This window comes from Ensifer sp. Root31, from assembly GCF_001424825.1.
Classification (GTDB): domain Bacteria; phylum Pseudomonadota; class Alphaproteobacteria; order Rhizobiales; family Rhizobiaceae; genus Ensifer; species Ensifer canadensis.
Genome location: NZ_LMCO01000022.1, coordinates 1 through 57671 on the forward strand (window position 1 = coordinate 1; position 57671 = coordinate 57671).

Here is a 57671-nt window from a genome sequence, read left to right on the forward strand (position 1 = left end):
CCATACCCTCGCCTAAGACACGTCGCTAACGACGTCGCTAAGCACGTGTCTTAGGCCATCAAGGCGCTATCCGGCAGGCGGTGCCAATCGGGCGGTTACACCGCTCAAGCATTTTGGTAAGCTGCATGTTTTCGGCCCGAAGGCGTTCAACTAGGAGACGCTTGAGACGCTGGTTTTCGGTGTCGAGAGCGGCTACGTCACTAAAGGAAACCGAACCCGCGACCACCACCTCTGGCGCGTGTTCGTCGTCGCCAACAGCGTCCGCGGAATTCGTACGCGCATCATCATGCTCCACGGTTGCGCGCTTCATACCTTGGCTCTTTGGCTTTTTACGAGGCCTCAGAGTCGGCAATCTGACTTGCTCGAAAACGGCGGCTGCCGGAGCTGGGCGATCGACCTGCCCTTCGATCGGCACCTGAGCCACCTGAGCTTGGGCCGGCTCGATCAGTGGTTTTGTGATGCCTACGTCGTTTGCGAGTTCGCTCGTCATACTCGCAGGGATGGGATCAGGCTGGATGGCCTCAACTGAAACGGAACTGCGCGGCGGTTCACTTGATTTGAATAGATGGGAAGACTGTTCCTCAACTTCACGCGCTAAACTCTTGAGATCCGCGTCCCCCCAGATCGAGGCGGGGGACACTTTTCGTTGTCGTCGGCCCGGTTTGAACTCGACAACGAATTTTCTTGTGAGCGTTTTCATATTCTTGGAACCTTGGCAATTTTCGCGAAACGCCGACACTGATAATGCCGCTATATCTCTTCCATCGGACAAATACAGCTCATCTCTTCCCGATTCAACCGGCCGGGACTCTGGGGGGCCATCCTTCCACATCTCGCAGCGCCTGCGTCTGTGGCATCTAAGGCCACCGCTCCCAATACGCCTCAACAGCCAAGCCAGCCGCGGGGCAGCTGGTTCGCCTCACGAAGAGGTGGCACCGACGGCGAGCGCGGTCATCGCGTGGATCAACTCAGCCCAAGCCTCTTGCGCAGTTCGGCATTCTCCGCTCGCAATTTTTCCGCCAGAACCGCTCGAAGCCTCTGGTTCTCCGCCTCGAGTTGAACGAGATCTGCCAATTCATCGCCAGGTGCGACCGCTTTCTGGGCAGCTTGAAGGATGGGCTTCACGGTTCGCTTCCATTGATAATATGTTTGCTCCGATATGCCAGCGCTCTTGATCGCCTCCTTGAGCGTGCTTGTGCGCTCACCGACTCCTGTCCCGATCAGCTTGAGCTTTTCGATTTTCTCTTGTCATTGTACCTCTTGGCTCTGGTGGATGTCGCCTTTACAGCAGCCGCCGTTGGTACAGCTTGAGCCGGTTTGGCTGCCACCTTCTGACGCGATAGCGATTTTTGCTTTTTGACAGGTGGTGCCTTCAGCTCGGCGTCCGCCCCAACCGGCGGAGTAATCGAACCCGTATTATTCTCGTCAGCCATTGGTAGCTCCCTCATGAGCCGTTACTTGTTTTCCGCTGAGTGAGCTTTGGAGTCAACATTGCCTCCAGTTTGGGGGCCCAGCGACCATTCCCAACTCGCCACGCCGTGGGTTGGGCTCACGTTGCGGCGCATGTGCTCAATAACGGTGTCAGCGCCTTCACATGTTCATTGACCGGTTCAATCACGTTCTCCGGATTGACATCGCGCTTCCACCGCGGTGCTGCACGGGCATGGCAGATCGCGCGATCGCCGCCAACAGTCGAAACCATTGCCGGGTCGCACATTACCGTCGTGGTGCTTCCCTCGCCTCGCGTAGCTTTTTGCTGGCAAGCGGACTGTGTGATCTATTGACCTAGAGGTCCTCTCCAGATTAACATTCAAATTATCAATTGAATGATATATTTTTTATCAAATCAGAGCGACTGCCCCTCGGCGATGAAATCCCGCGGCCTAACAAAACATCGCTGAAGGATGCGCGCGCAACGGAACCCGGAGAGTGATGAATGACCACTACATACCCAACCGAGGCAACGGACACGTCTCGGTGGCCGAGTACTTCTCTAGCCTTCGCCGTCCTCGCTCTTATCCAAGGGACGCTGATCTTCACGATCGCTCTCGTCACTGTCCCCCTGCCGGTCATCGCAAAGGAGTTCGACCTTTCTGCCTCTGATCTGCTTTTGGTACTAGCCGCATACGGTCTGCCATTCAGCGGCCTACTTCTATTCGGTGGGCGTTTAGCGGATCGGTACGGCGGGCGCCGGATGCTAGCCATTGGCCTTGTTGTTTTCGGTGCCGCGTCAGCAATTGCGGCGGCGTCACCGGACTTCGTCATCTTGGTCGCTATGCGATTGGTACAAGGCATTGGCGGGGCATTGGTTGCGCCGGCGGCTATGGCGGTGCTGCGATCGCTCTATCCTGACATGACGGCCTTTGGTCGCGCGATGGCGACCTGGGGTGGGGTATCGGTCCTGGGTGCTGTATTGGGTTTTATTGTTTCGGGCATTGTAACGACATGGGTTTCCTGGCGTTGGATGTTCGCGGTGCCGGTCATCGTTGCCCTGATCGGCTTGGCGGCTACGCGAAGCCTTCTTCCTAGGGGCAAGGCTGGGTCATTTGAACAGCGTCCTACGCTCGACTGCTTTGGCGCCATATTCGCAACGCTGGGTACCTCGCTGGCCAGTTTCGGTCTGATTGCAACTGGCGATCACGCTTGGGCGTCTCCCACGGTGCTCTTGCCGTTGCTCTCCGGCCTCAGCCTGTTGTTCGCTTTCATTATCGTCGAGAGATTCGTTCGCGATCCTCTGATGCCATCGGGTTTCCTTCTGGAGCCGGTCCGTTTAACAGGTCTGGTTGGCATGTTTCTGTCTGCGGCGGGTTCCGGTGTCGTTAACTTCGTCCTTTCCCTTTATTTGCAGCAAGTGCAAGGATGGTCCTCTCTTCTAACCGCCGCGGCATTTCTACCCTTCGCCGTAGCGCTAATTGCGACGGGAAAGGCCGCAGCACCCCTTGTCGGCCGGTTCGGTCCTGCGCGGATGACTGGCATCGGCCTTCTGCTGGCGGCAGCGGGGCTCGCTCTACTCACCGGGATCCGCCCGGATGCGCAGTACGTTGCGGCCCTATTGCCTGGGCTCGTGCTGGTAGCCATTGGAATATCGATGGCATTCTCGGGCTCGGCCGTGCTCTCGACGCAAAACGTGCAGCAGCATCAAGCAGGTCTCGCCGGTGGGGTCATGAACACCGCCATGGAGCTCGGGCCAACCGTCGGGTTGGCGATCTTGATGACTGTGGCGGCAACCCAGGCCGATACGGTGACGGGATACACTTGGGCATTTGGAACAGCCGCAGCTACCTATGTCGCGGCGGCGATCCTCGCATTTGTGTTCAGCGGTCGTGCCCGGGCTAACGTGGCAGGTGCTCCACATGGCTAACTCGCGCACCAACGGCATAGGCCCTGCCAACGGAGCTGACGATGGGTCCAAGCAGGGCGTCCCCGCCGTCGTCTACCTCCTTGCCCTCACAGTATTCTCACTAACTACCTCCGAATTCATGGTTGCAGGGATGATGCCGTCGCTTGCCCAAGCACTCAACGTGTCTGTGGCCGAGATCGGTTATCTCATCTCACTATATGCAGTTGGCATGATCATTGGCGGCCCCTTGTTAACGACGCTATTCCTGAGCCTTCGCATCTCGAATAAAGTGGCGTTACTGTGGCAGCTTGCCCTGTACTGCGTGGGCGGGATAATTGCCGCTACGGCGTCGGGCTACGAGGTCATGGCAGTTGCACGTCTCGTCACGGGAATTGCCGGCTCTGCATGCATCGGTGTCTCACTGGCAATATGCGGCGAACTTGTCAGTTCCCAGACGAGAGGGCGCGCATCATCCATTGTCATCAGTGGAATGATGCTGGCAACGGTCCTTGGTGTTCCAGCGGCTACCGTGATCGATCAGGGTTTCGGCTGGCGCGCAAGCTTCTGGTTGGCAGTTGCCGCAGTCGCCGCGGGCACGATCGTTGTGTACATCTTGGTCCCCAACAGGAAGCGGGACGAGACGGCTCACCTCCTCGGCCAACTCAAGTCCTTTTGCAACAGGCAGCTGTGGGCCGCCTACGCAACTAGCGGCTTAATCATCGGGGCGGCCTATGCAGCGTTCAGCTATATCGCTCCTATCATGATTGACCTGAGCGGAGTACAAGCAGCGTCGATGCCACTTCTTTTGAGCGCCTACGGCGTCGCGAATTTGATCGGCACGACGATCGTGGGACGATTTGCCGACCGCCATACTTGGTCTGTCATGGTTTTCGGCGTGCTGTCCCTTGCTGCGGCTATCGCGGTCCTCGGTTTTTTCGCCGAAATCCAAATCGTGGGCATAGCAGCGGTGCTCATCATTGGCCTGACAGGTTCCCCACTAAGCCCTGCAATGATCGCACGTGTTATGCGCGTTGCCGAACCTGGAGCCCTCGTTAACAGCGTCCATGTCTCAGTCATCAATGGCGGTCTCGCCTTTATCGCATGGGCAGGCGGCCACGCCATCGACGTAGGGCAAGGACTTAAGTCGCCTCTCTGGATCGGATTGATCTTGGCGTTGTTGGCGCTCGCCTCGCTGGTTCCGCAAGTCGTTAGGACGTCGATGGCAAGCTCCGGCGACAACTAAGTGGGAACGGCAATTCAACCGCGCAGGAAACCGCGTGGTTGCATCTCACCAGCTGGATTTTCCTTACCCCAGCTTTTTCGCGCCCAATCCCCTTCCCGCGGATTTGCAAGCTTATCTGCTGCGGCAGAAACCTGTTGTATCGACCTTATCGCCCCCATTTTTACCGCTCCGGCTCCCGGGAGCGCTCATAGCAATCCAACCAGACGCGTGCGCGGTGCGCATCTTGATCACCGCGATCGGCACGGCGTTGCCCATTGGGGCGACAGCGTTCGCCCCAGCGCACGGTAGAGGGTTCCGACACCCCATAACCGCGTGCCGCCTCCCCAGCCGTGCCCACGCACAGCCTGGAGACGGAGCGCCGAAAATATTGCGGGTCGTGCCGTGGATGGCCAAACCACTTACCACGGCGCCACCGGGAGAATAGAAGTAAAGGGCAGCAGACGCTCAGGATTCTCGGCTGGCCGCCGCCTCATCCACCCGCAATCGCCAGACCCTTCCGCAGCCGACATGAGTTGTTGCAACGTAGCCTTGTATTCGGCCAACACGACGAGTATGCATGCAAACAGCTGGACATAGATCGCGAGCTATCAAACGAAACTTGGCGTTCTGATTTGGCTGGCGGCCAGTGAAATTACGGATTGGCATAAACGCCGACACGTCTCGGGCTGATGACATCATTTGACCGGTTCAGGGTGATCTTCGGAAGTTAACTTCATTTGTTAAATCGAACTTGGTGGATCGTCAGGTGAGATCGGTGATCAACCCATAAAAATCAACCGGTCAGAAATCGATCAATCGCGAGGGGAAGATAACCAACATGACTTGCCTCTCCGCTGCCGGAAAATGCATTTTTTCACAGTTGCGGACACCATTTTACATGCCCGGAAGAAACCGACGCAGTTCCGCAAATAAACATCAGAGTTGCTAAATATCGAGGGACGTCTCATGACATTGGTTGGATTGCTTATATTTTCTGGGGCGTTAATTGCCGATTCCGTCACCCCGGGACCTACAGTCGCGGCGGTAATCGCTCGTGTCCTCGCCAGAGGCTCTCGCGATGTTTTGCCTTTTCTTATAGCAATATGGCTTGGAGAGGGGATCTGGTTGAGCTTGGCAGTTGCGGGACTTGCGGCGCTCGCGGCATCAGTTGAATGGCTTTTCCTCATCGTAAAATGGTTTGGCGTTGCTTACCTTTGCTATCTCGCATGGAGAATTTTCTACTCTAATATCGAGATTCAAGCAGAAAACCTTCCAGAAAGAGATAGTAAATTAAGCCTTTTCATCACGGGTCTATCAGTCTCAATTGGGAACCCCAAGAATATGATTTTCTACTTAACTCTAGTCCCCTCTTTGGTTGATATGCAAAACATCACAGTCACGGGGTGGAGCCAACTTGTACTTACACTAATAGCAACACTAATTGTCGTTGACACGGGTTGGGTCTTGATCGCATCGAAGGCGAGGAGTTTCCTGCGAGAAAGCCGCGCGATTAGACGCATAAACCAGTTCAGCGGAGCATTGATGGCGGCAGCTGCGGTGGCCATTGCGGTTCGCTAGCCGTGACGCAAAAGCGCTGTGGACTGTTTGAGGCAAAGAGACGCCGGCTCGACACAGTCTGCCGGTGGCCCACCGAGGCAAACGTCGATGGTCATAAGCCTGGTGATTACGCGTCAGGTTCTGCGGATCACATCGGTCAAGCAGCGGCGGGCTAGTCTCAGGGCGAGAGGACCGGTTGGCCGCGACGTGATTTGGGCCGGGAACCAGTGTTACGGACATCGCACGATCGGCCGCAATTCGTGTCACCCAGCTCCTCCATTGGCATAAAATGCCCGCAGGATCTCCGCGCCGACCGGTACAAGTCATTGCTCGGGTGCGCGTCAAGGCACCGCCGGCCGAGATGGGCCGGAATTTGATGCGACTGAACGTGTCGTCATGCGGCTCGGCGCCTCAGGTCTGTCCATCGACGCAAAGAAAGCAGGGGCCAGCAAGTCGCGGGTCCTCTATGACCACAAGACGAAAAATTCACACCTCGAAGCACTAGTTGAGAGACGTTTGTCGTCGAAACAGAATGCATCGCAAATGCGGTGGCGGAGAGCATGGATACCCGCATCCAGAGCTCTACGGCCGGATCACCGTTGCCGAACGAGCGCCCGATGATTTGGAGAAAGCAGTTGCACTCGCCATCAGTGCTTCGCAGTCGGGCGGGGACAAACCCCAGCAGCAGATATGAAAGTTGACCAATAGAGACTTCGATGCAATGCCAGCAGGAAGCCACCCCAATGCAGCATTTCTGGCCCACATCGCTTTGAGCGGATTTAATCTCGCCAAGCTATTCGGGTTCCGTCAGGCACGCGGCCGCGACTGAGGCAACATCCTCCACATCGACCCAGCTCAGGCGGGCATCAGCGAAGTACGATGACAGGATACCATTGGCGGCAGCGCGGTCGCCGATACGGATGCACATGTTTGATATAAGATCGACTAATCTATCTAGTATTGATGATCGACGATCTAGTCAGCCCGTTACCGCCCATGAATCGAAGTTCGCCCGTTCCCAAGCCACCCGCTATGCGGACCTTTTCATACGCGCCGCGTGCATGTTACCGAGAGCCTTGCCGCCAATTGAGACGACCGATCCCCACTCTGGCCTCGAGACCATTTCGGTGGGGAGCCATCCCCTCTTCTCATGTCTCACATTGTCAAGGAAGCCACCGTGCTCATTGCTGCGGTCCTGTTTTCGATCCGCAGAAAGGATCCGAATAACCCCAAGCAAGCGATGTCACGATTAATGACATCGCTTGCAACGCTCAACAACTAGCGATTGTCGGGATCGTGAGAAACTCCGAAAGACATAATTTCCCCGGCGGAGTTGTTTCGCACCTCGAAAAGGCGTTTGTTGTTGCTCTTGCCAATTTTATAGGTTGATAGAGTATCAGCACCCGCAGTCGCCCGCGCAATGAGTTCGGGCCTGTTCTCCGACCATTCGTCGGGTAAAGATTGTCTCAAATCTTCAACGTCCAAGCCGGACAAGAAGCCAGATGAAACTCCAGCAGGTTTCCCCTCGCCCTTGATGAGCATTTGAAATGTGGCCCACGCCTTGGCAGATAAATCAGCTTCGTCATCTGGTATGGCCACGCGAGGCGCGACCGTAAGAGCTGGTTCGACCATTCCGGCGACTGCACGGACGATGGCTGCGGGATTGCTGTGATCCGAGTCGAGATTCGTTAGAACGACGACGGTCAGTTGATCGTCAACATACCGCGAAAAGGACGTTGTAAACCCCTGCCATGCGCCGTCGTGTTCGATTACGCGGTGGCCATTGACGTCGTGAATTTCCCAACCAAACCCATACCCCTCGGTGGAGGTTTTTCCTCCATACGGATAAGGCGTCCACATTTGTTGAAGTGAATGCGCTTTCAACAAGCTCTCACCGTACAGTGCACGGTCCCAACGTTCGATGTCGCGGATCGTGAAATAAATCGTGCCGTCTGCCGTTGAATTGAAGGTAGGCGACACCCATGCCTGGTTTTTAAGTGCCCCTGCGACGATCTCATATCCGGCCGAGCGGTTAGGGACGATATCAAGATCTGATATGATCCGAGACGACTTCATACCGAGTGGCGAGAATATGTGCTGTTGAAGAAAATCACCATATGGCTGCCCCGTAACACGATGGATCAGGACCCCGAGCAGAACGAAATTCGTGTTTTCGTAGGACCAGTTTTCACCTGCTTGAAAGTCAATCGGTAGTTTGGCGATTGCCGCGACCAATTCATCCTCGGAAAAATCGCGGCGGATATCGAATAGCCCATCCGGCTTTTGCAGGGCTGGCGTGTCATAGGCCGCCAATCCCGATGTATGAGATAGCAGGTTGGCTACCTTGATCTGCTTCCAGCTATCCGGTGCCTCTGGGAAATAATCGGCGATGCTGTCATCCAGGCCGACTTTGCCCTGCTCGACCAGCATCATTATGGCCGTTGCCGTGAATGACTTGCCGACAGAACCCGATTGCAGGACGCTATCAGCCGTCATAGGTACATTGTTTTCGACGTTCGCCAGGCCGTAACCCTTTGCGAGAACTATCGAGCCATTCTTATAGATACCAAGCGCAACACCGGGAATACCCTGGCGCTCCATTTCAGCATTTACATATCGATCAATAGACTTATTTTTATCTGCGTCAATATGTGCTGGATCGTACGTAGCAACAGAAGACATGATTAAGCTCGCAGCAAGTGTTAATAGCAATGTAACCTCCTGATAATTGGAAATTATCTGAACAATCACACGGTATACTAGTTTCCTCTATGAAAACCGGGAGATTGCGTATGGACTGGGGTCCGTGAAAGGGGTCTGGTGTGTCATCAATTCTGCCAACAATCGGCCGGTCACGGGACCCAGTGTCAGACCATGGTGATTGTGGCCAAATGCGAACCACAAACCTTGGTGTTTCGGGCCTTTGCCTATGACGGGGCGCATGTCGGGCAGACAGGGTCGCGACCCCATCCACGGCACGGATTCAACACGCCTATCGAGGGGAAAGGTTCGCCGAGCAAGCGGCTCCACGAAGTCTATTTGGGAAGAATTCGGACCGCTATCTCGTGGAGCAAATTCAATACCAGTCAACAATCGGATTCCTTGGCGCATGGGCGCGAGCACATAGCCCCCATCAGCATCGAACACCGGATGATTGAGAACGGCACCACTTTGCGCCGAATAGTGCACGTGATAGCCGCGCTTGACCACAAATGGCAGCCTATACCCTAGCCTGAGAACCAATTCATCGGACCAGGGCCCGAGTGCAATTACAACCTCACGGGCGTGCAAACTTCCAGCTTCACCGTTCAAGCGCCATGATTGGTCTTCCCGCTCTAACTTTGACGCATCTGCTCGGCGAAAGTCGCCTCCACGCTGAAAGAACATGGCTGCATAGCTTTTCACGAGAGCTCCGGGATCGCGAACTGTTGCCGGATCGAGCCAGTGGATGCCCCCAGCTAGATTGGAAGAAAGATGCGGCTCCCGCGTTTGAAGGGCGTCGGTACCAAGTAATTCATACTGTAGTCCGTAGGACGCCAATGCCTTGAGGGATGCTCGCGCTCGCTCGAAGGAGGCATCGGTGCGAAATACTTCAATCCAGCCCGTCCTGTGCAGTTCCGACGAGATGCCTGCCTCTTGAGCAAGTGTTTCATGCTCTGTTACGGAGCGGCGAATGAGCGGCCACATATCAGCGGCTGCCTTCGCCAAACCCGTTGGTGAAGACTCGCGCCAGAAACGCCAAAGCCAAGGGGCAATCCGAGGCAGATGAGACCATTCAAAACGAACGTCAGCCGAGCGGTTCATTGCGTAATGCAATAGCGTTCTAAGATCGCGCGGCGCTCCATACGGCACAACGCTCGACCTCTCAATCAGCCCAGCATTGCCATAGCTGGTTTCTTCTCCGGGCTCTTTGCGATCGATGAGTACAACAGACCTGCCGCGCTTTTGAAGATGAAGCGCGACGCAAACGCCTACGATGCCCGCCCCCAATACAAGAACATCTGCTTTCGCACCGGTATTCCGCACCATCACACAGCGCTCCATTGCAAGAAACGCTTATGGATCGCAACGGCCAGATCGATTTCTTGCAATCCGGTTCCCATAGACCTGACACATCTATTGATATCTATGTGCTTGGCTTGACTAAAGACGAAATCGCCCCTGCTATCAAAGCTTCCAACACACGCCGTCATGCCCTTGGACGCCCGGCTCCTTTCCTTCTGTCGGAAGGCGAATGAAGCCTCTCGCAGGACACACCGACCATCGTTGTAAGGTAACAAACTTAATACTCTAACTTGATCGAGCCAGGCCGGCGCCGCAGAGGACATTTCAGAATTCCAGATTGGTGCTCTCATGTTGCAATCGCATGGAGAACAGTTGCAGATATCGTTTCTAACTATGCCGGGTTCAGCAGCTCGCCGCAGCCGCGCTTTGCCAGGCGTCAGCAGCGGCAGAACGCTCATATCGCATCGAGTGGATAGATTGGTCGCGGTACATTCCTGTAGGGGATACTATTGTAGTCCATCGTGCAAAGCGCCCCGCTATCGCAGACAATAATCTCACCGGCAATCGGCTCGAAATCGGCTCGAAAATGCTGCATGGATTTGACGACAATCACACGATGGGCAGTCGGCTCAATTCCAAAAGCCCTGAATTGCTGCTGATCCAAAAGCTGTGAACGCTCACTCACCACAAGCACGATCACTCCGTCGATGTCGACAACCGCAGTCGGTCCGAAGCTGAATTCCAGACCACCTAACTGCGCGCCTGTTCCCACAAGTTTGCCATCGCTGAGATGAAGCAGTTTGCCTGTAACTTGCAGGGGCGAACCGCCAAAACGCGGATCCATCTTCCCCCCAAGAGAAAGAGAAACCAGATCGCCAATTTGCATCACGGAAAGATGTTTCACAGCCTCCGGATCAACCATTGGACCGAAGCAGGCGTTCTGAACCTTGCTCTTCAACAGTGCGGCCAAAAGCGCGGTCGCATCACCATATGCGCCTGCACCAGGATTGTCTGAATACTCCGCAATAATCAGCGGACGCGCTCCCCTATAATTCGCGGCCATACTCGCGGCTTCCTCGGGCGTATGGAACGTGTTGAGAACATTGGCTCGGTTGTCCCATATCTTATCGGCGACCTGTTCCGCGAAGGCCTTATGAGGCGTGGGATCTCCGTCATAGGTAACCAGAACAGTCGGGCCTATTTCCGCGATGTCGGCATTCGGAAACGCGCCATTGATGCTGACCGCCAGCGCACCGGGTGTTGTTTCATGTTTCCGCGCCTCCGCGATCCACTCAACCATAGGCCCAATGTCGGTGCGGCCGGCATTTGCCTCTTCAAGCATGGGTCGCCGGGCGAGTAGTGTCTTCGGCGCGATGGAACCAGCCATCGCACGTTGCAGCAGCTCACCGGCGTGATGTGCCGTTTCGCGTATATCGACGTGCGGGTAGGTTTTAAACGAAACAAGAATATTTGCGTGTTCGCACATTTTCGCGGTTACATTTGCATGCGGATCCAAAGTCACAGCGATTGGAACTCGGCGTGGCACTGCACAACGCAGGCGTTCAAGTAACTCACCTTCTCCGTCCTGCGAAAACTCAGTTACCATCGCACCGTGAAGACCGAGTAGAACGCCGTCGAGACGATCGCCCAATTCCCTCGCCTTATCGACAATCTTCCCTGTTATCCGGTCAAATGCATCCCGCGTCACGGGCCCGGCTGGCTCCGCATCTGCACTGATAGTATGGACGAGGTTCCAGTTATATTTGCGGCTTAGATCAAGAAACCCAGCCAACTCAGTGTTAGCTTCGCCACGCGCTGCAATCGCAGCCTGACCTTCGAGAAGTCCTTGCGTAGCGAATGCACTGTAGTTCGTCTGAATTACGTTGAAGGTGTTCGTCTCATGGGCGAACTCTGCCGTTAAAACACAATAGTTCACTGTGCTTCCCCTTTTAGAAAAAGAAATAATGATGATGCCTGGAGGCGGACAGGAAAACTCGGAGCACGCCTAAACCAGAACGTCTGGCTAACGGCCTGTAGGCACCGTTCTGTCCCCGCCGTTCATTCCGCAGCCTCAAAGGAACTCGCAAATCTTCATCCGTGTCTGCGGAACGTCCTTCGAAGAACGCACCCAAGCTCCGATTGCAAATCTCATCAACCAACCTCCAAAGCGAGACTGCCCTCCAGCATCTTGGAAGGCGCAGTGTCAGCTAAGCCACCATCGGCTCGCGAAAACATTTCTTTGCATGATGACAAGCGACCTGATGCCTCTGAGCAAACGGTTCCAATGCGGGGTCGGCCTCGTTGCACGTTTGTGTCGCGAAGGCGCAACGCGTTGCAAACGCGCAGCCGACAGGCAAAGCGTAACCGCTCGGTGCTTCGCCTGCCAATCTGGTGATGGTTCGTCGGCTTTTCGGATCCGGCTCGAACACGCTGCTCATCAGCATCCGAGTATAAGGGTGGGCCGGCGTGCCTCGCTTCGGCAGGATTTCCACAATTCGCCCAGCATACATGACGACGGTCTTGTCGCAGAAGTAGCGAACCAAGCTCAGGTCGTGTGAAATAAAAATGTAGGTCAGACCAAGATCTCGGCGCAGCTGATCGAGCAAATTGATAATCTGTGCTTGCACCGACACGTCGAGCGATGCAGTTGGCTCATCAAGGACAATCAATGATGGATTAAGCGCGAGTGCGCGCGCGATACCGACGCGCTGCTTCTGACCACCGGACATCTGGTGCGGATATCGATGCGCGAAAGACGCATCCAGGCCAACCATGTTCAGCAGTTCAAGGACCCTTTGATCGGGTTTTGCCGGCAATTGCCCTTGAACTTTGAAGGGCTCCAGCAGGGCGGACTGAATTGTAAAACGTGGATCGATGGAGGAATAAGGATCCTGAAAGACCATTTGCATCTTCTGGCGCGACCGGCGCATTTCCCGCTTTGAGAAAGATGCCAGGTCGCTGCCTTCGAAAAAGATCTCTCCGCTGCTCGGTTCGATCAGCCGCAGGATCAATCTGGCTAAAGTAGACTTCCCGCAACCCGATTCCCCTACAACTCCGACAATTTCTCCGCGGGAGGCGTTAAAACTAACATTACGCACCGCGGAAAAGACCTCGGCCCCGCGCCACAGCCGTTTTGTGACAAAGCGCCGGCTCAGGTTCTTGACAGATAGAATTTCAGTCATGCCAATTCCCCCAAATGGCAAGCCACACCGGCGTGATGTTCACCTTGACGAAACTCAGGGACACGCTCGTGACAAATGGATTGTGCCTTGGAGCAACGAGGATGGAAGCTGCATCCTGACGGTAAAGCAACGGCACTTGGAACTACACCTGGAATGCCTATCAGCGTGCCAGCTTGCATATCGCTATTCGGGATGCAGCGGATCAACGCTTCAGTATATGGATGACGAGCCGTTGCAAAAATCGTTTGAACCGACGAGCGCTCCACGATGCGACCACAATACATGACCGCTACCTGATCGCAGGTCTGGGCGACGACCCCCATGTCGTGGGTAATTAGTATCATCGCGAGCCCGCGAAGCTTAACCAACTCAACAAGGTTGCGAATGATCTGGGCCTGAACTGTCGCATCTAGAGCGGTTGTCGGCTCGTCGGCAATTAGCAGATCAGGCTCGCCTGCCAACGCCATTGCGATCACGATTCTTTGTTTCATCCCCCCAGACAGCTGATGAGGATAGAGCCGATGCACCCTTTGAGGGTCGGGGATGCGCACATCCTTCATGAGATCCAACGTCCTCTTATAGGCCGCTTTCCCATTCAATCTCAGATGTAGCCGAGCCGCCTGTTCAATTTGTTTGCCGACTGTGATCATCGGATCAAGCGACGTCATCGGATTTTGCGTGATCAAACCGATGCGTTTGCCACGTAAACGGCGCATCTGTTCTTCAGGTAACCCAGTTAAATTGACGCCTTCGAACAAGACGCGACCACCTGATACACGTCCGCCGACATAGTCCAGCAACCCCATTATCGCTGTGGCAGTAATCGACTTTCCAGATCCGGATTCGCCGACCAAACCAAGAATTTCGCCTCGATTGACGCTGACGGTAACATCCCGCACTGGAGTGAAGGAACCGAATGATATTTGAAGCTTCTCGACGGAAAGTAACATCTTACCCCTCCCTGGATTTGGAGCGAAAATCCAGCGCTTCGATAATGGCATCGCCGACGACGTTGAGCGCGATGACCGTCAAAGCCACTGCACAGCCGGGCAAGATAATCACCCAGGGAGCAACGAAAAGTTGTGCGGTTCCCGAGCTCATCATGGCGCCCCAACTTGGCGTCGGCGGCTGTGCGCCGAGACCGAAAAACCCGAGTGTCGCTTCAAGAATAATGGCGTCGCCGGTAGCCAGCATAGCTGCTACCAGAACTGGCGCGAGCGAGTTCGGCAACAGATGTCGAAACAGGATATGGTAACTGCTCGCTCCCAGATTGACCGAAGCCTCCACGTAGGCCTCCTTCTTGATCTGCATGACCTGGGTACGTGTCAGCCGCGTAAATTGCGCGAGGTATGCGATCGCGACAGCGATGATCACACCATGTAAGCCTGCACCCACAACCGCAACGAGCATGAGCGCTATGAGAATTTCTGGAAAGGACCACGTTAAATCGATGATCGTCATTAGAACCCGATCAATGGGACCGCCGAAATATCCGCAGACTGCACCCAATACCAACCCAAGTAGCACCGAAAAACCAACTGCCGTAATACTTACAGAAAGTGACGTTTGCCCACCGACAATCATACGTGACAATACGTCTCGCCCAAATTCGTCGGTACCGAATACATGCGTCAGTGAAGGCGCTTGGTTCATGATCGAGATGTTCTGCGCATCGTAGGGAAACGGCGCAATCAGAGAGGCAAAGAGTGCCGCAATCACCAACACGACAATGAAAGACGCCGCCAGAGCGACAGGTGACGAAATGGAACGTCGCACTCGTGGCAAAGAAGAGATGGTACCAGTCATTTCGATGTCTCGCGTTGCCTTGGATCCATTGCGGCCTGGGCTATGTCTCCCATGACCGTTCCGAGTATGACAGCCATCGCAAGCATCAGAAGACAGCCCTGAACCAGCGGATAGTCGCGTTGATTCAACGCACGTATCAGCAAAGATCCCAAACCCGGACGTGCGAAAACCACTTCCACCGTGATTGCACCCCCTAAGATCCAGCCAATGCGCAAACCAAGGATTGAGATGACAGGGACGAGAGCGTGCCGCAAAATATGGCGCAACCGGATAGTATGTTCCGGCACGCCTTTGGCACGCAACAACATTACGAAATCCTGCCTGCCGATCTCAATCATCGCGACTTTCGTGACGCGCGCCACTAGCGCAACGCCACCAAGCCCTGCTGCGATAACGGGAAGGATCAATGACGTCCAACCGCGCGCGCCAGACACCGGTACCCAGCCCAACCACACCGCAAAGACCAAGATCAGGAGCAGCCCCAACCAGAAGCTCGGAACAGTCGAGCCGAGCAGAATGCCGGTCGTTATGCCACTATCGATGCGTGTGCCATAATACCGCGCGGCTAGAACCCCGCCACCGATCCCCGCGACGGTCGAAAAGAGAAACGCAGAGCCACCCAGAAGCAAACTGTCAGGAAGATTTTGAGCGATCAACGCTCCGACCGGACGGGCCTGAATTATTGATGTCCCGAAATCCAGGGTTAAGACCTCACCCATCCAGATGACGTATTGTTCGAAGAGGCTTTTATCCAACCCATACTTAACGGCCATCTGTTCACGCAGCGCGGGAGAGGATCCCGCGCGCATGAGATTATCGATCGGATCTCCAGGCACCAGATGGATGAGCAGAAAGACGGTAACGGAAACAACGAAAAAAACCGGAACTACGCCAAGAAGACGTCGCAGTACAAACGACGTCATAGCTGCCATACCGTATCGAGGAGCGTAGCGCTTCCAAGAGTGACTTCGCGGATCTCTTTAGGGACAACGAGCCTGCTGCTGTTGACGGCGATCGTCTTCTCAAATTCATGCAAAGGCACGTAAACGAAATTCTGCAGCAGATTTTCCTGGTACTTCGTATATTTTGCGACCCGCTCCCGCCAGTTGCGTGAGCCGTTTTCCGCGTCTTCCCGCAATTGTTCAGAAACTGGGTTATTCCAACGGGTGCTGTTCGGATGCGGAATGTTTTTTGCGCTAAAGAACCAACTAAGGATGTCGGCATTGTCCCAATCGTAGTGACTGACCACCAAGTCATATTCACCCTGTCTCAGCGCGTCTCGCAAACTCGCGCTGTCGTACAAAGTTATATCGACAAAGAACCCGACATCTCGCAACTGAGCCTGAACGATTTCAGCAATTCGCTTATAGGCGGTCTCAGAAGTGGACCACAGTTTGATCTTCAGCGCAGCTCCGTCTTTGCTGCGAATACCGTCTGCGCCCGGTTTCCACCCAGCTTGGTCCAGCAACTGTTTGGCTTTGGCAACATCATTATGGATCAAGAGTTCCGGCTTCACCTTCGATTCCTCGAGCGACGAAACCAGAAACTGGTGCGCGGTGGCGCCGGACCCGCTGAAGACCGCTTTAAGGATAGGCTCTTGATCAACAGCAAGTGCTACTGCTTGCCGGAGAACGGGATCCGAAAATGGTGCCGCGCTCGAATTGAACTGCAAATAAGAAACGCCGGTCGCGCGCATATTGCGAAGTTCTACTTCACCATTTGCCGTGAGTTGCGGCACGAATTCCGTTGGCACGCCCAGCAATATATCGGCTCCGCCGGAGTTCATTTCCAAGAATGCGGTTGACGCGTCCTGTATTTCGCGAAGAACCAGTCTCGGGATCGCCGGGGCTCCCTTATTTTCAGAGAGTTCACTTCCCCATGCGTACTCTTCATTGGCCACCAGCACCGTTTCCTGACCGACGGCAAAACTCTCGAGCTTGTAGGCTCCCGTACCAACGGCAACGGTCACGCCAAAATTCTCTCCCGCCGCCTCATAGGCCTTTGGGGACGGAATTCCCATGAAGTAGGAAGCCAAATTATAGAGCAGATTGGGGTCGGGCCGCTTCATTTCGAAGCGGACACTGTGCTCATCAAGGACGACAACACGATCGATCGCGTCGCTCACATGCTGATTGGCACTGCCCTCGAATTTAGAAATCCACCAAACAATCGCATCAGCATTGAAAGGCTCACCATCATGAAAGCGGACGTTCTGCTTTAGCTGGAACGTCCAGGTGAGACCATCTTCGCTTTCTTGCCACGACTGAGCCAAGTGCGGATGAAATGTGTGCTCATTGGACATCGCTATGAGCCGATCATAGATAAGATCAGTAGCGACGCTCAACACAGTCCCGCGAATTGGATCGTGATGCGGCGCGCCGGTCTCATCACTCGAAAGAACAATTACCGCTTCCAACGGGGCCGCGTTCACCGGCCGGATCGAAGAAAACGTGGACGATAAGGCAAGGACGAGAGCTGACGAAGACAGCAGAAATTCACGACGGTTCATAACTCCTCCACGAGTCATTTATATGTTCTTGATTGCGCGCTTTTGCTCGGCCAGACGGTAAACGCGTTATGATTGTGTTCGAACCGTATGATGAAGCTTTTCTGTCGTCAAGCATTTTGAGATAGAAAACTTACACAGAATAAAAAAGGGAACAAACATTGTCTGAAGTTATCCGGGACCGCCTAAATGCGAGCCTTAGCGCTGCCAGCGCTGCGGAAAGCTCGATAGCTCACTACATGCTGACGAACCTGAACTCCCTTCCTTTCGAGAATGCGAATACGTTGGCGGTGAAGATCGGGGTCAGCGCGGTTACGATCGGACGGTTCTGCCGCAAACTGGGATACAAGCATTTCAAAGAATTGAAGAATGAGCTCGGTGGATCGATAGGAAACCAGCCCTGGCTGGTTGGCGATCGACTGAAGGAATTCAACGAGCAAAGCAACCAGGGAAATTCCTCTGCAAAAGTTCTGGAAAAAGAGATTGCGGCACTGGTTCACATTCACGAGTTTGCTCAGAGGCCCGAATGGAAGCGGGCAGCCAAGCGTCTCGCCACGGCAAAAAAAGTGTTCGTTGTAGGATTTCAGACCGAGCGCGGCCTAGCACAATATTTTGCAAACCAGTTGCAATATCTGCGCGACGGCGTTGTCATCGTTGACACCTCTAACGGAAATTTTCTTGAAATACTTTTAACTGAGCACAGCGACTCTGCTCTGGTCATGTTCGAAGCAAGAAAATACTCCAGTCTAGCGGCAATGCTAGCCCAGCAGGCGAAGTCACTAGGTATCTCTATAACTCTTTTTACTGACCCCTATTGTCACTGGTGCAGAGGCGTTTCAACTGAAACTTTCAATGTTCCTACGGACCTAGGGACATTCTGGGACTCAACGGCAATGATGGCTGTTCTTGGCAATCTTTTGTTGAATGATGTATTCAACCAGATCGGGACTTCCGTGGAAGATCGGATGAATAAGGTATCATACTTCTATAAACACTTCACTGGCCACACGAAATGATGGATTTGCACGTTGCAGAGGTCGCGCGCCGCCGCCGAGCCGGGGGAGGATCAGCCCACTATGTGTCGTAGCAAACCAGCGGAGCACACGCCTACAACGACGGTCTGAAGAAGGGGCAAGCGTGCGGCGGCCACCAGCGTCAACGCGATGGCGAGAAGATCCGCCGGATTGTCGGCAACAAAATTGGGGGCGATCACGGAGATTAGGACACAGCCTGGCGCCGCCTCCATCACGCGTTCTGCCCGAGAATTCAGGGCTCGATTGCGCAGTAGCAGGTAGCCACCAACGCGCGTTAGATAGGTGACGCAAGCCATCAGGACGATTGCAAGCAGCGTTGTCCAGTCGATCATGCATCACCCGATAGAAAGTAAGCCCAGGCCATTCCAGCGACGGCTCCAGCGGGAACATACCAGGCGCCTGGCACAAACAAATATGTAAGGGCGCCCACTACTAGACTGACTGCCCATGGGCCTGCCGCTCCCAGGCCCTTCCACATCCCCTTCATGAGGACAAGGAAAACGGCCGGAAACGCCATGTCGAACCCGTATGCATGGACGTCCCCGAGCATCGGTCCCAGTACTCCACCAACCCCCGTGAACGTCACCCAATTCAGATAGAAGACGATTGCCGCTCCCACATAGTAGGGGGTACTGAAAGCCGGCTGAAGACCTTGTGCCTCACGGCGCTTTGCATCTGCAATCCCCAGGGCCCATGTCTCATCAACCATGACGAAAAGTAGCGGATAAACCTGCCACTTTGGCAGATGGCGCAATAAAGGCGCTAAAGCCCCCCCCATCAGTAGGTGCCGACTGTTTACCAGAAATGTGACAGCGACGATGAGCGCGATGTGAGGCGGCGAAGTCCAAAGCTCAATTGCAGCAAACTCCGACCCCCCCGCAAAGTTCAAGCCTGTCATGAGCGGCACTTCCAGTGGGCTCAGCCCCTTCTGCGCGGCTTGTGCACCCAGAACCAGGGCGAACGGTACAATGCCGATCAAGATCGGAGCACAGTCCAGTATTCCACGCTTCAATTCAAACCAGGTCTTTTTTTCTTCGAACGAAACTTGCGAAATGCTCATTGGCGGCGCTCTTTGAAACGAAGTAAGAATGACCGCTGCTGCGATGAGCATTTGGCCGAAGTCGGCAGATACGATACGTGACACTTTTAGAAAACAAGAAAAGCGTCACGTGACACTATAAGGATTGCTATGCTCCTCGCCTCTCCCTGGAAACCATGGCTTCACGAAGGCAATCAACCTCCCTGCGAGCGCCTTGCCGCAGCTCTCGGCAAAGACATACTGGATGGCGGACTGGAATCAGGAGCGAGGCTCCCCGCCCATCGAGAGTTGGCTTACAACCTCGGAATCGGGCTTGGAAGTGTTACGAAGGCATACGCACTGCTTGAGCGTCGCGGTCTGGTTCGCACAGCAAAAGGAAGCGGCACATTCGTGGCCACCTCCCAGAACCGCGATAGGACGATGGTGGACATGTCGCGCAATTCGCCACCCGCTGCCATGAGCGAACGATTGCTTAGCCGTACCCTTACAGCGATCGCGAGGAAGGTAGATGCGTCGTTCTTCAACGGCTATCCACCAACAATCGGACATGAGGAACATCGACGGCTGATTACGCACTGGCTTACGCGACGCGGTATTGATGTTGAGCCCGCTCGCCTTCTCTTGACAAGTGGCGCCCAACACGCGCTTTCGGTGGCGTTCAACACAGCCTGCGGCGTTGGCGGAACTATCTTCGCCGAGGCCGCAACCTATTCCGGTGCCATAGCGCTGGCTAAGCATTCAGGCCAGCGCATGATTGGGCTTGGGATCGACGACGAAGGCCTGATACCCGATGCACTCGACCGAGCGCTTCATGCTCATGACGGTACGCCGGCGGCCGTCTACGTTACACCTACGATGCAGAGCCCGACCACCAGCACAATGGGACGGTCTCGACGCGACGCGATCGTGGCCATCTGTAGGCGACACAATACGCTCATCGTCGAGGACGACGTCTATTCATTGCGTCCTTTGCCGGAACACCCCCAAATTGCCAACTTGGCGCCTGAACGGACACTTTACGCGAACAGTCTTTCGAAGACGCTCAACCCCTCCCTTCGCATAGGCGGCCTCATTGTGCCCAAACACTTGATGCCAAGAGCAGTCGACGTGCTACACGCCACATCGCTGACAGTCTCCGCGCTAAGCTGTGCCGTCATGCAACAGTGGGTCATCGACGGCACGGCAGAAACCGTCGAAAAGATCATCCAAGAAGAAGGTGCGCGCCGGCAGCAGCTTGCACAATCGATTTTGGGTCCGCTCATGCGCACTCCTGGAGGCATCGGCTATCATATATGGTTGCCCATGGAAATGAACGCAGCTGAACAGCTGGACGGAGCGGCACGAAGCATGGGTATCCTGGTAACCCGGCCAGGCTCGACAAACCTTTCACCGCTAGTCAACGCAACAGGAATCCGCCTTTGTATTGGTGCTCCGAGAGCCGAGGAGGTTGCTCCTGCGCTACAGACTATTTCCGGGCTGATCGAAAATATTCGTAAAACGAGCCAAACTGAAACCTCGATCTAGTGTCCCTCATAATAACCGATGAGGATTTGTGATCGCGTGAAGCATCATACAAGATACCTTGCGCCTTAATCTGAGGAGGCTTGCCCTCCAACCCGATCTAAACCCCGGTCCGAAGGCCCGCACATTAGTCCCGCCAGACTTGCTCCAATACGAAATTTACGAGGACTGCCGCGGTCGTCACCCAACGTGTGGCCAGGAAGACGGCACGCCAACTGCCACTCCCATCGTGAAGCGCAAACGGATCAATTCCGACGCGTTCGGCTATCGTTGTCCCTAACTGAGGGGCCGCCCCGCGCTTGCATGCGAACCAATGACGATAATCTCCGGATCTTCGCGGCTGAACGGTCTGCCGTCCCAGTCACCGAGCCAAACATCCGCCTTTAGCCGCGCGTCCGTTAAAAGGTCGGCTATGCACTCCTTTGGGGTGAATCGAATTTGGCTGGACCCGCTTAGTTCGCGGCCATCTGGAAAACGATAAAACGTATCGTACGTGACGGTGCTCTTGTCGTCTTCAAGTCGCGCAGCATTCCATGCCATCACGGACCCATGCTGTTGATGGTCCAGTTCCCGCTTTGAATGTTCCGGCTGCCACTCCTCCCATTCTCTGCGGTCAGGATTACGACTGTCGAATATGAACCTTCCGTCGGGAGCAAGGTGTAAAGAAATCGTTTCTAGGACAGCACGTTGGTCGTCTGTGTCAAGAAAGACCTGAAACGCGTGCCCTGTCAGGACGATCAAGTCGAATTGACGGCCTAGCCGGACATCGCGAGCATCGCCTTCGACCCAATTCACGCCGCCACCATTTGGTCGTGATCGTGCAATGTCGAGCATTGCACGCGCTCGGTCGACACCTACTCGTTCCTTGCAATCGAGGTTCGTCAAAAAGAGCCCTGTCCCACACCCAAGGTCGAGCACTGCTACGCAATCCTGCGCCAGTCTCCCGCAATAGGTAAGATCGTGGCCCCATCCATTTTCTGCATCATAGAATTCAGCGAGTGAAGGATCAGTGTAGAGCGGGTCATCCAGGGCCACTGTCATCTCCGGTATCTGCGGCTGATGGAAGGTAGAGGCAGGCACCGCTAGCCCGGCTCTCATCGATTATCACACTCCCAAACATCTCGATGTGGAAGTAGAAGTGCAGCATGTGGAACTTAGATCCACCTCGGGCTTCACATCATTGACATTGCCTCTCCAAGCCGTGCGGACCGACAGGCAAAACGAGCGTTGATGACCCGTCACGTAATGAATTCCGCAACCTCACGCAGCGGCTCAGTCCTCACCAGCAGCCGTTCGACCAATTCAACCATATCGCTCGGTTTTCGCGGTTAGACATAAACCCAGGGAGAGGTTTTGGTATTGTTTTCTAGGAAAGGCGTGCGGGTACCGACACGAAAACTGCGGACGGAGCCGGGAGACCAAGCTCATCCCCCGACAATTGCTCATATCTCGATTCAGCTCTTCTGAGCTTTAACTTCTCCGCCGCAGATATCCGACGTTTAATAGCGCAACCATCAACGCCTGGCCTCAACCGCGAGGCCTGCGGCTTTCCAAGCCGGAAAGCCGTCCTGCAGGTAGCGTGCGCGAATACCATCTGACTTCAAGGATGCGACGGCCCTATGGGACAGGACGCACCGCGACCCGCGACAGTAGGCAACAACCTCCTGATTGCGTGGAAGTTCGGACAAGCGCCGCTCCAAGTCATCGAATGGAATATTGATTGCACCGGGCAGATGCCCCGAGGTGAACTCGTCTTCTGGTCGAACGTCGAGAATGGTAACGCCGCCCTCTCGTATTCGCTCCAGAAGCTCTAGCCCGGTTATGCCTTCGAGGTTTTCACGTTGATAAACGCTGTCGGATACCAAAGAACGAATTTCTGCTTGATTGAATTCAGCCAGCCGTGACAGAGCCGCCAGCAGCTCGATGATGGGGCCGTTCCCAAGACGATACAGGACGTTCTTACCATCCCGTCGGGCCTGGACGTAGCCGGCGCGCTTGAGCTGCTGCAAATGTTGTGAGGCGTTGGCGATGGTCAATTGCGATAGCTCCGCGAGCCGATCGACGGGCCGTTCGCCTTGCGCCACGTGCTGCAGCAACACGAGACGTTGAGCACTTCCAAGTGTGCGAGCCAATTCAGCGAGTTCGATAAAGAACTGATTTTCTATATCTGATGTTTTCATGCGAACTCCTTAGCACATTCGTATTGATCAATCAATTTATTGAATCTATGAGCAAGGAGGTTTCCTGGTGATCGCCGATATTCAAAATCACCGACATTAGATTTCAAGAGGTAGAGCGTGAACGAAGTAGCTGAATTTGTGGTCCGCGCCGTGGCTATTGGCGTTGGGGCGACAGTTGTGTTGGATTTGTGGGCCATAATTTTGAAAAGAGCCTTTTCGATCCCTTCCCTCGATTATCGACTTGTCGGCAGATGGCTTGCCAACATGCCCAAGGGCAAGTTCATGCATACTAACATTATCAAGACTGCGCCTGCTCCCGGGGAGGTATTCCTCGGATGGACGGCCCACTATGCAATTGGCGTGTTGTTTGCTGCTCTAATGTTGGGAGCGATGCGGCCTGGATGGGCAACGGAACCAACATTCTGGCCGGCGTTGATCACGGGTGTCGTTAGCCTGGCTGCGCCATTCTTCATCATGCAGCCCGCGTTCGGTTTTGGCATCGCAGCTTCAAAAACACCTGCCCCCAACACGGCTCGCATGCGAAGCATCATGAACCATGCAGTCTTTGGTGTCGGCCTTTACATCGCTGCAGTCCTGGCAGCCTGGGCAGTGTAATCCTGCTCATGTCGATAAAGCCGGAACTGGGCGGCAATAACCGCCCAGCCTCGTCTTAAAACACAAGCAACTGTAGGAGTTGGATCTGCCGGTCCATGTGTTTTTCATGCGAGAGATCGCCTCTTTGGCGCTTTATTCCACCGGGGCTAAGCAGACAGATGTTTCGCCAGAATACGTTCGTATGTGCTTTGAGGGGCTATGCCGGCGAGCTTCTCGACTGCAGCGCCGTTATGGAAGAATATCACTGTCGGAATACTGGTGATGTGGCACGCAGTGGCGACTTCTGGCCAAGCGTCAATATCGAGCTCTCCAAATGAAGCCTTATCCGAAAGCTTAACGGCGAGCGTCTCGTAGACGGGCTTCATCATGCGGCATGGCCCGCACCATTCTGCCCAGAAACGGACCGCATAGAGACCAGTGGCTTGCAACACGTCCGATGTAAATGTTTCTCTTGTAAGTGCGGTAACGGTCATTTTTTCTTCTCCGATAACATCAAAAGCGACAGGGCTTCGCGCCCATCATCACCCGTTTTTTTGGACTTCCGTGCGGAGTAAAGGCGCTCAGCCGCTTTCGAATTCGACACCGCGTGTTTGGGCCTGAAAGCGCGCGCGCTCGGTCGCGAATGCGCGGCGGTTTTCTGCCACGTGCTGTGCACCACGCTCGTGCTCCTGCCAGGCGGCCGGGGACGCTGGGTTGCCGGTGCGCTTTTGATCGATGATGGAACCATCTCGGATCAAGGTGAGGGAGTTTGGGGGAAGGCACGACCAGTGATCATCGTCGGTAAGTTCTTGAGAGGCCACGAGGCAGGCGTTCCGAAGTTTCGCGTCCGAGGCATCCCGCAAGCTCAAGAGATGTAGTTGGGTATGACTATGGGCGACGACATAGCTACCGTTGCTGAGGATATAGTTGAAGCCACCGTATGCGTTTATTGAAGTCGTTATTCGCGCGATCCGGTCAATCATTTGGTCGGGATAGCGAACTTCTCCATCTTCGGACACATATTCCCGAATTGCGTTCAACAACAGACAAAATGCACGTTCCGCCTTGCTGTCTCCCAGTGGGTAAAATCCGCACAACTCGAGCTGCGGCACCTTCTGCAAATCACCATCATTCGCGAAGACCCAGGAACGCCCTCTCAATTCGCGCTCGAATGGCGTGATATCGCCATGACTGGGTGTGCTTTGATGCCCTCTAAACGACCGCTGGACCACATAACTATGACTGCGCAGCTCGCGGTCCATGGCTACAGTGAAAAAGGTTGGTTTACCGGTCGACACTCCGTCTTTAAAGACGCGCGCAGCGCGTCCTTCATGGGCAACAAGCCCCCATGTTGCCGAGCTCGTCAGGGCGTTTCCCCGTAGGGGTAAAACGAGCTCCAAAACCTCATCAATGCCAATTGGTTTACTAGCACTGACTCCAAGTATGATGTTCATGTTGTCACTCCTTCATTCAATTGCTCAATTGAATGAAGGAGTGACAACATGTCAAGCCTTGTTTTGGTTGGGCTGTCGGTCCAGCCTAATAGATAGTCCTGTGCTGTCTCGCGCTCCTGTTCTTTGCTGCTGTTCATCTCGATATGCTCTACGCGCTGACGCGCTTGACGCGTGGACGGCCTCGACGCGAGCCGGCGTCGAGTTCGTATCCCGCTTGCTCAATGAAAGCTGGCGCCAAATCGGGAAGCTTGCGAGCCTATGCATCGGTTGCGGGGTAAGAGGCGCTGGCGATGTTAAAGAAACCGATACCCCTAGAAGGACGTCACCAGCGCGACGGTCATACCGACCGCATTACGATGGATTGAACGGTCAGGTCCGAATGAGGTGAACGTCAGCTCAGGCGTCAAGATGAGTTGCTCCGTCAAGGAGCAGTCCATGTTAAGCGCAAGGGCCCAGGTTCCGGCCTGTTCATACGCAGCCTGAAAGTTAACGACCTTGGTCGGGGTCAACTCTGCGGAGAACCCGCCCCAGGCCGCGTAGTCACCGTTCCACGCTCCGAAGTAATTTGGCTTTCGCCCGTCGGCCTGGTAGCCAAACATCGCGAATGCGGAAATCAGATCGTTGATTTCAAGGTCCAGGCGTATCTTTGTAGCAACTTCGCCAGCCTCTGCATCGTAGCCGACAGCAGCAGAGACTGCGCCCCAATCTTTTTGTAATTTCGCTCCGACCATGAGGTGTGGCAAAAGCCCGCTTACGCGATAGTCGTACGTCTCCGTTACGAGTTCCAAGACATCGCCATCGGTCTCTTCAACATACGTTTCATCGGATTCTGCGCCCTGTTCCAGCGAAACCACAAACGAAAGATCGCCACCGAGGTCTCCAACATATCCGATTTGGCTCGTCATCGCTCCCGCATACGAGATCACGTCACTATTGAGGACTCCAACTTCAACGCCGAACCACTCGTCAAACTGGGAGGTCGCCACTCCAACTCTCAGGCCCGCAAGCTCAATGAATGCATCAGTCAATTCCGCATTATGATCAGTGCCATCGGTCAAGTAGAAGTTCGCCGCGGCATACGATCTAACTTCGCCATACTCCGATTGAGATTTCAGATCCAACGCAATTGTAAAGCCTTGCTCGCTCTCCCAATTCTCTATCTCTTCCCCGTCATAGATGTCATCGCCGATGGTAATCTCGGAATCGACACTCCCCTCTATGACCATGCACCAAGAAGCGTCTTCCACATTGAACACGCCGGCTTCCGATGGCGCACACGGACCAAACCCTTCTATCAAGGTAGTATCGGCAGCCATGGACACCCTGGCGCCGCCACCGGCCATACCAATCAGAACAAATACTGTGATGTTTTTTATCATCGGCATTGTGCCCTCCCAAACACAATTCTGATTCCCCTTTAGATCATCACTCTACTTTCGCAGTAAATATGATTATTGTTCTTGATGAAGCATCGGATAATACCTAGATATTGGAACAATAACGTGTTTTATACATAGCGCGGCGGGCGCGCACTCGCCGCCCCATGCCCGCCCGGGGCAACCCAAGCCGCCGTCTTCCTTGACTGAATCAGGGACATGACGCGCCAGTGCGGACCGATGACCGTGCCGCACATCCCTATTTGCCTTGTTCGACGGCGTGTAACTGGTGGAGGCCGACCCGTTAGCGCCGAGCCACGGTCGCCTGCGCGTGTCGAAAAAACATCCCTGATCATCCGCAATTGCTGCTCATCATCTAAGACTTGCGGTTGCATTCCTCGTTGGGCTCGTGCCTTTGGATTGCACCCCTAAGTTTATGGACTCGTACGGCTAGCGCGCCAGCTGTCGCCGGTGCGAACCGCAATTGAATGGGATGACCATTCGTTCTGTCTTTTTCGTCTAACCAAGCTTGCTGTTCGATCCAAACGCGGCGCATCCAACAGTGGCTGAGTTGCAGGGAAGTTGTATTTTCGCATTGAAAAAACCGACCACGATCGTTCGGATATCCCAACGCATGTCTCTCAATGGTGGCGGAATCTTCTAGCGACCGGATCAACTCGCCGGCCTGCCCGACCATCGCCCGTGTAGCGCTGGCCAGCGCCAGTGGAGGAGCAACTCCTCAGCCATCTCAATGGGATATTGCCTACATCACCGCTCAAACACTAACTATAATCTGCGGTAACCATCTTGTTGTAGAGTATCATTCGTCGCAGATTCGTTCATTATCCACATATCAGTAACTCCATCAACGCGTTAATACGTTTGTTATTAACCGTCATATTTGTATAGTGTTAATTTGTTGAGCGAGCGGAATATATCTCCAAGTTTAAGCTTGCGATTTGTGTGTGACCATAAGATGACACAAATATTTCGTCAACACGAAATGTTAGAAAAATGTCATCGGCATTGCGGCAAGCCGCGAAGTGGCCGCAAGTCTGCTCCTAAGGTCATCGAGCGATGACTGGAGCCTATGTGTTTTTCAGATCTGCTCAACGTGCGATCCACAGTTGAGTCGGACAGACGCGATCAGACCTAAGGACGCGGTCCTTAGCGTCCCCGTTTTCTACAATGCGGGCAGATCTCGAGCACCGACGCGATTACCACTTTACAGACCGCGCTTATAGCGGAGTGAAGTCTTGTGGGACCCTTCCGATCTCAAGGCCCGTATGGCCGACGCTCAAGTGTTCCTGGATGGCAACCCAAGACATGTAGCGATTGCATGGCGCGTCTATGCAGTAGCTCCGACCATACCAGAATTCTAGCAGGTTGCATCGGACCGCAATCACAGACGTCTGCAATACGTTCTATCGGCTGACGGCTTGAGCTGGTAGGGGCTCTGCCTTTAGCCGTGCTCAGCGTCGTTGATTGATGGCGGGAGCACCGTCAGATCATTGCTATGGTTCGCATACCGGCAAACTCTTCCGATTGATAGTGGCCCGTTTGCGTTTGTCAGTGCCTTCTAACATCGAATGGTCTCGGTCCGGTCAGTCGATTGAACCTGACCTCGCTGGACGCGGAGGCTGCGGAAATGCCAGCACAGCGGCAGATTCTTTCGGCAAGTGTACTTGCGCTTGTCGAACAGGGTAAAAGCACCGTTGGACCTGGCGAGACCGATGCCAACAGGTTCGTCGACGCGGCGGTTGAAGCCCGCGTGCCTACGCGCCGTGATCCCGAGTACTGCGTTGCCTGTTACTTGCAAGGGTTAACCTCGCTCAGACCGGAGGTCACGTCAAATATGGCCGATACAAATTGACCATACGAGATTCCACATCCGTATCGGCCGGCCTGCATTCCTGCAGGCCGGCCGCCACAATCCGACTCGGTCGGGCTACTCTTCGATGTCGACCTTGTCGAAGCGGTGCGAGCCGAGAGGTTCCATCACGTAGTTTTTCACCTTTTTCGACATCGGCAGCACACCGGTCGAATGGGCAAGCGGAACCCAGGGCGCCTGGTCGCTGATCATGACCTGGGCCTCTTCGTACAACTTCGTCCGCTCGTTCTGGTCTGGACTGATCCGTGCCTTTTGGAGAATCTCGTCGAGCGGCTTGTAGCACCAATTGGCATTGTTGCTGCCGCCGACGCCGGAGCAGCTGAAGAAGTAGCTTAGCAGGTTATCCGGATCGCCGTTGTCGCTCGTGCCGCCCATCATGACGGCGCGATCGCGCGCCTTCTTCAGATACTCTCCCCATTCGTAGGAAACGATCTCGGCCTCGATGCCAACTTTGGCAAGGTCCGCTTGCATCAGTTCGGCCGCGCGCCGCGCATTCGGCATATAGGGACGGCAGACAGGCATAGCCCAGATCTTCATCTTCAGATCTTTGACGCCGGCGCCGTCCAGCAGCTTCTTTGCCATTTCCGGATCGGAGCTGTAGCCCTCCACCGTGCCGTTATAGCCTCACATCGTCGGCGGCAGGACACTCATAGCAACCTGACCCATCCCCTGATAAACGGAACCGACTATCGCCTTGCGGTCGATCGCCATGTTGATGGCGCGGCGTACTTCCAGCTTGTCGAACGGCGCGATCAAGGTGTTCATCGCGAGATAGGCGACATTAAGCCCCGGTTGTTCCAGTACGATCAGATCAGAATTTGCCTTCAGCCCGGACACGTCGGCCGGCGCGGATAGGGTGCGACATGGCATTCGCCCGCCTGGAGCTTCTGCATTCGCGTCGTCGGATCGGTGGTGATGGCAAAGATGAGGTTGTCGATCTTCGGTACATCAGCCCAGTAGTCCGCATTGGCCGCAAAGCGAACTGCCGCGTCTTGCTGGTAGTCGACAAGGCGGAACGGTCCGGTTCCGACCGGCTTGCGGTCGAGGTCCTCACGCTGTCCGGATTTTCTGGCAATCCGCGCCATTAAAAAACAGACTTGACTGTTTGTATGTTCGCAGCCATTCTCCCACAAAGTAGAGCTGCTTGGACGAGAATGACGATGGCAACGCAACAAGAGCGAACTGCAGAGGCATCCCGCTTGCTGAAGAGTGCAACGATCGACCTGCTCTTCGAGCAGGGTCTCAGCCGCACCTCCACAGCGGACATTGCGAGGCGTGCTGGCCTTTCGAGGGGTGCGCTCACGCACCATTTTTCCAGCCGCGAGGCAATTATTGTTGAGTCTGTCGCCTACCAGCTTGAGCTAGCCTGCGAAGATCTTGACCGGTTTGGGCATGAGTTCCGGAAACATCAAGGAACCACAGACGAATTGATCGACCATGTCTGGCAGCTCATGTCTGATCGGCTATACTACGTGACACTCGAATACCTGCCAGAGTCCCGCCATAATCCCGAATTCAAGCAGAAGCTTGTTCCTGTTGTGCAGAAATTCCACAACAGCCTCGACACGATATGGGGGCACTTCGCCGATCATATGGGGGTTGAGCGCGCGATGGCTCAGACATGGCTGAATGCTACGATGTGCGTCATCCGTGGGCTTGTTGCCCAATCCATCCTTCGCGAAGATCCTCCCTATTTCGCTTCTGTGTTGGACTTATGGAAGCGGCAAGTTGCTGCAGATTTTCACAATTCTCGCGACGCAATGCCCACGAAGGGCACGGACAAAGGCCGCTCTATGGAGAGCCGCCGAGGGCATTCCCAAGACGTCGAATGACAACGAACATTATGTGGCATACCGCCTGCGCGAGTGCAGGCATGCCCCCTCTCGTGCCATTGGAAATTCAGATGACATCTCACCTCATAATCAATGCGCCTATTGTTGATGGAGCTCACTCAGAGCGCAGCGCTCCCATGCAGGTTCTCGTTGAAAATGGCATAATCATAGACGTCGACAAATCCATCTCCAGCTCAAAGGCAGAGGTGATCGACGCCGGCGGTCGCACGCTCATGCCCGGCCTCATTGATTGTCATGTCCACGTGATCGCATGTCTGGCCGATCTTGGCCGTAACGCCATGTTGCCCGACAGTCTCGTTACAGCACGCGCCAGCAGGATCATGAGAGGCATGCTGATGCGCGGTTTCACGACCGTAAGAGATGTCGGTGGGGCTGATTTTGGCCTCAAGATTGCGATGGATGAGGGGCTCATCGAGGGGCCCAGGCTCGTCATCTCTGGAAAGGCACTTAGCCAGACGGGGGGGCATTGCGATTTTCGCGGCCGTTTCGATGACAGTCCGGCTAGATCCAACGGACACCGTCTAGGTTCTCTAGGCAGGCTATGTGATGGCGATGCAGAAGTCCGGCGCGCGGTCCGCGAAGAGATCAAGGCTGGAGCAGACTTCATTAAAGTAATGGCTAACGGTGGCTGCGCGTCGCCGACGGACCCTATACATTTCCTCGGATTCTCCAAGTCTGAGCTCATGGCAATTGTAGAGGAGGCCGCCAATGCCGGTACCTATGTTGCCGCGCATGTCTATACGGACGCTGCTATCAGACGAGCCGTGGATTGCGGAATCAGGTCGCTCGAACATTGCAATCTTATTGGTGAAGAAACTGCCCTGCGGGCGGTCGAGGCCGGATGCATCGCGGTTCCCACATTGGTGACGTATGACAAGCTGTCGTCTGAAGGACTGCAACTAGGCTTCCCTGCGGATTCCGTCGCCAAGGTCGAGAATGTGCGCATTGCTGGAATGGAATCGCTCGAGATCATGCGTCGCGTTGGCCTTCCTATGGCATACGGGAGCGATCTGCTGGGTGACATGCACAAGCATCAATCCGACGAATTCGTGATCAGGGGGCAGGTGCTGCCCGCTCAAGATGTGATCGCTTCAGCAACGAGTGTCGGTGCCCGCTTGTTAGGCGCGGAGTCGCGCATCGGGTCTGTTTCACCAGGCTTTGAGGCAGATCTCATCCTGGTTGATGGCAATCCACTCGACGACCTCAGATTGCTGAGCGGACAGGGACAGCATATGCCACTGATCATGCAGCAGGGCAGGATCGTCAAGCACTGTGCATTGAATTGAGTAGTGCACGATAAGCATAAATACTTGTCATGATTTGCGCAGGAAGCGCCGATCGGGGAAATAATTCTAAATACGCTCCACGGGAGTGAGTTAAAGTGGTCCTTTGTTCTGAAGAGAGGTGGCTTCGCGCTGCCCGATATTTACCGGATACGGTACTTTCCGGTTTATGCAACCACGTCATCGAACCGCGTTGGCTCGGCGATTCGGCCGAGTTCTTGTATCGACGGCAAGGGCAAGACGCACCCGAATTCAGGATTTTCAATGCCGCAACCGGCAATTTCCGAGCGGCAATCGATCAAGACCAGCCCCGTGTATCGAGCATATGTGATGGAGAAACACTGTCTCCTGATGGAAAACTCGCTGCTTTCTGCCGCGATCACAACATCTGGCTTCGCGACACCAGCAGTGGTATTAGTTGGCCGCTCACGACTGACGGTGTTGAAGGTTTCGCCTGGGGCAAGTCCCCAGACATCAATCTGTCCACCATAACGAACCGACGCCATGGCATTATCCTGCCAGCCGCCGTTACTTGGGCTCCCGATTCTTCCCAGCTTTTCACTTACCACTTGGACGAGCGAGCGGTCGCCAAGCTGCCGCTTGTCCAGCACGTGCCTGACGATGGTTCAGCTCGTCCGATTCTGCACGAACTTCGCTTCGCATTTAGCGGGGAGGAAGGGCTTCCACTCGCTCACTTTGCGATCATCGATGTCCAATCGAACAAAATCACAAAATGTCTGTCCCAAGCGTCCATTGTCGGCATGATGTCAGCCATAGAAGCTTCTGAGGCATGGTGGAGCCACAATAGCGAGCGCGTCTACTTCCTCAACAAAAACAGGGACACATCTCAGATTGAGTTGTGCGAAGTTGACGCTGCGACAGGCATTGTGCGGATCGTATTATCAGAAACCGGCGAAAGCTTTGTCGAAACCAACGTCAATTTCGCTGGTATACCGTGCGTCCGCATCCTTAGTCGTAGCGATGAGGTCGTCTGGTTTTCCCCGCGGGATGGTTGGGGGCACCTTTACCTGTTCGATTTGCAAACATCTCGCCTCAAGCGCCAAATCACTTCCGGTGAATGGCTGGTGACCGACATCATCGCTATCGATGAGCGTGAGCGACGGGTGTATTTCCAAGCTGGCGGGATGGACAATGAGCACCCGTACTATCGGCGGATATGCTCGGAGTCGCTCGACGGCACGGACCTACGCATTATTTCCGCTGAGGATGGCGACAACAGCGCTCCATTCTTGAGGCTGCGTCTACCGAGAAATACCAAAGCCATTACACCCGGTGGCTCAGCGATGTCACGTGATAATCGGCATATCGTTTACAGCAACGCTGCGATCGACAGGCTCCCTGTGACGATCGTACGCGATTTGCAAACCAGCAAGCGGTGGGTCGTCGAGACAGCGTCTTATATTTCACCGGATGGGGCGGCTCCCGCGCCAAGGCATATTCGCGTCAAGGCGACAGACGATCTGACTGACCTGTTTGGCACAATGTGGCTACCATCGGATTTTGATCCGGGGAAAAAATATCCGACGCTCAATTTCATTTATCCAGGCCCACAGCGCGGTCAGTCACCACGTACACTATATCCAGACGACCCGAATGAATTCTTCTACGCAATGCTGGGCCAGGCCTTCGCAGAGCTCGGCATCATTGTCTACTGCATCGAGGCTAGAGGCACACCGGGAAGGTCCAAGCCGTTCCATGATCACTGTTATAAACGCCTGGGAGACCCAACCAATCTTGATGATCAGGTTTATGGGCTGAGGCAAATGGCGCGAGAGTTTTCGTTCATTGATCTATCGCGCAGCGGCATCATGGGGCATTCAAGCGGCGGCAACGCTACAGCGAGAGCCATGTTCCTCCACCCAGACGTCTATCATGTCGGCATTTCCACGGCTGGAAACCATGATCAGCGTGGTTATGCATTCAACTGGACCGAAAAATACAACGGCTGTGTCGAGACATACCCCGATGGGACCACGAACTATGACCGCACCGCCAATTCGCGCTTAGCAACAAAACTGCGAGGCAAGCTGTTCCTCGCGACCGGCGATATGGACGACAATGTACATCCGTGCCTGACGATGCAGGTCGTTTCAGCGCTCGTCAGCGCAGGCAAGGACTTTGAACTCCTCGTCATGCCCAACGAAGACCACGGCAGTCTCTGGCGCAAGGACTACTTCTTGCGCAGGGCAATGGGCTTCCTGGCACAACATCTGGTTGGCGGCGAGGAGGCAGACGCCGCGTAATTCAACATCAAGCGGATTTCCGCGATCGGAGAAAAAATGATCAGCAGACGTAAACTACTTGTCGCGGGTGGCACGATCCTGGCAGTTGTTGGCCTTGACCATGCTCGAGGGGTGGACGGAGCAAGGGCACAGGCCCAGGACAATGTCCTGCGTATAGTGCCGCAATCAGGACTCCGGATCATCGATCCAGTCATCACGACCGCAACCGTCACGCGCAATCACGGATATATGGTCTATGATACGCTGTTTGCAGTAGACGCGAACTTCAATGTGCAGCCACAAATGGTGGATGCCTACGAAGTCTCGGACGACAAGCTGACGTATCGTTTCAAGCTGCGGGACGGTCTGAAATTCCATGACGGATCAGACGTTGCAGCGGAGGATGTGATCGCCTCATTGCGCCGTTGGAGCTCAGTTGATTCCATGGGCATGAAGCTTTTCTCCTTCGTGTCCGAACTGGAATCCGTTGATAGTCTCACGTTTACAATGACGTTAACGCAGCCCTACGCGCTGGTTCTGGAAACGCTCGGTAAGCCCGGCGGTCCCGTTCCTTTCATCATGCCGGAACGCATTGCCAAGGCTCCTTCCAATGAGAGCATCAAAGAAGTCATCGGGTCCGGACCTTTCCGCTTCGTCAGTAATGAATTTCAGCCAGGTCTGAAGGTCGTTTACGAAAGGAATCCGGACTACCGGCCGCGCGCCGAGCCGGCGAGCGGCCTGGCGGGCGGCAAGATTGCAATGGCAGACCGGGTCGAATGGATCAATATCCCAGATCCCCAAACTGCGATGAATGCCCTGACGGCCGGTGAAGTCGATATTTGGGAATGGCCGACTTTTGATCTTCTGCCCTCGCTCAAAGACAATCCGGATATTGCCATTAAAGATCTCAACCCACCCGGCGCCAATCTCTATCTGCGTATGAATTGGCTGCAGCCGCCGTTCGACAATGTGAAAGTGCGGCAGGTATTGCGTCATGCCGTCAAACAACAGGACTATCTGGACGCCCAGATTGGCATTGATGAGTATGGTAAGATTTGCCGTTCGGTCTATGGTTGCAATGTACCACTCAGCACCGAGATCGCCGCTGTAGGCGGCGAGGATGTTTCAATCGACAAATTGAAGCAGATGCTGGCGGAAAGCGGCTACAATGGTGAGAAGATAGTCATTCTTGCCCCTACTGACGTCGCCTCGGTAGCGCAGCTTCCCTTTGTTACGGCAGATTTGCTGACGCGTATCGGCTTCAATGTCGATCTGCAGTCGATGGACTGGCAGACGCTGGTAAGTCGCCGTGGCAATAGCGGGCCGATAACACAAGGTGGGTGGCACATCTTCCATTCGGGAAGCGTAACGACCGATCTTATGAACCCGATCGTCAACACCTGGCTTGTCGGACTTGGAAAGCAAGGCGGCTCCGTTGGGTGGCCAGAAGATCCCCAGATCGAACAGATGCGCGATGAATATGCCCGCGAAACCGACATAGATCGCCAAAAGGAACTGGCTGATGCAATTCAGAGTCGCGCACTCGAAACCGCGATGCTCATTCCCCTGGGCACTTACAATTTGCCCACGGCATTTCGCAACAACATCTCCGGGGCCCTGCCTTCGGTCGGGCTAATGGGGTGGAACCTTCAAAAAAATTAATGGATCGGCGAGGTAACACCTATGTTAAGAGTGGTTCTGAGCAGATTGCTCGAAACGCTGCCAGTTCTGGCGGTTGTCACGCTTGCGGTCTTCCTTCTGTTGCGGCTCAGTCCCGGAGATCCCGCTGCTACGTTGGCGGGTGACTCAGCGACCCCGGAAATGATCGCGTCGATGCGACAGAAACTGGGGCTCGATGAGCCCCTTTCTGTCCAGTTTGGTTCGTGGATAGCACAACTTGCGCGAGGAGATTTCGGGATCTCCATTTTATCGCAGCAACCAGTTCTGACAATGGTCGGTCAACGTGTGGAGGCCACGCTATCTTTGGCGCTTGTCACTATGGTCCTGGCCATGACCGTATCCGTTCCGGTTGGCATTTTGGCTGCATCTCGTCAGGGGAGCGCATTTGACCGATTCATTATGGCGGGGACTGTTGCCGGCTTCTCAATTCCAACTTTCGTTGTGGGCTATTTGTTAGTTTACATCTTTGCGATCCAGCTGCGGATACTTCCGGTGCAGGGTTTTACGCCGATCGGAGAAAGTATTTCTCGCTTCCTGTCGCATATCGCGCTGCCGACGTTCACTCTCAGTTTGGTCTACATTGCACTTTTCGCCCGAACGACGCGAGCAGCAATTCTTGAGGTTCTGTCTGAAGACTATATTCGCACAGCGAGAGCGAAGGGACTTGGCGAGATTGCCATCTTGACGAAACACGCGTTGCGCAACGCTGCTGTTCCGATCGTTTCGGTGTTCGGGATCGGTTTCGCGATGATGATCGGTGGAGTCGTTGTCACCGAAACTGTTTTTAATATACCGGGAATTGGCCGACTGGTCGTGGAAGCGGTTTTGGCGCGCGATTATCCAGTGATACAGGGGGTCATCCTCATAATCGCCTCAGTATATATCGTTATCAATCTCGCGGTCGACGTCATTTATATTTTTCTAAATCCAAAAATTAACTACTGAGGTGGCCCATGAGATCGCTAATTCTAACATTTCGAGGGCAGAGCGTTTCCGTTATATTTGGTGTGGCGATTTTGATACTTCTCATTTCGCTTGCGTTACTTGCGCCGCTCGCCTTGACCGTTGATCCTGTGCAAATCGCACCGAGGTTACGTCTACGACCGCCTTCTCCGGATTTCTTCATGGGGACGGACGCGCTTGGGCGCGATATCTGGAGCAGGATCGCGTACGGCGCACGGGTATCCTTGCTGGTCGGAACTGCGGTGGCATTCGTGGCTATAGTTCTTGGCACAGCGTTCGGTTCTCTGGCCGGATACTTCAAGCTGCTGGATATTGTTCTCATGCGCATTATGGACGGGTTGATGGCAATCCCGGGAATCCTGCTAGCGATAGCATTCGTATCCCTTGCTGGGCCGTCGTTGCTGACGGTCACAGTTGCTCTTGTGATCACGGAGGTGCCTAAGGTCGCAAGACTTGTCAGAGCGAGCGTACTCGGCCTCAGAGAGGAACCTTTCGTGGAGGCCGCGATTGGACTGGGAACGCGAACGCCGCGAATTTTATGGCATCATGTGCTGCCCAATGTCGTACCGCTGCTCATTGTTCAGGGAACCTACATATTCGCTTCCGCGATCCTGACCGAAGCAACGCTGAGTTTTCTCGGTGCCGGCTTCTCCGCAGACACGCCGACCTGGGGAAACGTAATGGCCTCCGGCCGTGAAGTTTTCCAGCGTGCCCCTTGGATCGTCTTCTTTCCCGGTATCCTTCTCGCCTCGACGGTTTTGTCGGTAAATCTTCTCGGCGATGGCCTGCGTGATGCCCTCGACCCGAAACTCAAGATCGAACGGTGATGTAATGGCCAGCCAAGCTCCAGTATTAAGCATCCAGAACCTGTCCATCGGGTTGCCAAAGGGCGGAGACAGGGATTTCGCGGTCAACAATGTGAGGTTGGACGTTTTCCCGGGTGAAACCGTATGCCTGGTTGGAGAATCCGGCTCGGGCAAATCGATGACCGCATCGGCCATAATGCGCCTCAACGCATTGCCAGCAACTACGGGCCAGATCTTTCTCGAAGGGGAAGACGTGCTCGCTGCTAGTGAGCGTCGGCTGCGATCACTGAGGGGACGCAGAATGTCGATGATTTTTCAGGAGCCGATGACAGCCCTCAATCCATCTCAGCGAGTAGGTCGCCAGATTGCAGAAGCAATAGGTGTTCATCGTGGTGAGGCCGGCGCGCCGAAGGGAAGCGAATACCAAAGGGTCGAAGAGCTGTTTCGGCAGGTAAGTTTGCCGGATCCGGCGCAACTCATGAGACAGTATCCGCATCGCCTCTCAGGCGGCCAGAGACAACGCGTCATGATTGCGATGGCGTTAGCCTTGCAACCAGTGCTTATCATAGCCGACGAGCCCACCACCGCTCTTGACGTTACGACACAAGCGCAAATCCTTGATCTCTTGAAGGACCTCCAGCGACGCCAGGGATCAGGGATTCTGTTTATCACTCACGATTTTGGAGTTGTCGCCGACATAGCCGACCGTATTGCCGTCATGCGCAACGGGGTGATTGTTGAGCAGGGTACGAGAAACGAGATTCTGAACCACCCGCAAAATGAGTACACCCAGTTTTTGATCAATTCCGTGCCGCGTCTCACACCTAGACTTGCCTCGGTGGAACAGGCACCGATTGTTCTGAGCGTCAAAGCTTTGACAAAGACTTACCAAGATCGAAAGCTGTTTGCAGCCGCTAAGAGCTTCACTGCTGTTGCTGGCGTCGATCTTGCACTGAAGAAGGGACAAACCTTGGGGATTGTCGGGGAGTCAGGCTCCGGCAAGTCTACCGCGGCACGTTGTATAGCGCGACTTATCATGCCGAGCTCAGGAAAGATCCAATTTCGCGACAAGAATCTCGCGCGTATAAACTCAACAGCCTTAAGGCCGTACCGCGCGGCTATTCAGCTCATTTCTCAGGACCCATACAGAGCCCTGAACCCGAGGCGGACAGTGGGCCAATCGATCGTCGAGGGGCCGCTGAATTTTGGAACAGATGCAAAGACTGCTTATAAGCGCGCAGCTGAACTGCTTGAACTTGTGGAAATAGACCGGACAGCGCTTAGTCGTTTCCCCCACCAGTTTTCTGGCGGGCAACGTCAACGCATTGCAATCGCTCGAGCCCTTGCAATGGACCCGGACGTCCTCGTTGCGGATGAGGCGGTTTCGGCGTTGGACGTATCGGTTCAAGCCCAAGTGCTAACTCTGCTAGAAGATATCCGCGATCGTCTCAATCTCAGCATGCTTTTCATCACGCATGATCTTCGTGTTGCAGCGCGTATATGTGACGAAATCGCTGTGATGAAAAAGGGCCAAATTGTCGAGTACGCTTCAACGACCGAACTATTTGCCAATCCGCAGCACGCTTATACCCGCAACCTTCTTCAAGCTCTTCCTGGCCGAAACTGGCTTCTTTAGGTCGGAGCGCACATCCAACGGTTGACAGTTGTGGTGATGCATTGGGCGGCGAAGAAATTCTCTGCGAAAATGATAATTTCAGGCCGTCACTCGATCCGCGCGGGGAGCTGGCTGCACGAAGCGCAACGTTAGTGGAGCGGAGGAAGCTGGGCGGCTGGCGCTTGGGAGGGGCCAAGGGGGCAGCGCCCGCCCGGCCCTCTGTCGTGAGAAAAGTGGAGGCTTCAGCGAGCGGGCCGTGCACGACGGCACTTCAAAGCAGTGACTGCACAAACCCGAACGCGCAGTAGATATCCATCGTGATCCGATAGATCATGCGTTGACCGCCCGTCTGGTTGGTCAAGGGCATGATCGCCAGATCGGCCCCGGATTTGCGGGCGGCGTAATAACCGTGAGCGCTACGAACAGCCCACCTTTCCTTTTGCGATCGAGGCCGCGAGATAAGCTCCTTCACCGATAGGAGCGGAACGGGATGGTTGGATATCGCGCTGATGCCATGCTTGAAGTCATGGATGAAGGCATGCATGAAGCCAAGCATGAGGGAAAATATCGTCGGATCGAGGTGATTACCGGTCGTCGCCAGCGGCGGAATTGGACTGACCAGGAGAAGGCGCGGATCCTTGCGGAAAGCGCGGAACCCGGAGTGAACATCTCGGCCGTTGCCCGGCACTGGGGCGTCAATCGCGGTTTACTGAATGTTTGGCGTCGGGATGCCGGGCTGACCACTCGTCCCTCGGCCAAGGTCTGTGTGCAGCAGGCGATGTTCGTGCCGGTAACGGTGGTCGGCGATCAAGCGTAAGCGGTTAGCCGACCACGCTCGACTCGAAGTTCCACGGCATCAGAGCGTCGATATCCTGCGCGGGCCATCCGTTGGCCATGCGAACTAAGGTCTGTGTCAGCCAGGCGAGCGGATCGACGTTGTTCATTTTAGCTGTCTGCAAAAGCGTGGCGATCGTGGCCCATGTGTTGCCACCGCCTTCGCTTCCGGCAAATAGACTATTCTTCCGTGTGATCGTTTGGGGACGGATTGCGCGCTCGACGATATTGGAGTCAATCTCGATGCGGCCGTCACCGAGAAAGCGTTCCAGAGATTGTCGGCGGGTCATTGCATAGCGGATCGCTTCCGCGGTCTTGGACTTGCCAGAGACCTTCGCCAGCTCCTTTTCCCAGATGTCAAAGAGGTTGGCGACAATGGCCGCAGACCGCTCTTGTCGTGCGACAGCACGGATGTTGGCATCCTTTCCCCGGATCTCGTCCTCGATCTTCCACAACTCGCTCATCGCCTTCACCGAGGCTGTCGCGGCGTGATTGATACCACCGATATGCAGTTCGTAGAATTTGCGCCTGACATGCGCCCAGCACCCTGCCAACGCGATGGTCTCGTTGCTGCCGGCCTTGACCTGCTCTTTGACCATGCTCGTATAGGCGCCGTGCCCATCAACCTGGAGAATGCCGTTGAAGCCGCTCAGGTGACGGGCCACACAGCGCCCACCTCTGCTGTCTTCAAATCTATAGGCGACCATTGGTGGCCCTGATCCCCCGAACGGCCGATCATCACGTTTATGTAGATCTCTACATAAACGTGATTATGTGCACCTCGTGATTATGCGCAGATTGCTGAGGCAGGAGGCTTTAACCGTCGGATTCTCGGACGACTTCCGGCTGGCGAACTGCGCATAATTTCAGAGACTCATCAGGAACTGCATGAGCTGGTCCGGCGGACGATATCGACCTTGACTGGACGTCATGGGCTGCAGTCGGTTGAGTGTACGTTCCTTCATCGCGAGATCTGCTTGAAGGTACATATGCGTCGTCGCGGAACTCTCATGACCGAGCCACAGAGCGATGACGCTGATATCGACGCCGGACTGCAGGAGATGCATCGCCGTGGTGTGGCGGATGGTGTGAGGCGAAATCGAGCGGCTCGCGAGTTGCGGGTAACGTTCCGCCGCAGCCGATACCGCAAGTTCAAAGCGCTGGGTGACGTTTGAACGCGCCATGCGCCCTCCGCTTCGGTTCGGAAACAGGAAGTCATCCTCGCTTGCGAAAGCCAGCCGACGTTTCCAGTTACGGATCAAGCCGACTGTCGTACGCCAGAGCGGCACGCTACGGTCTTTACGTCCCTTACCATGCAAGTGTGCAACCGCCGCGCCATCGACGATAACCTCGCCGACGCGCAGGCCGATGGCTTCGGACACACGGGCGCCAGTGTTGTACATCAGGCTGAACAGCGTGCGGTCCCGTTCACCTGCCCAGGTCCGCGCATCCGGCGCCTCAAGAATCGCCTGCATCTCCTCGCGCGAGAGAAATCCCAGGACCGGCCGGTCGAACCGTTTCATCGGAATGGCCAGTGCCTGTTGGATGACGATGAGCGCAGTCAGGTCGTAATGGGCGGCATACTTCAGGAAGGAGCGAAGTGCCGCCAAGCGGGCATTGCGCGTGCGCACACCGTTGCTCCGTTCCTTCTCCAGATGGTCGAGGAAGTCCAGGATCAATTGCGCATCAAGATCGGCCAAGATCAGCCGGGTGGGCGCCTTGCCAATCTTCGCTTCGGCGAAGCCAAGCAACAATCGAAAAGTGTCCCGGTAGGCTGCGATGGTGCGAGGGCTGACAGCTCGCTGGTTGCCCAGATGTTCGACGAAGAAGCGTTGAAGCAGGATGGGGAAGGACGGTGTCGGGTTGGGATCAGACACGATGATCTCCTCCGACATTCGCTGCGAAAAGCTCGAAACGCCTGCCAGAGACCGCCATGAGTTCTGGGACGGCGGTCAGATACCAATAGGTATCGGAGATTTTGGCGTGGCCGACGTAGGTCGAGAGCGCTGCCATCCTATTGTCGATATCGGCGCCATGTTCGTGCCAAAGCTGAACGCGGCGGCAAATAAAGGTGTGGCGCAGGTCATGGATGCGCACTTCACGATGGCCGCCCCGCGGGGCCCAACCGAGTTTGGTACGAAGCTTCTGGAAAATCTTATTGATCCTCGATGCTCCCTTCTTTGTCGGCGTCTCGGGGCGAACTCCATCCAAACGTCAGGTTCACTGGACCTTTCAGCAATTACGCCGCGACGTCGCCAGTATAAAGACGCCTATCGGCTCTGCTACATCGTATGCGGCGTCTCCGTCCCATTGATTATGCAGTTGCGCCGGTCAGATCGTGGGCTTGCTGGGGACTCCCGGACGTGCTCATTATGAGGCGCTGGTCCGTTGCGCATAGGCCCATGGCATGAGGGCGTCGATATCTTTGGCGAGATGGCCATTTGCCAGGCTGATGAAGAGATCTCGCAGGTAGGCGTAGGGCTCGACACCATTCATTTTGCAGCTTCCGATCAGGCTGGCAAAGCGGGCCCAATTACGGCCGCCCTCGTCATGCCCGGCAAACAGCGCGTTGCGACGGTTCATGGCCGGGCTGCGTATGGCGTTTTCGACCAAATTTGAATCGATGTCGACGCAGCCGTCGTCGAGGAAGAGCCGGAATCCCTCCTGACGTTTCAGCATATAGGCCATGGCCTCACCGAGATCGGACTTGCGCGAGACGCGTGCGGCCAGAGCTGCCAGCCAGGTGAAGAACTCATCTACCAATGGGCGGGACAGGTGTTGGCGGACATCGCCCTATTTCGGTTAATCGCGGATAACGTGGCGGTTGGGGGAGTGACCGCCCTTTTTACCGTTCCTCATTTGCCGGAACAGTCCGAAACCTCGCTGTGCGGTTCGCTTCCACTCCAGTTAGAGTTTCTCACCGCCTTGCTTACGTCGCCCAGCGATCCGTTCGAGACCGAGAAATTGGAAACATTCGGGCTTGATGTACGGCTATCGGTTCCGTTGCTAAGTTTGGAGCTGCTTAAAGTTAGCCTTATTCGAAGACGCAATTACGCTGCAAGGACCTTGAATTGCTCTTTAAGGGAGCGCGCCTTCGTTGAAGCAAACAGGCCTTGCTGCTTGCGCATCATGTGAACCAGCTCGATGCCAGCCAGCGTAATGGCGGCTGTCCATTCCCGCTCAAAACCGATGCCAGGACCGGCAGAGACCAGTTCAGCAAGCTCACCACAATCCACACCTTAGATTGCAACGTCGCTTTTCCACTCCCTGTAAATAGTGCATTGTCCGTCGCCGAGAGGAGGCCATGATGAGCTACGACTGGGAAGGTGCCCGCAGGCGGCGTTTCCGACACGCGAGAGTGTGGCTGCTGGTAGCTCTGTGTGCGTGGCTAGCCGCCATCGCTTTGGAATCGTGAGACTGAAAAAGCCGTCTTCAAAAGCTTATCGAGACCCCTCCATGATTGAGGCAGCCTAAGAGCCTGACCGAAAAAGAGTTGAGTGAAATCAGCCAGTTGTGATTCTGTTTGTTTGCTTAGGACGAACGGAGACCACAATGGGCTGGACTGATTTCACCCGTCGGCAATATGCCCGACGCGCAATGCGGTATGCAAGCGATCTGACGGACGGGGAATGGGGATTGATCTCGCCTTGCCTGCCTGAACCGAGGCGGCTGGGCAGGCCGCGCAGCACCGATCTTCGCGAGGTCGTGAATGCGTTGCTTTACATCGCCACGACGGGGTGCCAGTGGCGGATGAGGCCCAGGGATTTTCCGCCTTTTACAACTGTGCAGTCCTATTTCTACGAATGGCGAGCGACAGGGTTATGGGGTCGGATCAACCATCATCTTGTGATGGAGGCGCGTGAATTGGAAGGCCGGGAAGCCTCGCCGTCTGCGGGCGTGATCGACAGTCAAAGCGTGAAAACCACGGAAAGCGGCGGAATTTCGGGCTATGACGCGGGCAAGAAGATCAAGGGACGCAAGCGTCATATCGTCGTCGACACGCTCGGACTGATGGTCGGCCTCATGGTTCACAGCGCCGATATTCAGGATCGCGACGGCGCGCCTGCCGTCCTCAAAACCATTCTCAAGCGCTGGCCGTGGTTGAGACATATCTTCGCCGACGGTGGTTATGCCGGACCGAAGCTGAAGGGCGCACTGCAAAAGATCGCTGCGTTCACTCTCCAGATCGTCAAGCGGACCGACAAGGCCAAGGGCTTCGAGGTTCTGCCGCGTCGCTGGGTCGTGGAGCGCACCTTCGCGTGGCTTGGCAGATGCCGACGATTGGCGAAGGATTGGGAAAAGTCCGTCGCATCAGCCGAGGCCTGGATCACTATCGCCCACATCCGGGTCCTGACACGACGCTTGGCAAGGTACGGATATTGTTGAAACCTTTTCGAGTCAGGCTCTAAGATGATGCTGACTTTGAATAGCTAAGGCCGATGAGGAGTTGTGAGAAGTCGACGACCCGAATGAGCTCACGCGGCTCATGGAAGTGCCGCACACTGAGGCCAGAAACAAGACCGCACTCGATCACATTCTCATCGGAAAACCTTCTTGGTGACGGACGGCCGATAAGGCGCCACGCTGGATGCTGCGCGCACCCGCGGCTAAAGGCCGCGTTGGGCCGCGCCGCGAACTAGCCCTGTTCCAGCCCTACATCTGCGGCCAGCTCTGCTAGCCGGAGTAGCCATCGTCGAGCGAGCCGGGCGGAGATGCTCGGGAACAAAGCGCGATTCAGCGGCGCTATCGACGAGATCAGGACCCATACGTGCCGATCAATGGCGCCTTCGCGGTTGCCGTTAATTTGAGAATCCGGCCGCTTAGATCCTCAGCTTTAAATGCTAAACCAAGCCGAAACAGCCGCATTTTCACTTTTACTGGCAAGCGACAGCTATCTTGGGCGCCCTAGCCATTCAATGTGTCGCCTCGGCTCATGCCGCGACGACAATGATACGTAGACGCCTCGATTAGGCTCGTTCTGCCGCTATCGTCGAATTGTGAAGGCACCGGTCTAGGCCAATAGCTCGGGACCGAAAGCATCAGTGTGCGTGGACAACACGCGTTTGCCTAGCCCTGGCATGAACGCAAGGAAACAAGTCCGATAGCCGAGCCTCCCAGGTGTTCGCGAATACCGATTGGGCATGTGGTCTTGGGTGATTGGGCGGACACAAAGGCATCGAGATAGTATGTCTCGTCGCCGCTTGGCACCGCGAGGTAGACTGTTTCTCCCGTCCTTTCGGCTATTACCTCCAGATCGGACCGCAACCGGCCTCGCAAGACGCCATCATCTCCCGCAAATGCGCGCGCCGAGATGGTAGCGGGTGTCCCCCACGCGATGCTGGACGTCACCGAGAGTGTCCAGTGTCTTAAGGATGTTGTGCGCAGTCGTCTTTTCAAGGGTGGCCTGTCCCGGGCGATAATCTCAAGCATCGCTACAGCCCGCTAGATCGACTGCCGCGTGTCGGCCACAATGCCGTTCGTTCTATGCCTGTTTTATTCAAGCACCGCAACGCCACCTCAACCGTTACGCGTTGATCAAAGTTGAATATTTGCCGTTGCTTGCCAGAACAACCCGACCGCTATTCGTCAAGGCACTATTTTCTGCTGCCTCAGCCGCTTCAACGCCGCGATAAGCGCGTTATGCGTGTCAGCGCAGCCATTGAACCCGGCCTGACGAATCTTGATCGTGCTCTGGACCATATCCGCGTCCATGTTGAACCAGCCATCGACGAACGCCCACGCGGCAAGACGCTCCCAGGAAATCGAGCGCAGCCCATGGCGCAAAATCATTTCCTGCCACAGGTCCCCCTTGTCCGCCATTTGCTCGGCCAGTTGCATCGGTTGGGGCGATGCAACATCCATATCAAAGACAGAGGCTATTTCAGGCCAGACATGCTGCCAGCGGAAATTGTCCCCGTTGGTCACGTTGAAGATTTCACCACGCGCAGCTTGGCTGGTCAGCGCCCATTCCACCGCTTCGGCGAGAACGCCGGCATCGGTGGCTTGATGCAGCGCCGACCATGCGCCCAGGCTGCCGGGAAACCGCAATGGGATACCCAGTTCCTTGGAGACAGAAGCATACGCCGCAATGCCCATTAGCATGTTCATGGGAGACCCGATGCTCGGCCCCAGCATTGCGTCCGGTCTGAGCACCGTCCAGTTGAAGCCGTCGTTGCCGGCCCTTTCCCACAAAAGGTCTTCCTGATCGTTATAGAATATCGGCCCCATGAAGCGGGCGTCACGTTCCTTGGCAGGTGTTTTGTACGCCCCGAGATGTTCTCCATAGGACTTGCCGCCACCGATCAAGACAACATGACCGGGACGGGCACCGGCAGCCCGTAGCCCTTCGAGCGCATTGCCCAGAATGGTGACATTCGGTGCTACCGCCGCGGCCATGGTCTCCCGCTCGATATAGGCACAGAATACCACATCCGTAACATCCGACATCGAAACCAAAGCTGAAACCGTCGTTGTCGCGTCGAGAAGATCGACCTGTACATGGGCGGGAGCAGGTTTTCCGTCGAAGAGCATCCCCGGAGCGGAGGAGCGGCCAACCGTCGTTACATTCCAATGCGGCCGACCGAGAAGGTGCGCCACGACACCGGTGCCTATCACCCCATATCCCCCGAATACGACAATATGGCGTCTGGTTCCCTTTGTTGCTGACATATCTAGCTCCAGTCATTTTCTTGGATCGCCGAGAAATAGATCGCAACTGACGCGTGCGGTAGTATCATCTCCGGAACAGGATTGATGATTCGAGGTAACGAGTGACGCGCGGCTCTGATCGCCTGAAGGAAATGGAAGTCTTTGTGAAAGTCGTGGAGTTGGACGGTTTAGCCCCAGCTGCACGGGCTCTCGGTTTTGTGCCGTCTGCAGTCAGCCGAACAATTGGCCGCCTCGAAACTCGTTTGGGAACAAGGCTGTTACGTCGGTCAACGCGCCGTCTCGCCCTGACCGACGAGGGCGAACGTTTTTATCGTCGCGCAGTCGCCATACAGGCCGAAGTGGCAACGGCAGAACGGGAGGCCGGCGGCGCATCTTCACCGATGGGGCGTGTGCGGATCAACAGTTCGGCCAGTTACGTCACACATGTTCTTCGACATATCGTCCCAGCTTTCCTCGACATATACCCTGGCATTGCTCTCGATATTATACAGACCGACAGTGTGACGGACCTGATCTCCGACGCAAACGATATTGCAGTACGCGCCGGACCAATGCCAGACTCGGAACTGATCGCAAGGTCGCTTGGCGAAACCACCATCGTTACCGTTGCGACACCCGCCTGGATCGAACGACAAGTCGACGCCGGCTCTGCGACTGGGCAAATCGGCTTCACCTATCGGCGAGTTGCTGAATTGTGGTTCTCCAGTACGGAGAGCGAGCGCGAAAGGATCCGCGTGAGTGACGGCGAAGGTATGCGCCAATTGGCACTTGCGAGTGTCGGGCCTGCGCGTCTGGCGTATTTTACCGTGCGGGACGATCTTCAGTCTGGGCGACTGAGACTACTCTGTCCGGAAGATACTGCCGAAGAGCGCGAGCCCTTTCATGCAGTCTTTCTTGGACCGCCTCGCAATCTGCCTGCGCGGATCCGTGTTATGCTCGACTATCTTGGGGAGCACGGCCGGGTGAGCTGAGCACGCGCGAAACCCGTTACCGCCCCATAGGCGCGGAAACACTGCCGGTCCATCGAAGACACAGGGAGCCGTCAGCCGGTCGTATGCTCGGGGCTGATCACTCAAGGCGATAAAAGGAGCGTTCACGAAGAAGATCACGACCATTTGAGAAATTGAGGACCCAGGCGATTCCGGCGCCGGCGTGCCCGCCCACAGCGTGCAACTGACGATGAAGAAGGTTTAACTCAAGTCATGGCCCATTCGTACGCAGGGAAAATGCATATGGACGTCTCAAGCAGGAATTCTCTTCTGTTTGCCTTCAGGATCATTCTTGTTCTGGTGGGGTGTCAACAGACCCGTTGACGGTCAATGCCCAAACTGAGGATCAACTGGTCCTGGAAATTGTCGACGTTACGAACCGCTACTCAGTCGCAGTCATATCAGCCAGATTATGTGGCAAATTTGCATTTTCAGATGATGCAGAATCCGAAGCATTCATGAGTAACTATCGTCTTGCGAAGGTGTATGCGGCGCGCGTTTTCATGGAAGCGCACCCGAATGCGACCCGTGACCAGCTGGTTGAGAAGGCGCAATCCATGGATCGGCAGCTCGAAAAGGGACTCAAGAAGTTTCATGCGGCGGCAGGGTGCTCGCACGAGATAATCAGAGACGACATCAGGTGGTTCACGGAATTCAGAACCATTCCCCAACAGCGCTTTCCGGACAAATGTGCCGACTTTACATCATTCCGGGCCTTGGCCGGTGAGTGGTTGAAAACAAACCGAGTGCGCTGATCGAATTCTTCTTCGAATACCAACCTCGCGCCTGCAAGCGCTTCTCGGTCACTTACATGGCTGACTGCTGAAGAGCGTCCATGACGGTGATCGGCAATTGGTGACCATCCTCGGCTGTGTTCCAGCCGACGATCTGGCCGCCGTTGAGGCTGCCTGCCAGGAGGCGCTCGATCAAGACGTCTGCTCGGCGTAGGTGATCCTCAACATATTGGCAAGGCGTTGGGATCCGGCCCCGGCCGCAACCCTGCAAACCCCAATCGATGTAGTTCGGGAGATAGATCGCTCGCCGTCGTTGGTGCGGTAGACGACCTCGCGCCCAAGCATGCCATCTTTCTTCATCACCCTTTGCAAGCTTATCGCGCTCCTGAAGACCAGAGCGGATGTCGGCGTTGAACGCCCTAACATCAACACGCCGATGCGCCAGTGCGATCTGCAAACCGGACGGGCGAGCCCCGTTGTCGGACCGATAATCCCGAACCAAGTCCGCTCTGCGCTGCCGCTGCTCATGATCGCCGAGGAGAGCGAGTTTTTGCTCCCCTCGCCTCAAGTATTTCTCTTGGTGTTACACCGCGTCAGTGTTGGATGGACGATCGGACCCATGATCGGCGTTCGGTGGGTTGTCGCTTCGACCGGGGTCTTCACTGGTGAAGTAGACGATCATCTTCAGATGCCGGTGTTCGTCCACGATCAGCATCTCATGGGCAAAGTCTATGCGAGTGCCGTCGGTGTTGAAGACAGTTGCGATGCCTCTGCTGTAGCTTCCCATCTCCGGCTGCTCGATCCAGCGACGAAAGTCTGGCGACAGTCTTTTCAAGTCATCGATCAGCGCGAGCATGGCGGGATCGTCAGGCGCGGTCGCCATGTCGGCGCGAAACTGCGCAAGCAATCGGGGCGCGTCCTCTCGCCACGCCGGCAAGCGGCGGCGCATGTCGGGATCGGCGAAAACCATCCGCATGACGTTTCGGTCGACTTGCTCCCGGCCAGAGAAATCGAAAAGGCTGTCCGCCACTTCGTTCCACGCGATCACATCCCAGCGCAAGTTGAGCACATAGGCTGGGCGCGTCACGAGGTCATCCAGCAATGCCTGGATCAGCGGGGTGACGGACGGCCATTGATACGCTTCCCGGGGCGGCGGGCGGCGATGCGCAAGGAGAAACAGAAGGCTGCACTTCGCGTCGTCCAGTCTCAGAGCTTTGGCGATCTTGAGCAAAAAGCTTTCGGAGACCTGAATGTCGCGGCCCTGTTCGAACCACGTATACCAAGTGAGCCCGACTCCTGCGAGCTGGGCTACCTCCTCGCGCCTTAGCCCCGGCGTTCGGCGGCCGCCGGTAGTCGGCAGGCCAATATCGGCGGGCGTAAGCATCGCCCTGTGGTGTTTCAGGAAATCGGAGAGGTCGCTTCGAGTGCGCGTGAGGGTTCTATCGGACAAAGAGTTGCTCGTAGTAATAGGATAATTTCTAATATTGTAACAGGCATATACTGCGTCGAATATCTGCCTCTGACAAGGAGGAGATATGACTTCCCATCCTGAAGTGGACTTTGCTCGTCCCGGCCCCGTCGGCCAGACAACGACGAAGCAGCCAGCAAAAGCCGGTATGCGTGAATGGCTCGGTCTGACCCTGCTCGCGCTGCCGACAGCGCTGCTGGGGCTAGACCTCACGCTCCTTCACCTCGCCCTTCCGGCGCTGGCGGCGGACTTGCAGCTTAACAGCACGCAGGCGCTGTGGATCATGGATGCCTATGGTTTCATGATCGCCGGCTTCCTCATCACCATGGGCACGCTCGGCGACCGCATCGGTCGTCGCAAGCTGCTGATGATAGGCGCAACTGCCTTTGCCATAGCTTCTATGTTTGCGGCCTTCTCGACCACCGCGACGATGTTGATCACGGCGCGCGCAGCGCTTGGAGTCTCGGCGGCGACACTGATGCCCTCGACGCTCGCGCTTATCAGCAACCTGTTCAAAGACGCCCGTCAGCGTGCGCTCGGGTTCGGTATATGGGCGACCATTTTCGGCGTGGGCTATGCGTTGGGGCCGGTCGTTGGTGGCTTACTGCTGGAGCAGTTCTGGTGGGGTGCGGCGTTCCTGATCGCGGTCCCGGTCGTCGGGCTTCTGCTCATCCTCGCGCCCTTCCTGCTGCCGGAATACCGCCCACCGAACAGCGAGAGACTGGACCTCACGAGTGTCGCGCTGTCGCTCGCTGCCATGCTGCCTGTGATCTACGGCATCAAGCAAATCGCCAAACATGGTTTGGTCACTGATGCGATCGGCGCAATCGTGGTGGGGCTGGCATTCGCCGTTGTCTTCGTCAAGCGGCAGCGGCGGTCGTCCGATCCTCTGCTCGACATGACGCTTTTTTCCAACAGCGCCTTTTCCGTGGCGTTGATTGTGCTGCTGGTTGGGCTTGTCCCCGTTGGTGGCGCGATGTTGCTCGTTGCCCAGTATCTCCAACTCGTGGTCGGATACTCTCCCGCTGCAGCGGGTCTCTCGATGGGGATGGCTGCGTTGGCAATGATTGCGGGTGGCGTCATCGCGCCGATTATTGCCCGGTACATCCGGCCAGGCTATGTCGTCGCTGCCTCGCTCATTCTGTCTGCGGTGGGCTATCTTTTACTGACGATAGTAAGCGACGATGCCTCTATCGGGGTGACGTTGGCCGTATCGGGGCTCGCTCTCGCCTATCTTGGCAATGGCACTATCGCTGCTCTCGGAACGGACCTTGTGGTGGGTTCGGCGCCACCCGAAAAGGCGGGCTCGGCCGCGGCCATGACCGAGACCGTGCAAGACCTCGGCATCTCTATCGGCATTGCCGTGCTCGGCAGCGTCTCGACGGCCGTCTATCGCCACATGATGGTAATCCACACGCCTGAAAGCCTCAGCGACGAGGCCCGCGAGGCAGTCAGCGACAGCCTGTGGGCGGCATTGGCCGTGGAGCCAGAATTGCCACTCGGCTTGATCGCGGACGCACAGGCTGCCTTCACGACGGGCTTTAACAGCGCGTCTGCTGTCAGCGCGATCAGCGTCGCGGTCCTTGCGGTCCTCGCGGCCGTGGCGCTGCGCCATGTCGGAAGGCTTCGATAACGGATACGGCGACTCTATCTCGAACCCAAACCCGTCACGAAGCGAAGCTCCGCCCTCTCACTCTTGGAGGGCAGGAAGGGCACGAAAACCTAAAGCCGGAGACGCGTACGCCGCGCTTCCGGCTTTACGGGGATCAGAGCGGCATGGTCGAGTAACTTCTTGGCTTGCCCTTCAGTACGAGCCGCGTGTCCCGGGCGTGCCGCGGGCGACGGCGGTTATGCCGCCGCACGAATGGCCTGCAAATCGTCGGCTCGCTTTCGCCGCTCGTACCCACAATCGCTCCAATTCCTTGGCCTCTGCACCAACATTTTCGACACGGCAAGATCAGCCGCATAACGGATGAAGCGGTCCGGACAGCGCGTTACGACAAAGAGCCCACCGGAAGTTCCCTGTCGCCCAGGCTTGACCAGTCACCTGCCCGCACGCCGAGTTCCGCCTGCCAGAGAAGCCGCAACGTATCGCCTTCGCCTTGGAACCATGCCGGGAGGGACGAGCATGATCGAATTCGATCTCCGCGGAAGCGCCGGAACGCGCCGCGCAACTCGCACCAAGCGACAATCACATGCGCCTCGACATCATAGATGAGCGCGATAGGCCGAACGATCCTGCGTGTCATCGCACCGTCCCGATCCCTGTAGTCGAGACGAAGCTTCTGCTCCTCGCGGACGGCTCGTCGAACGATGGTCACGTCGACATTGCTGGTCGTACCTAGACCATCGGGAGTGGCGTAGAGGCTGTCGGCATAAAGCGGCGCGCTAACGGACCTTGGAAGCACGTCCTGGATTTTTGCTCGCACCGTTTCGGCCGCGGCCTTCAGGCCTGCGTCGCCTGTCCGTTGCAGGAGGCACAAGGCGACGACAACGGCTTCGACCTCGTCGATGGAAAGCATGAGCGGCGGCAGCTCGAAGCCCGGCTGCATGACGTAGCCTATCCCTGCCTCTCCCTGAATAGGGATGCCCATCGCCTGTAGCGATGCGACGTCGCGATAGATCGTCCGTTTGCAGACCTCGAGCTTCTCGGCGAGATCCGCAGCCGTCTGTGGGCGCCGCGCGCCCCTCAACATTTGGATGAGTTCGAAAAGTCGACTCGTTCTTCTCATGGTGCCTCCTGGGCGTTTATCGCACAAGACTGCTGACAGGGTCATGTCAGCAGTCATTTGATATTCGAACGCCGCCTCTAATGAGGAATCTCAGATCAAGGAAAGGCAACGGTGGCTTGACGCAGGTCACCGGGGCCGCAACGCCTGTCCGCTTCATGCCCCTTGCTCAAGATAACGAACACACCGCTTACAAGAGGAGTAATCATGACACAGTCATCAGTGCCAGAGGGCTACAATACTATTAATTCCTTCATCATCGCCAAGGACGCTCTCAAGCTCATCGCGTTTCTCACCGAGGTGTTCGGCGCTGAAGAAGATATGAACAGCCACACCGTCGACTCCGACGGCTTGCTGCTTCACTCCGAGCTGACGATCGGCAACTCGCGCGTCATGGTCGCGGACACCAAGCCGGGCTGGCCCTATACGCCGGGCCTGCTGCAAATCTACGTCGAAGACGTCGAAGTGACCTTGGCGCAGGCAGTGAAGCTGGGTGGTGAGATTGTCACCAAGCCGACGGATTTTTACGGCGCCGTCCTGTCCCGCATGAAGGATCCCTTCGGAAACCTTTGGTGGGTCTACCAGCACAATCCTGCGGCCGAAACGAGCTGGGACCAAGTCGGGTCCGGCGACGACGCAGGCGCTTACACTTCACCAGGCGGCGATGAACAGTCTTGGGAGCCGAGCGAAGAGATGACCTATATTCACGATACCCTGCTGAAAGTGATGGAAGGCCTTAAGGCCTAACCATCCGCGCGGTGATGCGAACCTGTTTAGCGCCGTGCGTGCGCGAGAGCGCGAGAGGACACCTGTGCGTCCGCTAGTCCGAGCGTGGCATTCATGTCGGTCTCCCTGGAAGACGCACCACACTCGACTTTTTTGCTTAAGGACAAAAAAATGGGCCTGCGGAAAACCGCGGCCCATGAAGTGTGAAGGTCATAAAACCTCCAGAGGGGAACAGCTGATGCGGCGGCACTGGGAGGAGAAAGCCGCCATGTGCATCAGCTGCGAGCAGTATGCTCAATTTCCGACCAGATGGAAAACATTTATTGTGCAATGCAGCTATGCACGCGCCGCGTTCCTGCAAAACGTACGCCTGCAGCTTCACTGCTTCAGTTCGATGGTCGCTTGGGAGATGATCTCGAAGGCATGCCGAATGTCGGCAGTGTACTTCCGCCCCTCGCCAGTCAGCGCCAATGTTCTAGGCAGGCGTTCGAACCAGGCTAACCCCAAGATCCGCCTCCAGTCCGCGGACCTGCTGCGCGACGGTTCCTTGTGTTACCCCAGTTCTTCCGCGGCCAGCGGAAATTGGGATGCCTCGCGGCGACCCAAAAGCCTTGAGGCCATTCAGTGTTGGCAGATTTCCGACCGCACTTGTCATCCGATAGTTTTTCTCCTGGCAAATGAGACGATAACTCTTTCGATCTGGCTCGTAAGGCATGCTATTCCATCTCGAAACGTGAGCAATCAGACTAGAGCTTTTGGAAAGAACGATGACATGTCTGTAGAAAAAGTAGCGATCATTACAGCGGGTGGCAGTGGCATGGGGGCCGAGGCTGCCAAACGCCTCGCCGCCGACGGTTTCAAGGTCGCGATCCTTTCGTCGTCCGGAAAGGGGGAAGCGCTCGCCGCGGACCTCGGCGGCATCGGCATCACCGGTTCGAACCAAAACAACGACGACCTGAAGCGACTCGTCGAGACCACGATGGACAAGTGGGGCCGCATCGATGCCCTAGTTAACAGCGCAGGACATGGTCCTCGTGCGCCAATCGTGGAGATCACCGACGAGCAATGGCACACGGGCCTCGATATCTATTTGATGAACGTCATCCGGCCGGTTCGCCTCGTAACACCGATCATGCAGGCCCAGAAATCGGGCGCTATCGTAAACATCTCGACCGCGTGGGCCTTCGAACCCTCGTCGATGTTCCCGACCTCGGCTGTCTTCCGTGCCGGCCTTGCGTCCTACTCCAAAATTTACGCCGACACCTACGCAGCCGACGGCATCCGCATCAACAATGTGTTGCCTGGCTGGATCGATAGCCTGCCTTCCAGCGACGAACGGCGCGACAGCGTTCCGATGAAGCGCTACGGCACCAGTGCCGAAGTGGCCGCGACAATTTCCTTCCTGGTATCCGAGGGAGCCGGCTACATCACCGGCCAGAACCTCAGGGTCGATGGGGGGATCACCCGCGCAGTCTGACCCGGAATGTGAATAACGGGTTCTGGCAGGCGGGCCGGAACCTCTCCGAACACCGGGAGGGCAGCAATTGTCTGGATACTGGATTGTGCGAGGTGAGAACGTCAAAGACGACGAAGCCTTGAAAGCTTATAACGATATCTTCGCCGTCATCGCCAAGCGTTATCGCGTCGAGATCATTGCGGGTAGGGACCGGGTGGAAACCGTTGAAGGGACCCACTATCCCCGCCAGTTCATCCTGCGTTTCGACAGTTTCGAGACCGCCAAAGCCTGTTACGTCGATCCCGGGTATCAGGCATCGCTCGAACTCGCGAAGCGGGCATACTCTCGTGAGCTATCAATTCTTAAGGGGGCTGACAGTGTTCCTATCGCCATTTCGGGACAGGAGGCGGCTCGGTGAATCTTCTCCAACTCGACGCGTCCGCCTGGAGCGAACTTGAGAACGCAGCCGTCAATCCGGATTCAGGCTTCAGGCAAGTTAATCTGTGCTCCGTCAATACGTCCATGCGACCCCAGGCGCGCATGGTCGTGCTGCGTCGTGCAGACGAGCGGAGCCGTCTCCTTGAGTTTCATACCGATGTTCGAAGCCGCAAGTGGCGGGAGATAAGATTCAATCCTTTCACCACCATCCTTGGATTCTGCGGTAAGTCCCGCCTGCAGCTTCGTCTCCAGGGAATGGCGGAGCTTCATGGACCCGGCAGTGAACAGGCAGACCGAGCCTGGGACCAACTCTCAAGATGGACCCGAAGCACCTATGCCGGCGGGCCTCCAGGGGACGTATTGAGCGACGAAACACCCTCCCCCCCCAATGCCACAGTCGAGTCTGGCGGGAAGTCGGTATTTGGCGTGATAACGTTCCGCGCCGAAGCCTTGGATTGGTTTCGATTAGGACGGGAGAACAACCGGAGAGCCGAGTTCATCTACAATGATGCGGGCGAACTCGTGACCTCTCGCTGGATCAATCCGTGAAAATTGCCGACGCCATTCCGCGTCAATGGCACAGTGACCGCCGGCAATACGCCCAGCGTCAACGACGGGGCGGCCCGCGCTCGTCCTTGCCTCCGACCGCGCTGTCGAACGCTACGGCCTTGAGGCCCTCGCCCGGACGACGGAGTGGCAACAGTGGGTGTTGCGCTGCCTAGGCCCCTCCCCACCAAGAAACTACGTCCTTAACAGGGACGACCGCTATCACGCTCCGAACAACCGTCTATCCCAATAGACGGGTTGATGAAGGCTCATAGTGATGTTCGAGAACTCAGGATGAGTGGGGTTGATGAGGATGTTATTGTCGAGTCTGGCGACAACGCTTGGCACTATCAGGATGACACTGCGCTTTCGCAAACACCAATCCTCCCCGAACTGCTTGCTGGCGGCCGCCGGCATGGTATCCCAGCCAGGTAGGGCCGCCGCAGAAAATATCTCGTAGGTCAGCCCCCTGGGAATTGTCACCCGGACATAATGCTGGTTTGGTGGTAGCCGTCCACTGCCGTGAACAAGTTTTTCCAGGACAGCCGTGGAATAATGTTCACTGGTGTAAATAACCGGGCTCGCCGGCGTGTTCCACCGTCCCGGCGCTATTGTGGAACCTGTCGCATCAAAGATAGGATAAGCCCCATTCGGATCGCCTATTCGGAAGGATGACAGCGTTCGATCAAGAACCTGAGCCGTCACGCAGCGCTTCCGTACTTCAAGCTGGCGAGGATCTCCAAAACCAGTTCGGCCCCTATCTCATTTTGAATGACCACGTCGATCGGCGCTCTATCATCGAGCATGGGATGGCTCCTGAACAGAAAATCTCGCGCGGCCTCCGGGCTCTGCCAGACATCCACAGCGAGATTCCATATCCGCGCAACACGCGCGACCCTCATTCCCTCGTCCGGTGACAGACGCTGGCTTATCTTACGTCGCTCCAAAGTGGCCTTAGGCACGAATCGATACTTGAAATGTCCGTCATTGGGGGCCAGTAAATGAGAAACACGCTCAAGTACGGCGATCGGCAGCCCACCCTCGATTCGCGAAATCAGTCCGAGTGGTGACCGCGCCGCCGTTTCTCTTGCCGGAAGACCGAGCACGTCCGCAACTCTCTCAAATGCCAGCATGATCATATCCTCAATCTCAGTTGAGTTTAAAAATAGCCTCATTTGGGCGAGGGCGCAATCTCAGCAAAAAAGTAAACCGAGCGGGCCACGCCTGATCCACCACCCCGCCTTGCAGCGCCGGCACAAGCGAAAACTCCCCACGTTCCGCCTTTCGCCTCAGGTCACGCAGATATCCGCCGGCGGAATTGATGTGACCTGCCCTTCGAGAATGCAGGCCATCGTCGCAGTCGTTCAGGATCCCATTGAGATCGTTTCATAAGAGACGACAATTCCGCGCTCCAGCAGCATTTCCTCGACAAGGCGTAAGCTCAGCGGAAACCTGAAATACAGCCAGACCGCATTCGAGATGATCTGTTGCGGGAAACGGTGGCGCTTGTAGCTGACGGCTGTCTTCATCCACCGTCTCTAGACCCAATTCACTGATGCCCCGATGCCGCGTTTACGTGCAACACCAACCGGTAATCTTCAAAATTGACCCGCACCAGCTCATTCAGGGATCGCACATATCCGCTGTTCATTGGCCGAGTTCGAGGCTCAGGAGGATGAATGCACATCGGGAAGGCGGTTGCCACCATCCTCGCACCGTGGCTCCTGTTCTCCTATCGTCGCCTATTTCCTGATTTTCCAGCCCGATAGCGGAAGCTGATGTCGGTTCCAGAGGACGGCTTAAATGGTGGACTTTCAAGATCTTAGCAATTCTTGTTTCATTGCTCATTGAGAGGTTGATCGTGGCGGCCGTTGCCTGAGCGGCAACAGTTCGTCGGACAGGTAGCGGCGCATGAGGCCCCAGAGCCCTTTC

Annotated in this window: 46 protein-coding genes and 11 pseudogenes (1 of these 57 running past the window's edge); 26 read left to right on the forward strand and 31 right to left on the reverse strand. The window is 55.8% G+C overall.

Annotated elements, in window-relative coordinates; all coding sequences use genetic code 11:
* Positions 1–58 precede the first annotated feature (58 nt).
* The gene (locus ASD00_RS19460; protein WP_057208426.1) at positions 59–700 is read right to left on the reverse strand and encodes a hypothetical protein; all 642 of its coding nucleotides are present in this window, start codon (positions 698–700) and stop codon (positions 59–61) included.
* A 263-nt stretch (positions 701–963) separates the two neighbouring features.
* Positions 964–1433 (reverse strand): annotated as a pseudogene (locus ASD00_RS19465) (transposase).
* Between the two features lie 503 nt (positions 1434–1936).
* On the opposite strand from ASD00_RS19465, the gene ASD00_RS19470 reads away from it, so the two are divergent.
* The 3 genes from ASD00_RS19470 (at position 1937) to ASD00_RS19480 (ending at position 6140) form a co-directional block, all read left to right on the forward strand.
* On the forward strand, positions 1937–3361 hold the full coding sequence (locus ASD00_RS19470) for an MFS transporter (RefSeq protein ID WP_057208430.1): 1425 nt from the start codon (positions 1937–1939) through the stop codon (positions 3359–3361).
* Complete coding sequence (locus ASD00_RS19475) at positions 3354–4583, forward strand: MFS transporter (protein ID WP_082523647.1); 1230 nt, start codon at positions 3354–3356, stop codon at positions 4581–4583. Before ASD00_RS19470 ends, ASD00_RS19475 begins: the two co-directional genes overlap by 8 nt.
* 945 nt (positions 4584–5528) lie before the next feature.
* Complete coding sequence (locus ASD00_RS19480) at positions 5529–6140, forward strand: LysE family translocator (protein WP_057208590.1); 612 nt, start codon at positions 5529–5531, stop codon at positions 6138–6140.
* Positions 6141–7397: 1257 nt separating this feature from the next.
* Here ASD00_RS19480 and ASD00_RS19485 read toward each other — a convergent pair.
* Positions 7398–8870, reverse strand: a complete 1473-nt coding sequence (locus tag ASD00_RS19485; protein WP_063963305.1) for a serine hydrolase domain-containing protein — start codon at positions 8868–8870, stop codon at positions 7398–7400.
* Between the two features lie 18 nt (positions 8871–8888).
* Positions 8889–10148 carry an FAD-dependent oxidoreductase gene (locus ASD00_RS38985; RefSeq protein WP_082523648.1) on the reverse strand — a complete coding sequence of 420 codons (1260 nt, stop codon included), beginning with the start codon at positions 10146–10148 and terminating at the stop codon, positions 8889–8891.
* 29 nt (positions 10149–10177) lie between these two features.
* Here ASD00_RS38985 and ASD00_RS40210 point away from each other — a divergent pair, with 29 nt between their 5' ends.
* Positions 10178–10357: a hypothetical protein gene (locus ASD00_RS40210; RefSeq protein ID WP_156585688.1), complete on the forward strand. Its 180-nt coding sequence runs from the start codon at positions 10178–10180 to the stop codon at positions 10355–10357.
* Between the two features lie 221 nt (positions 10358–10578).
* Here the strand turns inward: ASD00_RS40210 and ASD00_RS19490 are convergent, their stop codons facing one another.
* The 6 genes from ASD00_RS19490 to ASD00_RS19515 form a co-directional block, all read right to left on the reverse strand.
* On the reverse strand, positions 10579–12060 hold the full coding sequence (locus ASD00_RS19490; RefSeq protein WP_057208432.1) for a M81 family metallopeptidase: 1482 nt from the start codon (positions 12058–12060) through the stop codon (positions 10579–10581).
* Between the two features lie 271 nt (positions 12061–12331).
* The gene (locus tag ASD00_RS19495) at positions 12332–13306 is read right to left on the reverse strand and encodes an ABC transporter ATP-binding protein (protein ID WP_057208434.1); all 975 of its coding nucleotides are present in this window, start codon (positions 13304–13306) and stop codon (positions 12332–12334) included.
* Entirely contained in the window at positions 13303–14256 is a 954-nt protein-coding gene (locus ASD00_RS19500) for an ABC transporter ATP-binding protein (protein ID WP_057208436.1), read from the reverse strand. The genes ASD00_RS19495 and ASD00_RS19500 overlap by 4 nt, the downstream gene beginning before the upstream one ends.
* Before the next feature lies 1 nt (position 14257).
* Positions 14258–15112, reverse strand: a complete 855-nt coding sequence (locus ASD00_RS19505; protein ID WP_057208438.1) for an ABC transporter permease — start codon at positions 15110–15112, stop codon at positions 14258–14260.
* On the reverse strand, positions 15109–16044 hold the full coding sequence (locus tag ASD00_RS19510) for an ABC transporter permease (RefSeq protein WP_244496091.1): 936 nt from the start codon (positions 16042–16044) through the stop codon (positions 15109–15111). Before ASD00_RS19510 ends, ASD00_RS19505 begins: the two co-directional genes overlap by 4 nt.
* Entirely contained in the window at positions 16032–17621 is a 1590-nt protein-coding gene (locus tag ASD00_RS19515; RefSeq protein WP_057208442.1) for an ABC transporter substrate-binding protein, read from the reverse strand. Before ASD00_RS19515 ends, ASD00_RS19510 begins: the two co-directional genes overlap by 13 nt.
* A 158-nt stretch (positions 17622–17779) precedes the next feature.
* On the opposite strand from ASD00_RS19515, the gene ASD00_RS19520 reads away from it, so the two are divergent.
* Positions 17780–18634: a MurR/RpiR family transcriptional regulator gene (locus tag ASD00_RS19520; protein ID WP_057208444.1), complete on the forward strand. Its 855-nt coding sequence runs from the start codon at positions 17780–17782 to the stop codon at positions 18632–18634.
* A gap of 50 nt (positions 18635–18684) precedes the next feature.
* Here the strand turns inward: ASD00_RS19520 and ASD00_RS19525 are convergent, their stop codons facing one another.
* Both ASD00_RS19525 and ASD00_RS19530 read right to left on the reverse strand, forming a co-directional pair.
* The gene (locus ASD00_RS19525; protein ID WP_057208447.1) at positions 18685–18984 is read right to left on the reverse strand and encodes an AzlD family protein; all 300 of its coding nucleotides are present in this window, start codon (positions 18982–18984) and stop codon (positions 18685–18687) included.
* Positions 18981–19712: an AzlC family ABC transporter permease gene (locus ASD00_RS19530; RefSeq protein ID WP_057208449.1), complete on the reverse strand. Its 732-nt coding sequence runs from the start codon at positions 19710–19712 to the stop codon at positions 18981–18983. Before ASD00_RS19530 ends, ASD00_RS19525 begins: the two co-directional genes overlap by 4 nt.
* 129 nt (positions 19713–19841) lie before the next feature.
* On the opposite strand from ASD00_RS19530, the gene ASD00_RS19535 reads away from it, so the two are divergent.
* Entirely contained in the window at positions 19842–21215 is a 1374-nt protein-coding gene (locus ASD00_RS19535; RefSeq protein ID WP_057208452.1) for a PLP-dependent aminotransferase family protein, read from the forward strand.
* Between the two features lie 273 nt (positions 21216–21488).
* On the opposite strand, the gene ASD00_RS19540 is transcribed toward ASD00_RS19535, so the two are convergent.
* The gene (locus ASD00_RS19540; RefSeq protein ID WP_348272070.1) at positions 21489–22253 is read right to left on the reverse strand and encodes a class I SAM-dependent methyltransferase; all 765 of its coding nucleotides are present in this window, start codon (positions 22251–22253) and stop codon (positions 21489–21491) included.
* A 473-nt stretch (positions 22254–22726) separates the two neighbouring features.
* Positions 22727–23392, reverse strand: coding sequence for a metalloregulator ArsR/SmtB family transcription factor (locus ASD00_RS19545; protein WP_057208454.1), 666 nt, complete (start codon positions 23390–23392; stop codon positions 22727–22729).
* Between the two features lie 117 nt (positions 23393–23509).
* On the opposite strand from ASD00_RS19545, the gene ASD00_RS19550 reads away from it, so the two are divergent.
* Positions 23510–24007 (forward strand): DUF2938 domain-containing protein, encoded by a 498-nt coding sequence (locus ASD00_RS19550; RefSeq protein WP_057208456.1) that lies wholly within the window; start codon positions 23510–23512, stop codon positions 24005–24007.
* A 146-nt stretch (positions 24008–24153) separates the two neighbouring features.
* On the opposite strand, the gene ASD00_RS19555 is transcribed toward ASD00_RS19550, so the two are convergent.
* The 4 genes and pseudogenes from ASD00_RS19555 to ASD00_RS41205 all read right to left on the reverse strand — a co-directional run bounded on the left by ASD00_RS19555 (position 24154) and on the right by ASD00_RS41205 (position 29792).
* Positions 24154–24480 carry a thioredoxin domain-containing protein gene (locus ASD00_RS19555; RefSeq protein ID WP_057208458.1) on the reverse strand — a complete coding sequence of 109 codons (327 nt, stop codon included), beginning with the start codon at positions 24478–24480 and terminating at the stop codon, positions 24154–24156.
* Between the two features lie 87 nt (positions 24481–24567).
* The gene (locus tag ASD00_RS19560; RefSeq protein ID WP_057208461.1) at positions 24568–25440 is read right to left on the reverse strand and encodes a class II glutamine amidotransferase; all 873 of its coding nucleotides are present in this window, start codon (positions 25438–25440) and stop codon (positions 24568–24570) included.
* A 311-nt stretch (positions 25441–25751) separates the two neighbouring features.
* Positions 25752–26825, reverse strand: a complete 1074-nt coding sequence (locus tag ASD00_RS19565) for a porin (protein WP_057208464.1) — start codon at positions 26823–26825, stop codon at positions 25752–25754.
* A gap of 1939 nt (positions 26826–28764) precedes the next feature.
* Positions 28765–29792, reverse strand: a pseudogene (locus ASD00_RS41205) (ABC transporter substrate-binding protein).
* Positions 29793–29867: 75 nt separating this feature from the next.
* Between ASD00_RS41205 and ASD00_RS19585 the strand changes: the two are divergent.
* The 8 genes and pseudogenes from ASD00_RS19585 to ASD00_RS19620 all read left to right on the forward strand — a co-directional run.
* The gene (locus ASD00_RS19585; protein ID WP_057208472.1) at positions 29868–30539 is read left to right on the forward strand and encodes a TetR/AcrR family transcriptional regulator; all 672 of its coding nucleotides are present in this window, start codon (positions 29868–29870) and stop codon (positions 30537–30539) included.
* A 71-nt stretch (positions 30540–30610) separates the two neighbouring features.
* On the forward strand, positions 30611–31846 hold the full coding sequence (locus tag ASD00_RS19590) for an amidohydrolase family protein (protein ID WP_057208593.1): 1236 nt from the start codon (positions 30611–30613) through the stop codon (positions 31844–31846).
* A 95-nt stretch (positions 31847–31941) separates the two neighbouring features.
* Positions 31942–34107 carry a DPP IV N-terminal domain-containing protein gene (locus ASD00_RS19595; protein WP_057208474.1) on the forward strand — a complete coding sequence of 722 codons (2166 nt, stop codon included), beginning with the start codon at positions 31942–31944 and terminating at the stop codon, positions 34105–34107.
* 36 nt (positions 34108–34143) lie between these two features.
* Positions 34144–35748 (forward strand): ABC transporter substrate-binding protein, encoded by a 1605-nt coding sequence (locus ASD00_RS19600; RefSeq protein ID WP_057208476.1) that lies wholly within the window; start codon positions 34144–34146, stop codon positions 35746–35748.
* Positions 35749–35769: 21 nt separating this feature from the next.
* Positions 35770–36711: an ABC transporter permease gene (locus ASD00_RS19605; RefSeq protein WP_057208478.1), complete on the forward strand. Its 942-nt coding sequence runs from the start codon at positions 35770–35772 to the stop codon at positions 36709–36711.
* A gap of 179 nt (positions 36712–36890) precedes the next feature.
* A complete protein-coding gene (locus tag ASD00_RS19610) occupies positions 36891–37556 on the forward strand; it encodes an ABC transporter permease (RefSeq protein ID WP_244496092.1) in 666 nt (221 codons plus the stop codon).
* A 4-nt stretch (positions 37557–37560) separates the two neighbouring features.
* The gene (locus ASD00_RS19615; protein ID WP_057208480.1) at positions 37561–39171 is read left to right on the forward strand and encodes an ABC transporter ATP-binding protein; all 1611 of its coding nucleotides are present in this window, start codon (positions 37561–37563) and stop codon (positions 39169–39171) included.
* Between the two features lie 469 nt (positions 39172–39640).
* Positions 39641–39964: pseudogene (locus ASD00_RS19620) on the forward strand (transposase); the annotation flags it as partial.
* A gap of 7 nt (positions 39965–39971) precedes the next feature.
* On the opposite strand, the pseudogene ASD00_RS19625 reads toward ASD00_RS19620, so the two are convergent.
* Both ASD00_RS19625 and ASD00_RS19630 read right to left on the reverse strand, forming a co-directional pair.
* Positions 39972–40733: pseudogene (locus tag ASD00_RS19625) on the reverse strand (IS66 family transposase); the annotation flags it as partial.
* 117 nt (positions 40734–40850) lie between these two features.
* Entirely contained in the window at positions 40851–41879 is a 1029-nt protein-coding gene (locus tag ASD00_RS19630; RefSeq protein WP_057208481.1) for a tyrosine-type recombinase/integrase, read from the reverse strand.
* On the opposite strand from ASD00_RS19630, the gene ASD00_RS40220 reads away from it, so the two are divergent.
* Entirely contained in the window at positions 41863–42360 is a 498-nt protein-coding gene (locus ASD00_RS40220; protein ID WP_156585690.1) for a hypothetical protein, read from the forward strand. The two genes, ASD00_RS19630 and ASD00_RS40220, sit on opposite strands and share 17 nt — an antisense overlap.
* Here ASD00_RS40220 and ASD00_RS19640 read toward each other — a convergent pair.
* Together ASD00_RS19640 and ASD00_RS19645 are read right to left on the reverse strand one after the other, a co-directional pair.
* Positions 42355–42771: pseudogene (locus tag ASD00_RS19640) on the reverse strand (transposase); the annotation flags it as partial. The gene ASD00_RS40220 and the pseudogene ASD00_RS19640 overlap by 6 nt on opposite strands.
* A 263-nt stretch (positions 42772–43034) precedes the next feature.
* Positions 43035–43175, reverse strand: a pseudogene (locus ASD00_RS19645) (IS6 family transposase); the annotation flags it as partial.
* A 361-nt stretch (positions 43176–43536) separates the two neighbouring features.
* Here ASD00_RS19645 and ASD00_RS19650 point away from each other — a divergent pair.
* Positions 43537–44370 (forward strand): IS5 family transposase, encoded by an 834-nt coding sequence (locus tag ASD00_RS19650; protein ID WP_057208485.1) that lies wholly within the window; start codon positions 43537–43539, stop codon positions 44368–44370.
* 1200 nt (positions 44371–45570) lie between these two features.
* Here the strand turns inward: ASD00_RS19650 and ASD00_RS19655 are convergent.
* Positions 45571–46653: an SDR family oxidoreductase gene (locus ASD00_RS19655; RefSeq protein ID WP_057208487.1), complete on the reverse strand. Its 1083-nt coding sequence runs from the start codon at positions 46651–46653 to the stop codon at positions 45571–45573.
* A gap of 101 nt (positions 46654–46754) precedes the next feature.
* On the opposite strand from ASD00_RS19655, the gene ASD00_RS19660 reads away from it, so the two are divergent.
* The 3 genes and pseudogenes from ASD00_RS19660 to ASD00_RS41810 all read left to right on the forward strand — a co-directional run.
* Positions 46755–47624 carry a LysR family transcriptional regulator gene (locus ASD00_RS19660; protein WP_244496093.1) on the forward strand — a complete coding sequence of 290 codons (870 nt, stop codon included), beginning with the start codon at positions 46755–46757 and terminating at the stop codon, positions 47622–47624.
* Positions 47625–47962: 338 nt separating this feature from the next.
* On the forward strand, positions 47963–48397 hold the full coding sequence (locus ASD00_RS19665) for a hypothetical protein (RefSeq protein ID WP_156585692.1): 435 nt from the start codon (positions 47963–47965) through the stop codon (positions 48395–48397).
* An 82-nt stretch (positions 48398–48479) separates the two neighbouring features.
* Positions 48480–48653: pseudogene (locus tag ASD00_RS41810) on the forward strand (IS21 family transposase); the annotation flags it as partial.
* Between the two features lie 306 nt (positions 48654–48959).
* Here ASD00_RS41810 and ASD00_RS19675 read toward each other — a convergent pair.
* Entirely contained in the window at positions 48960–49826 is an 867-nt protein-coding gene (locus ASD00_RS19675; RefSeq protein WP_057208491.1) for a helix-turn-helix transcriptional regulator, read from the reverse strand.
* 85 nt (positions 49827–49911) lie between these two features.
* Here ASD00_RS19675 and ASD00_RS19680 point away from each other — a divergent pair, with 85 nt between their 5' ends.
* On the forward strand, positions 49912–51477 hold the full coding sequence (locus ASD00_RS19680; protein WP_057208492.1) for an MFS transporter: 1566 nt from the start codon (positions 49912–49914) through the stop codon (positions 51475–51477).
* 361 nt (positions 51478–51838) lie between these two features.
* Here the strand turns inward: ASD00_RS19680 and ASD00_RS19685 are convergent, their stop codons facing one another.
* The gene (locus ASD00_RS19685; protein ID WP_082523662.1) at positions 51839–52576 is read right to left on the reverse strand and encodes a YafY family protein; all 738 of its coding nucleotides are present in this window, start codon (positions 52574–52576) and stop codon (positions 51839–51841) included.
* Between the two features lie 204 nt (positions 52577–52780).
* Here ASD00_RS19685 and ASD00_RS19690 point away from each other — a divergent pair, with 204 nt between their 5' ends.
* Complete coding sequence (locus tag ASD00_RS19690; RefSeq protein ID WP_057208494.1) at positions 52781–53320, forward strand: VOC family protein; 540 nt, start codon at positions 52781–52783, stop codon at positions 53318–53320.
* 363 nt (positions 53321–53683) lie between these two features.
* Here the strand turns inward: ASD00_RS19690 and ASD00_RS41815 are convergent.
* A pseudogene (locus ASD00_RS41815) lies at positions 53684–53954 on the reverse strand (LysR family transcriptional regulator); the annotation flags it as partial.
* A 117-nt stretch (positions 53955–54071) separates the two neighbouring features.
* Here ASD00_RS41815 and ASD00_RS19695 point away from each other — a divergent pair.
* The 4 genes and pseudogenes from ASD00_RS19695 to ASD00_RS41820 all read left to right on the forward strand — a co-directional run.
* On the forward strand, positions 54072–54776 hold the full coding sequence (locus ASD00_RS19695; RefSeq protein ID WP_057208495.1) for an SDR family oxidoreductase: 705 nt from the start codon (positions 54072–54074) through the stop codon (positions 54774–54776).
* A gap of 67 nt (positions 54777–54843) precedes the next feature.
* The gene (locus ASD00_RS19700) at positions 54844–55173 is read left to right on the forward strand and encodes a DUF1330 domain-containing protein (protein WP_057208496.1); all 330 of its coding nucleotides are present in this window, start codon (positions 54844–54846) and stop codon (positions 55171–55173) included.
* Complete coding sequence (locus tag ASD00_RS19705; protein ID WP_057208497.1) at positions 55170–55742, forward strand: pyridoxamine 5'-phosphate oxidase family protein; 573 nt, start codon at positions 55170–55172, stop codon at positions 55740–55742. The genes ASD00_RS19700 and ASD00_RS19705 overlap by 4 nt, the downstream gene beginning before the upstream one ends.
* Positions 55743–55878: pseudogene (locus ASD00_RS41820) on the forward strand (3-oxoadipyl-CoA thiolase); the annotation flags it as partial.
* A gap of 83 nt (positions 55879–55961) precedes the next feature.
* Here the strand turns inward: ASD00_RS41820 and ASD00_RS19710 are convergent.
* The 5 genes and pseudogenes from ASD00_RS19710 to ASD00_RS19725 all read right to left on the reverse strand — a co-directional run.
* On the reverse strand, positions 55962–56444 hold the full coding sequence (locus ASD00_RS19710; protein ID WP_057208498.1) for an RES family NAD+ phosphorylase: 483 nt from the start codon (positions 56442–56444) through the stop codon (positions 55962–55964).
* On the reverse strand, positions 56441–56872 hold the full coding sequence (locus tag ASD00_RS19715; protein WP_057208594.1) for an antitoxin Xre/MbcA/ParS toxin-binding domain-containing protein: 432 nt from the start codon (positions 56870–56872) through the stop codon (positions 56441–56443). The genes ASD00_RS19710 and ASD00_RS19715 overlap by 4 nt, the downstream gene beginning before the upstream one ends.
* A 16-nt stretch (positions 56873–56888) precedes the next feature.
* Positions 56889–57097 (reverse strand): annotated as a pseudogene (repC, locus tag ASD00_RS41210) (replication initiation protein RepC); the annotation flags it as partial.
* 21 nt (positions 57098–57118) lie between these two features.
* Positions 57119–57268, reverse strand: a pseudogene (locus ASD00_RS19720) (IS6 family transposase); the annotation flags it as partial.
* A gap of 315 nt (positions 57269–57583) precedes the next feature.
* A protein-coding gene (locus ASD00_RS19725; protein ID WP_057208499.1) for a branched-chain amino acid ABC transporter permease crosses the window boundary here: on the reverse strand, positions 57584–57671 show its 3' end. Its footprint extends 917 nt past the window's final position; the window shows 88 of its 1005 coding nt (coding positions 918–1005); the start codon falls outside the window, past its right edge; the stop codon is at positions 57584–57586.

Bases quoted from the DNA above. Each gene is read 5' to 3' on its own strand.
- ASD00_RS19460 (WP_057208426.1), bottom strand. From the start codon at position 700: ATGAAAACGCTCACAAGAAAATTCGTTGTCGAGTTCAAACCGGGCCGA.
- ASD00_RS19470 (WP_057208430.1), top strand. From the start codon at position 1,937: ATGACCACTACATACCCAACCGAGGCAACGGACACGTCTCGGTGGCCG.
- ASD00_RS19475 (WP_082523647.1), top strand. From the start codon at position 3,354: ATGGCTAACTCGCGCACCAACGGCATAGGCCCTGCCAACGGAGCTGAC.
- ASD00_RS19480 (WP_057208590.1), top strand. From the start codon at position 5,529: ATGACATTGGTTGGATTGCTTATATTTTCTGGGGCGTTAATTGCCGAT.
- ASD00_RS38985 (WP_082523648.1), bottom strand. From the start codon at position 10,148: ATGGTGCGGAATACCGGTGCGAAAGCAGATGTTCTTGTATTGGGGGCG.
- ASD00_RS40210 (WP_156585688.1), top strand. From the start codon at position 10,178: ATGGATCGCAACGGCCAGATCGATTTCTTGCAATCCGGTTCCCATAGA.
- ASD00_RS19495 (WP_057208434.1), bottom strand. From the start codon at position 13,306: ATGACTGAAATTCTATCTGTCAAGAACCTGAGCCGGCGCTTTGTCACA.
- ASD00_RS19500 (WP_057208436.1), bottom strand. From the start codon at position 14,256: ATGTTACTTTCCGTCGAGAAGCTTCAAATATCATTCGGTTCCTTCACT.
- ASD00_RS19505 (WP_057208438.1), bottom strand. From the start codon at position 15,112: ATGACTGGTACCATCTCTTCTTTGCCACGAGTGCGACGTTCCATTTCG.
- ASD00_RS19510 (WP_244496091.1), bottom strand. From the start codon at position 16,044: ATGGCAGCTATGACGTCGTTTGTACTGCGACGTCTTCTTGGCGTAGTT.
- ASD00_RS19515 (WP_057208442.1), bottom strand. From the start codon at position 17,621: ATGAACCGTCGTGAATTTCTGCTGTCTTCGTCAGCTCTCGTCCTTGCC.
- ASD00_RS19525 (WP_057208447.1), bottom strand. From the start codon at position 18,984: ATGATCGACTGGACAACGCTGCTTGCAATCGTCCTGATGGCTTGCGTC.
- ASD00_RS19530 (WP_057208449.1), bottom strand. From the start codon at position 19,712: ATGAGCATTTCGCAAGTTTCGTTCGAAGAAAAAAAGACCTGGTTTGAA.
- ASD00_RS19535 (WP_057208452.1), top strand. From the start codon at position 19,842: ATGCTCCTCGCCTCTCCCTGGAAACCATGGCTTCACGAAGGCAATCAA.
- ASD00_RS19540 (WP_348272070.1), bottom strand. From the start codon at position 22,253: ATGACAGTGGCCCTGGATGACCCGCTCTACACTGATCCTTCACTCGCT.
- ASD00_RS19545 (WP_057208454.1), bottom strand. From the start codon at position 23,392: ATGAAAACATCAGATATAGAAAATCAGTTCTTTATCGAACTCGCTGAA.
- ASD00_RS19555 (WP_057208458.1), bottom strand. From the start codon at position 24,480: ATGACCGTTACCGCACTTACAAGAGAAACATTTACATCGGACGTGTTG.
- ASD00_RS19560 (WP_057208461.1), bottom strand. From the start codon at position 25,440: ATGAACATCATACTTGGAGTCAGTGCTAGTAAACCAATTGGCATTGAT.
- ASD00_RS19565 (WP_057208464.1), bottom strand. From the start codon at position 26,825: ATGCCGATGATAAAAAACATCACAGTATTTGTTCTGATTGGTATGGCC.
- ASD00_RS19585 (WP_057208472.1), top strand. From the start codon at position 29,868: ATGGCAACGCAACAAGAGCGAACTGCAGAGGCATCCCGCTTGCTGAAG.
- ASD00_RS19590 (WP_057208593.1), top strand. From the start codon at position 30,611: ATGACATCTCACCTCATAATCAATGCGCCTATTGTTGATGGAGCTCAC.
- ASD00_RS19600 (WP_057208476.1), top strand. From the start codon at position 34,144: ATGATCAGCAGACGTAAACTACTTGTCGCGGGTGGCACGATCCTGGCA.
- ASD00_RS19605 (WP_057208478.1), top strand. From the start codon at position 35,770: ATGTTAAGAGTGGTTCTGAGCAGATTGCTCGAAACGCTGCCAGTTCTG.
- ASD00_RS19610 (WP_244496092.1), top strand. From the start codon at position 36,891: ATGGGGACGGACGCGCTTGGGCGCGATATCTGGAGCAGGATCGCGTAC.
- ASD00_RS19615 (WP_057208480.1), top strand. From the start codon at position 37,561: ATGGCCAGCCAAGCTCCAGTATTAAGCATCCAGAACCTGTCCATCGGG.
- ASD00_RS40220 (WP_156585690.1), top strand. From the start codon at position 41,863: ATGATCTCCTCCGACATTCGCTGCGAAAAGCTCGAAACGCCTGCCAGA.
- ASD00_RS19630 (WP_057208481.1), bottom strand. From the start codon at position 41,879: ATGTCGGAGGAGATCATCGTGTCTGATCCCAACCCGACACCGTCCTTC.
- ASD00_RS19650 (WP_057208485.1), top strand. From the start codon at position 43,537: ATGGGCTGGACTGATTTCACCCGTCGGCAATATGCCCGACGCGCAATG.
- ASD00_RS19655 (WP_057208487.1), bottom strand. From the start codon at position 46,653: ATGTCAGCAACAAAGGGAACCAGACGCCATATTGTCGTATTCGGGGGA.
- ASD00_RS19680 (WP_057208492.1), top strand. From the start codon at position 49,912: ATGACTTCCCATCCTGAAGTGGACTTTGCTCGTCCCGGCCCCGTCGGC.
- ASD00_RS19685 (WP_082523662.1), bottom strand. From the start codon at position 52,576: ATGAGAAGAACGAGTCGACTTTTCGAACTCATCCAAATGTTGAGGGGC.
- ASD00_RS19690 (WP_057208494.1), top strand. From the start codon at position 52,781: ATGACACAGTCATCAGTGCCAGAGGGCTACAATACTATTAATTCCTTC.
- ASD00_RS19695 (WP_057208495.1), top strand. From the start codon at position 54,072: ATGTCTGTAGAAAAAGTAGCGATCATTACAGCGGGTGGCAGTGGCATG.
- ASD00_RS19715 (WP_057208594.1), bottom strand. From the start codon at position 56,872: ATGCTGGCATTTGAGAGAGTTGCGGACGTGCTCGGTCTTCCGGCAAGA.